36 protein-coding genes are annotated in these 50,776 nt (G+C 38.0%); 18 read left to right on the top strand and 18 right to left on the bottom strand.

What is annotated here, in order from left to right; genetic code table 11:
* Positions 1-131: 131 nt before the first annotated feature.
* Positions 132-4,160 carry a PAS domain S-box protein gene (locus N7931_RS14280; RefSeq protein ID WP_262794975.1) on the bottom strand — a complete coding sequence of 1,343 codons (4,029 nt, stop codon included), beginning with the start codon at positions 4,158-4,160 and terminating at the stop codon, positions 132-134.
* 315 nt (positions 4,161-4,475) lie between these two features.
* Here N7931_RS14280 and N7931_RS14275 point away from each other — a divergent pair, with 315 nt between their 5' ends.
* The 6 genes from N7931_RS14275 to N7931_RS14250 all read left to right on the top strand — a co-directional run bounded on the left by N7931_RS14275 (position 4,476) and on the right by N7931_RS14250 (position 15,781).
* Complete coding sequence (locus N7931_RS14275) at positions 4,476-7,139, top strand: nitrate reductase (protein WP_262794974.1); 2,664 nt, start codon at positions 4,476-4,478, stop codon at positions 7,137-7,139.
* A gap of 66 nt (positions 7,140-7,205) precedes the next feature.
* Positions 7,206-8,285, top strand: coding sequence for a glycosyl transferase family protein (locus N7931_RS14270; protein WP_262794973.1), 1,080 nt, complete (start codon positions 7,206-7,208; stop codon positions 8,283-8,285).
* A 219-nt stretch (positions 8,286-8,504) separates the two neighbouring features.
* A complete protein-coding gene (locus N7931_RS14265; protein WP_262794972.1) occupies positions 8,505-9,668 on the top strand; it encodes an alginate export family protein in 1,164 nt (387 codons plus the stop codon).
* A 426-nt stretch (positions 9,669-10,094) separates the two neighbouring features.
* Positions 10,095-12,788 carry a TonB-dependent receptor gene (locus tag N7931_RS14260; RefSeq protein ID WP_262794971.1) on the top strand — a complete coding sequence of 898 codons (2,694 nt, stop codon included), beginning with the start codon at positions 10,095-10,097 and terminating at the stop codon, positions 12,786-12,788.
* Complete coding sequence (locus N7931_RS14255; RefSeq protein ID WP_262794970.1) at positions 12,788-13,759, top strand: purple acid phosphatase family protein; 972 nt, start codon at positions 12,788-12,790, stop codon at positions 13,757-13,759. Before N7931_RS14260 ends, N7931_RS14255 begins: the two co-directional genes overlap by 1 nt.
* 69 nt (positions 13,760-13,828) lie before the next feature.
* Positions 13,829-15,781 carry a phytase gene (locus N7931_RS14250; RefSeq protein WP_262794969.1) on the top strand — a complete coding sequence of 651 codons (1,953 nt, stop codon included), beginning with the start codon at positions 13,829-13,831 and terminating at the stop codon, positions 15,779-15,781.
* A gap of 272 nt (positions 15,782-16,053) precedes the next feature.
* On the opposite strand, the gene N7931_RS14245 is transcribed toward N7931_RS14250, so the two are convergent.
* The 11 genes from N7931_RS14245 to fbaA form a co-directional block, all read right to left on the bottom strand.
* Positions 16,054-17,076, bottom strand: a complete 1,023-nt coding sequence (locus N7931_RS14245) for a methionine synthase (RefSeq protein ID WP_262794968.1) — start codon at positions 17,074-17,076, stop codon at positions 16,054-16,056.
* 28 nt (positions 17,077-17,104) lie between these two features.
* Positions 17,105-18,082: a DUF1852 domain-containing protein gene (locus N7931_RS14240; RefSeq protein WP_262794967.1), complete on the bottom strand. Its 978-nt coding sequence runs from the start codon at positions 18,080-18,082 to the stop codon at positions 17,105-17,107.
* 428 nt (positions 18,083-18,510) lie between these two features.
* Positions 18,511-18,846, bottom strand: a complete 336-nt coding sequence (locus tag N7931_RS14235) for a Na+/H+ antiporter subunit G (RefSeq protein ID WP_262794966.1) — start codon at positions 18,844-18,846, stop codon at positions 18,511-18,513.
* A 2-nt stretch (positions 18,847-18,848) separates the two neighbouring features.
* Positions 18,849-19,118 carry a K+/H+ antiporter subunit F gene (locus tag N7931_RS14230; RefSeq protein ID WP_262794965.1) on the bottom strand — a complete coding sequence of 90 codons (270 nt, stop codon included), beginning with the start codon at positions 19,116-19,118 and terminating at the stop codon, positions 18,849-18,851.
* Positions 19,112-19,639 carry a Na+/H+ antiporter subunit E gene (locus N7931_RS14225; RefSeq protein WP_262794964.1) on the bottom strand — a complete coding sequence of 176 codons (528 nt, stop codon included), beginning with the start codon at positions 19,637-19,639 and terminating at the stop codon, positions 19,112-19,114. Before N7931_RS14225 ends, N7931_RS14230 begins: the two co-directional genes overlap by 7 nt.
* Positions 19,639-21,147 (bottom strand): monovalent cation/H+ antiporter subunit D, encoded by a 1,509-nt coding sequence (locus N7931_RS14220; protein WP_262794963.1) that lies wholly within the window; start codon positions 21,145-21,147, stop codon positions 19,639-19,641. Before N7931_RS14220 ends, N7931_RS14225 begins: the two co-directional genes overlap by 1 nt.
* A 2-nt stretch (positions 21,148-21,149) precedes the next feature.
* Positions 21,150-21,506 (bottom strand): Na+/H+ antiporter subunit C, encoded by a 357-nt coding sequence (locus tag N7931_RS14215; protein ID WP_262794962.1) that lies wholly within the window; start codon positions 21,504-21,506, stop codon positions 21,150-21,152.
* A complete protein-coding gene (locus N7931_RS14210) occupies positions 21,506-24,310 on the bottom strand; it encodes a monovalent cation/H+ antiporter subunit A (protein ID WP_262794961.1) in 2,805 nt (934 codons plus the stop codon). Before N7931_RS14210 ends, N7931_RS14215 begins: the two co-directional genes overlap by 1 nt.
* A 159-nt stretch (positions 24,311-24,469) precedes the next feature.
* Positions 24,470-25,333: a DMT family transporter gene (locus tag N7931_RS14205; protein WP_262794960.1), complete on the bottom strand. Its 864-nt coding sequence runs from the start codon at positions 25,331-25,333 to the stop codon at positions 24,470-24,472.
* Positions 25,334-25,608: 275 nt separating this feature from the next.
* Entirely contained in the window at positions 25,609-26,562 is a 954-nt protein-coding gene (locus N7931_RS14200; protein ID WP_262794959.1) for a class 1 fructose-bisphosphatase, read from the bottom strand.
* Between the two features lie 10 nt (positions 26,563-26,572).
* Positions 26,573-27,646 (bottom strand): class II fructose-bisphosphate aldolase, encoded by a 1,074-nt coding sequence (fbaA, locus tag N7931_RS14195; RefSeq protein ID WP_262794958.1) that lies wholly within the window; start codon positions 27,644-27,646, stop codon positions 26,573-26,575.
* Between the two features lie 738 nt (positions 27,647-28,384).
* On the opposite strand from fbaA, the gene N7931_RS14190 reads away from it, so the two are divergent.
* The 6 genes from N7931_RS14190 to N7931_RS14165 all read left to right on the top strand — a co-directional run bounded on the left by N7931_RS14190 (position 28,385) and on the right by N7931_RS14165 (position 36,002).
* Complete coding sequence (locus N7931_RS14190; protein ID WP_262794957.1) at positions 28,385-29,176, top strand: DeoR/GlpR family DNA-binding transcription regulator; 792 nt, start codon at positions 28,385-28,387, stop codon at positions 29,174-29,176.
* 435 nt (positions 29,177-29,611) lie between these two features.
* Positions 29,612-30,361, top strand: coding sequence for a FadR/GntR family transcriptional regulator (locus tag N7931_RS14185; protein WP_262794956.1), 750 nt, complete (start codon positions 29,612-29,614; stop codon positions 30,359-30,361).
* Positions 30,362-30,509: 148 nt separating this feature from the next.
* A complete protein-coding gene (locus tag N7931_RS14180; RefSeq protein WP_262794955.1) occupies positions 30,510-31,277 on the top strand; it encodes an SDR family oxidoreductase in 768 nt (255 codons plus the stop codon).
* A 28-nt stretch (positions 31,278-31,305) separates the two neighbouring features.
* Entirely contained in the window at positions 31,306-32,148 is an 843-nt protein-coding gene (kduI, locus tag N7931_RS14175; protein WP_262794954.1) for a 5-dehydro-4-deoxy-D-glucuronate isomerase, read from the top strand.
* A 230-nt stretch (positions 32,149-32,378) separates the two neighbouring features.
* Complete coding sequence (locus N7931_RS14170) at positions 32,379-33,401, top strand: glycoside hydrolase family 43 protein (RefSeq protein ID WP_262794953.1); 1,023 nt, start codon at positions 32,379-32,381, stop codon at positions 33,399-33,401.
* A gap of 45 nt (positions 33,402-33,446) precedes the next feature.
* Entirely contained in the window at positions 33,447-36,002 is a 2,556-nt protein-coding gene (locus tag N7931_RS14165) for a glycosyl hydrolase 115 family protein (RefSeq protein ID WP_262794952.1), read from the top strand.
* A gap of 314 nt (positions 36,003-36,316) precedes the next feature.
* Here the strand turns inward: N7931_RS14165 and N7931_RS14160 are convergent, their stop codons facing one another.
* The 4 genes from N7931_RS14160 to N7931_RS14145 all read right to left on the bottom strand — a co-directional run bounded on the left by N7931_RS14160 (position 36,317) and on the right by N7931_RS14145 (position 38,288).
* Complete coding sequence (locus N7931_RS14160; RefSeq protein WP_262794951.1) at positions 36,317-36,565, bottom strand: hypothetical protein; 249 nt, start codon at positions 36,563-36,565, stop codon at positions 36,317-36,319.
* A gap of 104 nt (positions 36,566-36,669) precedes the next feature.
* Complete coding sequence (locus N7931_RS14155) at positions 36,670-37,080, bottom strand: hypothetical protein (RefSeq protein WP_262794950.1); 411 nt, start codon at positions 37,078-37,080, stop codon at positions 36,670-36,672.
* Between the two features lie 331 nt (positions 37,081-37,411).
* The gene (locus N7931_RS14150; RefSeq protein ID WP_262794949.1) at positions 37,412-37,846 is read right to left on the bottom strand and encodes a hypothetical protein; all 435 of its coding nucleotides are present in this window, start codon (positions 37,844-37,846) and stop codon (positions 37,412-37,414) included.
* 31 nt (positions 37,847-37,877) lie between these two features.
* Entirely contained in the window at positions 37,878-38,288 is a 411-nt protein-coding gene (locus N7931_RS14145; protein WP_262794947.1) for a DUF4279 domain-containing protein, read from the bottom strand.
* 344 nt (positions 38,289-38,632) lie between these two features.
* Between N7931_RS14145 and N7931_RS14140 the strand changes: the two genes are divergently transcribed.
* The 3 genes from N7931_RS14140 (at position 38,633) to N7931_RS14130 (ending at position 41,841) form a co-directional block, all read left to right on the top strand.
* On the top strand, positions 38,633-39,154 hold the full coding sequence (locus N7931_RS14140) for a phage integrase N-terminal SAM-like domain-containing protein (protein WP_262794945.1): 522 nt from the start codon (positions 38,633-38,635) through the stop codon (positions 39,152-39,154).
* Between the two features lie 276 nt (positions 39,155-39,430).
* Positions 39,431-40,975 carry a rhamnogalacturonan acetylesterase gene (locus N7931_RS14135; protein WP_262794943.1) on the top strand — a complete coding sequence of 515 codons (1,545 nt, stop codon included), beginning with the start codon at positions 39,431-39,433 and terminating at the stop codon, positions 40,973-40,975.
* 26 nt (positions 40,976-41,001) lie between these two features.
* Positions 41,002-41,841, top strand: a complete 840-nt coding sequence (locus tag N7931_RS14130) for a sugar phosphate isomerase/epimerase family protein (protein ID WP_262794941.1) — start codon at positions 41,002-41,004, stop codon at positions 41,839-41,841.
* A gap of 87 nt (positions 41,842-41,928) precedes the next feature.
* On the opposite strand, the gene N7931_RS14125 is transcribed toward N7931_RS14130, so the two are convergent.
* Both N7931_RS14125 and N7931_RS14120 read right to left on the bottom strand, forming a co-directional pair.
* Positions 41,929-42,390: an adenylyltransferase/cytidyltransferase family protein gene (locus N7931_RS14125; RefSeq protein ID WP_262794939.1), complete on the bottom strand. Its 462-nt coding sequence runs from the start codon at positions 42,388-42,390 to the stop codon at positions 41,929-41,931.
* Between the two features lie 13 nt (positions 42,391-42,403).
* The gene (locus N7931_RS14120; RefSeq protein ID WP_262794938.1) at positions 42,404-43,444 is read right to left on the bottom strand and encodes a tetratricopeptide repeat protein; all 1,041 of its coding nucleotides are present in this window, start codon (positions 43,442-43,444) and stop codon (positions 42,404-42,406) included.
* A gap of 202 nt (positions 43,445-43,646) precedes the next feature.
* Between N7931_RS14120 and N7931_RS14115 the strand changes: the two genes are divergently transcribed.
* The 3 genes from N7931_RS14115 to N7931_RS14105 form a co-directional block, all read left to right on the top strand.
* On the top strand, positions 43,647-44,621 hold the full coding sequence (locus tag N7931_RS14115) for a S8 family peptidase (protein WP_262794937.1): 975 nt from the start codon (positions 43,647-43,649) through the stop codon (positions 44,619-44,621).
* A 447-nt stretch (positions 44,622-45,068) separates the two neighbouring features.
* Entirely contained in the window at positions 45,069-46,382 is a 1,314-nt protein-coding gene (locus N7931_RS14110; protein ID WP_262794936.1) for a S8 family peptidase, read from the top strand.
* A 100-nt stretch (positions 46,383-46,482) separates the two neighbouring features.
* The coding region (locus tag N7931_RS14105) for a beta strand repeat-containing protein (protein WP_262794934.1) at positions 46,483-50,776 on the top strand (4,294 nt) is incomplete at its 3' end.

The raw sequence follows: 50,776 nt of genomic DNA, 5'->3' as shown, positions 1-50,776 counted from the left end.
CGCAAATTCGCCTTGTTCTCAGAAAAAATCCCTCACTAGAAAAAGAACTTAAACTAAAAACCAATAAATTTAAGGCTTTAGCTAACTTCTTATCCAGAGTTGAGGTTAAATAACCCGAATTCTGGTTATTCTTAATCTCTTAAAAATAAACTTAATTTTGCAACCAACTCATCTTTCACTATGGGTTTGGTTAAATATTCATTCATTCCGGCAGCTAAACATTTTTCTCTGTCTCCCTGCATTGCGTGGGCTGTTAACGCAATAATCGGAATGGTTTGATATTGCATACCAGCCTGTGCATTACGAATCGCTTTTGTTGCCTGATACCCATCTAATTCCGGCATCTGGCAATCCATTAAAATCAATGAATACGGGTTATCTGATTGGGCCGATAAATGTTCAATCACTTCACGTCCGTTTTTAACACAATTCACCTCAATTCCAATTTGTTCTAACATCGCTTGTACAACTAATTGATTAATTTCATTATCTTCGGCTAATAATAAACGCGCAGTAAAATTGATTGGTAATCCAGTATTGGCGTTTAAATTCGGCTCTAATGGATTAATGGAAGCGGTGAGCTGACGCGGTGTTACAGGCAGTGTTAAAATACGATCTGGGTTTAAATTTAGCGTTAAATTTGGGTTTGGGTTTGAGTTTGGCGCTAAATCTGGAGTTAACTGCTCTGGATTATCGGTGACAAACCACACTTTGGCAGAGTTGAACTGCGCTGGATTTTGTTGGCAAAGCTGCTGATAATCCTCGATATGTTTATCATCCAGCACAATATAATCAATTGCTTTTGTGCTATTTATATTAAACCTTGAGTTAATTGAATTAAGCACATCATTCAGCGTGATCTCCAATAATTCCGCGCCTAGTCTGCGTAAATTAGCTGTTAACACACTGCGGCTTAAACCCGACTGTAACAAAACCAAAATTACTTTATGTTTGAGCGGATAATTTAAATCAGCCGATATATGTTTATTGGCTTTATTTAGGTTTATCTCAAAACTAAATTCACTGCCCTGATTAAGCCGGCTGTTTACCCAAACTTTACCATTCATCAGTTTACAAAGTTTTTGCACTATAGATAAACCTAAACCCGTACCACCATAAAGGCGGGTAGTAGAGTTATCTGCTTGAGTAAATGCATCAAATAACTGAGCTAGTTTCTCTTTAGCAATGCCAATGCCGGTATCTTTTATCCGGCAATTGAGTACACAGCCAACACTTGAACTGAGTTTAAGTTCGGCGCTAATCTCAACTGAACCAGTTTGAGTAAATTTAATCGCATTGCTAATTAAATTAAATAAAACTTGTTTTAATCTGGCTGGATCGCCCTGAACCCAATTGGTTTCTATCCCGGATACATCCAGCGCCAGCTCAATATTTTTTTGTTGGGCGATATGGCTAAACGATTCAACCACATTACTTAATACATCAAACAAACTAAACTCGGTATATTCAAGGTGCAGTTTACCGGCTTCAATTTTAGAAAAATCGAGAATATCGTTTAAAATATGCAATAAAGACGTCGCGCTGGTATGCGCAATTTCAATCTGCTGTTGATGATGTTTTGGTAAAGAGTGGGCTTTTAAAATAACCTCCAGCATACCTAAAATGCCATTCATCGGTGTTCTGATTTCGTGGCTCATATTGGCCAGAAAATCACTTTTTGCCTGAGCTGCTACCTCTGCTGCTTCTTTCGCTTGTACTAAGGTTTGCTCTGCTAAAATCCGGTCGGTTATATCCCAATTGGTGCCGATCATTTTTATAGGATTATTATCGGAATCAGTTTTTACATCTGCAACTGCTTTTATCCATTTGATTTCACCAGTATGTAGTAAGATTCTGAACTGAGTATCGAATTTTTGTAAAGATTTAATCGATTTATCAATCTGTGCTTTTGTTTGGATTACATCCTCTTCATGTAACATCCTTAACCAAGTGCTTGAAGTATTATTAAATTCTTCACGATCAACTGCATAGATTTTATGCATGGTTTCATCCCAAAGCATATTATCTGATTCAAAATCCCATTCCCAAATGCCAACACCAGCTGCATCAGTCGCTATAGTTAAACGCGATGAAAGGTTTTGCTGTATCTGTTGTTGTAACTTTCGCTCAGATATATCCTCAACAATTGACCAGATTAATTTACGACCAGTAGTGTCTTCAATTAAAATACCGTTTAATAAAACCGGATAATAACTGCCATTTTTTTTAATATATTCTTTTTCATACGGACCATAATTTTTATAAAGTTTTAAACTATTTAGTTGGGCTAACTCGTCTTGTTCATATTTTTTAGGGGTGACTTGCCAATAATTAAGTTGTAAGAATTCTTCTTTGTTATATCCGGTCGAGGTAAGTAAAGCTTGATTAATATCAATAAACTGACCCGTTTCAAAGTCGTTTAATGCAATCCCAATAGGGGATAACTCAAATAAAGCCCTGAGTCGAGTTTCGCTCTCAGTTAACGCCGCCCTAGCTGCTTTTTGTTCACTGATGTCACGTGCTATTCCTAAATAACCATTTATTTCTCCATTCACATCTAATAATCGAGTTACAGATAAATAAACCGGAAATTTAGAACCATCTTTTCTAATATAGGTCCATTCATTCTCATCCACACAACCTTGAGCACTTTTTGCTATAAATGTTTCAAATCCAGGATTTACCGGCTGGTTTAACTCTTCAGTTAATACTTTAGCCCTGTTAACAACTTCATCAAATTGATGGAATATAGCTGGGGTTTGTTTATGAATCATTTCTTCTTTACTATAGCCGAGCATTTTTTCTGCCCCATGGCTAAATACATTGATAATCCCCTCGGGATCTGTCGAAATAATTGAAAAGTGGGCACTGTCTAAAATTGCATTACGCCAATTATTACTTTCTTCTAATTGGATCAGAGCTAGTTTCTTTGATGTTATATCTGTATGTGTGCCTGAAATAATTTGCGCTTGTCCATTAGAATCTCTTCGAGTTACTTTTCCTTTTGTTCGAAGCCAAACCCAGTGGCCATTTTTATGGCGCATTCTAAGTTCATACTCATAAACAGAAACCGTATTCTCTAAACATTTTTTTAGCTCTAACAATGAGTTTTGATAATCTTGCGGATGGGTTAATTTTTCACATTTTTCATCAGTTAAAGGGGTTAATTCAGCTAATTGATAACCTAGCATTTGTGCCCAAATCGAATTGATTTGAAAAGTTTGATGTTGCAAATCCCATTCCCATGTCGCTATTTGGGTCGCTTCGATGATATCTTGTAAGCGTTGTTGTTGTGTTTTTAAAGAGTTCTGGCTCAGGTTTATTTCAGTAATGTCTCTGATTATAATCAAATTTTCAGATAAACTGATGGGAGTTAACCTAAGTTCAAATTGGAAATGTTTGGATTCAATATATTGTTCAAAAGTTACAACTTGTTCAGCTAATTGGAGGCCAGGGCTTTGTAACATATTTAATAATGTATTACTCGCTTGTTCACAAATATACCAAGATATGTGTTGACCATTTGGTATTTCTGCATGAAACAACTGACAAAAAATATCATTATAATCCAAAATAAAGCCAGCCTTATCGACTACAACTAAAGTATCTGGAATAGAATGGATTAAATTATTTAACCGAAGTTTTTGGTTAACTAGGTCTTTACTGAGTTTTAATTCATTGCGGGCATTAATCTCTTCCAGGACACAAGCGCTAAAATCAATCAGACATTTTTTTTGTTCTTTAGTTAACTGACGAGGTTTGTAATCAATGATACATAAGGTACCTATTGCCATTTCATTGATAATTAATGGCATACCAGCATAAAATCGTATGTTTGGCGATTTTACAATTAAAGGATTATCAGCAAATCTAGGATCAAGCAGTGTGTTTTCAACAACGGTTAATTCTTTTGTATAAATTGAATGCCCGCAAATTGATATCTCTCGGGCTGTTTCATTAATATTTAGTCCCTGTTTAGACTTAAACCACTGCCTATCTAAATCGACTAGGCTTACTAAAACGATAGGTACATTAAAATAAGACTTAACTAGCCTGGTAATACGGTCAAACCTTTCCTCTGGTGGTGTATCTAACAACTGAGTTTGTTGGAGTATTTTTAGTCGTTTTAATTCATCTTTTGGAATTGGGGCTTTTTGCATCACTCAGCCTTTTAATTTTTCAAGGTTACAGATATAGCTTAATCGAGAAGTTTACTTAATGGCTACTTTTTTGCACTTAATCTAAATCAGTTAATGCTAATGAACTCTATTTTGGTGCACGCTGAACCAATAATAAATTTTAGCGGCTATTTTATTTCAATAAAAAATAAAATAAATTTATATAAATCAGTATCTTAGTTTTTTGGCATATAACTTGAATGTTCTTGGTTATCCAAAGGCGGGTAAACAACAACTCGAGCGTTTATGTTGTTTTTTCAATGGCGAAGAATCAACCAAATTTAGGTAAAGAATTTGATGAACAAAAAAGCAGTTAATTTAAAACAAACCACTTGTCCGTATTGTGGTGTTGGGTGTGGCATCGATGTTACAGTCGATGATTTAAAGCTAACTCGAGTGAATGGCTCTTCGGAACATCCCGCCAATTTTGGACGCTTGTGCGTTAAGGGCTCATCTGTTTTAGAAACCAATGATATGTCAGGGCGATTACTGCAGCCCATGATAGGGAATTCAGAAGTTTGCTGGGACGAAGCCACCCGATATGTTGCCAACCAACTTAATAATACAATTGCAGAGCATGGTGCTGATTCAGTTGCATTTTATGTGTCAGGGCAACTCTTAACCGAAGATTATTATGTTGCCAATAAACTGATGAAAGGTTATATCGGCAGCGGGAATATAGATACCAATTCACGTTTATGTATGTCGTCTGCGGTGGCTGCTTACAAACGTGCATTTGGCTCTGATACTGTACCATGTAACTATGAGGATATTGAAGATACAGACTGTTTAGTTTTATTAGGTTCAAATGCGGCCTGGACACATCCGGTTTTATTTCAGCGGATGGAAAGAGCAAAACAAATTAATCCAGATATGAAAGTGGTGGTGATTGACCCACGAAAAAGTGCCACAACAGAGCTGGCAGATTTACATTTAGCGATTAAACCCGGAACAGACGTTGCCTTATTTAATGGCTTACTGAACTATTTAAGTGCAAATCAACTGCTGGATAACGAATATATTTCGCTTTCAACTGAAGGGCTAAACACCGCTTTGGAGAAAGCTAAACCTTGGACAATCGCAGAGGTAGCGCTTTATTGTGATTTACCTCAAACGCAAATTGAAACCTATTATCAATGGTTTGCACAAAGCCCAACTGCCATTACATTTTATTGTATGGGTGTAAACCAATCGGTTCAGGGAACAGATAAAGCCAATGCTGTGATTAACTGCCATCTAGCCAGTGGTAAAATTGGTAAAGCAGGCAGCGGACCTTTTTCTATTACCGGCCAGCCAAATGCAATGGGCGGGCGCGAAGTGGGTGGTTTAGCGAATATGCTCGCCGCACACATGGATATTGAAAATCCCAAACATAGCGATTTAGTCCAAAGATTCTGGCAATCACCCAGGATCGCTAAAACAAGCGGCTATAAAGCTGTCGAGATGTTTGAAAAAGTAAAATCCGGTGACATTAAAGCGATCTGGATTATGGCGACTAATCCGGCGGTGAGCTTACCGGATGGCAATGAAATTGCTAAAGCTTTAGCAGATTGCCCCTTAGTTATTGTGTCAGACTGTATTGCTAATACAGACACGGCTAAATGGGCTAATGTACGTTTTCCAGCGACAACTTGGTCAGAAAAAGATGGAACCGTAACGAATTCTGAACGCCGCATATCACGTCAGCGTGGCATTTTGCCACCTCCGGCCAATACTAAACACGACTGGCAAATTATTTGTGATGTTGCAAAAGCTATGGGCTTTAACCGTGGTTTTGCATTTGAGCATCCGGTTGATATTTTTGAAGAACATGCCAGATTATCCGGTTTTGAAAACAACGGTAGCCGCGATTTTGACATTAGTGGCTTAGCTGGCATTAACCAAACTCAATACGATAAATTCAGACCTTTACAATGGCCTGTTACAAAAGCCTATCCGAACGGCCGCGCCCGTATGTTTGACGACGGCAAATTTTATACGCCATCTAAACGCGCCCGTTTTATTGCGGTTGAGCCAATTGCGCCGCAGCAAAAAACCAGCGAAGCTTATCCATTTGTTTGTAATACCGGCCGGATTCGGGATCAATGGCACACCATGACCCGCACAGGCAAAGCGGCTAAATTAAGCGCTCATATCAGTGAACCTTTTGTGGCTATTCATCCAGATAACGCACAAGCATTAAACTTAACCGAAGGTGCCGTTGCCAGAATATTTTCAGAGCAGGGCGAATCTTTAGTTAAAGTTAAACTTGATAGCGGTCAGCGTAAGCAGGAATTATTTGTGCCCATGCATTGGAATCAGCAATTTGCCGCAAACGCTAATATTAACCGGGTATTTAAAGGGGCGGTTGATCCGGTTTCAGGTCAACCGGAACTGAAGCATGCCGCGGTGAATATAGAAGCTTATCCGGCAGATTTTTATGGTGTTATGGTGGGCAAAAATCCAATGTTTGTTGATTCAGATTATTGGGCAAAATCGCCAAGCAGTGCAGGTTTTTCTACCAGTTTTGCCGGACAAGGCGAAGTCTCCGACTGGCTGGATTGGTGTCAGCAAAGAGCCAATAGTCAGGGCGAATGGATTCGGGTTGAAAACCAACAAAATAAACAGTTCAGAATATTTTGTTACAAACAAAATGAATTACAGTTTGTCTGCTACGTACAAGCCACCCCATTTGCTGAAGATGTCTCTTGGCTGACTGAAATTTTTGGACTGGCACAATTTGACCGAGAAGAAATTAACGCCTTAATTACTGCGATTCCAACGCCGGAAATTGCAAAAGGCCGACAAATTTGCAGTTGTTTTAAAATTGGTGAAAAACAAATTATTGAAGCGATTGTTGATTATGGTGACGATACAGTCGATAAGTTAGGGCAGCGATTAAAATGCGGTACTAATTGTGGGTCGTGTAAAACCGATTTAAGCGGTTTAATTAAACAGCATTGTCCGGCTAAAGTGGCTTAGTTATAGTTTGAACGGCGGGCGATTAGCCCGTTGGCAACATACCAAACGTAACCGGATTAACGCTTAATGTTAAGCGATAAAAGTCAGTGGTATAATAACGCATCTTTTATCTTAATTAAGACCATTATGAGCGAACCATTTAAACACTATATCAATCTGATTGGTAAGGGCCAAAGAGCCGGACAAACCTTAACTCAGGCGCAAGCGTATGATGCCATGCAACAAATTTTGCAAGACAAAGTCACCCCTGAGCAGTTAGGGGCGTTTTTAATGTTGCTGAGAGTGCGCGAAGAAACCGCTGAAGAATTAGCCGGTTTTACGCAAGCTTGTCGCGAATATGTGAATCCAGAATTTGCAGGCTTAACGGTCGATTTAGATATGGGGTGTTATGCCGGTAAGCGGCGTCATTTACCTTGGTTTTTATTAGCTGTAATGGCAATGGCGCAGCAGGGATTAAATATTGCTATTCACGGCACCGCAGAGCCAGATTCTCAGCGTTTGTATTTAAAAACCTGTTTGGCTGAATTTGGCGTTATGCCAGCCGAAAATAAACAAGAAGCAGAACAGCAATTAGATAAATTGGGTTTTTGTTATCAGGAATTAGCCAGCGTTCACCCTAAACTCGACCAACTGATTCAGCTACGTGCTTTATTTGGATTGCGTTCACCGGCAAATACTTTAGCGCGAATGTTAAATCCGTTTAATGCTGAGTTTAGTTTGCATGGTGTTCACCATCGTAACTTTGATATCCGGCATATTGATGCAGCGCAAATTTTGCAAGATAAAAACGTGTTATGTTTTCGCGGAGAAGGTGGTGAAATTGAGTTTAATCCGGAACGTGAAGTGACTTTGCATTGCGCAAGGCAAGGCCAAACCAGCCAGTTTATTTTGCCTGCCGGGCTGGATAGCTGGCAAGTAAAACCAAGAGAATTAGATATTAACTCACTCAAAAATGTATGGCTGGGTGCAGAGCAAAATGATTATGCAACACAGGCGATAATCGGCACGATTAATATTATGTTGTTATTAACTCAGAGCCAGTTAACGGATGATTTATCTGATAGCGCAGAAGCTATTAAACAAACAAGGTTCAAAGCAGAGCAAATATGGCAACAAAGACAGTCGGCTAACTGGCCGTTAAATTAATTCATTTGTTTTTCTGGTACAGCAAAATTGCGTGGGCAATTTTGCTGCTTTCCTATTGGTTTGGTTTTTATTTTTAAGTTATTGAAAATTAAATAAAAAATATAAATTAATGCTTGACTCATCTCACTTTTATCGACTAATCTAATCCTAGCTTTCACATCCGGCATCACTTTCAAAACTAATTTTTTTAACCTTAAAAATGTTACTTGGGAGTGACTCATGGAAATCAAAAAATCGAAACTAGCTTTAGCTATTTTTTCATTAATCAGCACTGGCGCTGTGACTTTACCGAGTTATGCGGCTTCAACTTTATCTGAAGCGATAACCGAAGAAGGTAAAGCCAGCCTTGCTTTGCGCGCACGATATGAAGGCGTTGAGCAGGCCGGTAAAGCAGAAGATGCTAAAGCGATGACTTTAAAGTCTAGCCTGACTTTAGCAACCGGCTCTTACAAAGGTTTTTCTGCGTTAATTCAAGGCGATATGACCAGCTCATTAGGCCCAGTTGAATATAACGATACTTTAAATGGCCGCACTCAATATCCTGTTGTAGCCGATCCAATTGGCGGCGATATTAATCAAGCTTTTCTCAAATATACCAATGAGCAAACGCAAATCACCTTAGGTCGTCAAATTATTACTCATTTAAATCATAGATTTATCGGGCATGTTGGTTGGCGACAAAATATGCAAACTTACGATGGTGTGCGTATTCAAACTAACCTAGATGCAGTTAAGCTGGATTATTCGTATTTAATTAATAACAGCACCATTTTTGGTACAGATGTTGAGATTGATGCGCATAATTTATTAGCCAGTTACAGTATTAATCCTGAACACAGCATTTCAGGTTTTGCTTATTTATATGAGCAAAATGATGTAGACACTAATACTTATGGGTTTGATTACACAGGCAAAATGGCTGGTATTACAGCACATGCCAGCTATGCGATACAAAGCCAGAGTGCGGGTGATTATGATGTAGATTATTTTGCGTTAGACTTTAGCTATAAAATTGCGGCGATTAACTTTACTTTAGGTTACGAAGCGCTTGGCAGTGACGATGGCGCTTATGGCTTTCAAACGCCACTGGCAACCAAACACGCCTTTAATGGTTTTGCCGATAAGTTTTTGGCAACTCCAGCCGGTGGTTTAGAAGATATTTATATTAAAGCGGTTTATAAATACGATGCGTTAACCCTGATTGCGTTTTATCATGATTTTAGTGCCGCAGAGGGGAATACCGATTATGGCCAAGAGCTTGATTTAGTGGCTTCTTATCAGATTAATCAAACTTTTTCTGTATTAGCTAAATATGCTGATTATAACGGCGATGCGGGTGATGACATTAGTAAAACTTGGTTACAGCTAGAAGCTAAATTTTAATGCCTTAGCTAACTTCTTATCCAGAGCTGAGGTTAAATACAGTTTTACGACTAAAAAATCAGGTTGGCTTTGGTTAACCTGATTTTTTGTTTTAGTTTTATGTTTTTTAAACCTCGACTATGGATAAAAAGTTAGTTTTTCGCTTTGGGGTCAATTTGGCTCACTCAATTCGTTTTTTTGGCAGTTGTTATTTTTAATTACTGGCTAATTACTCGCTTAAAAATGTCTAATTAATTGAATTTAAATAAAAAATATTTAGGGTTAAATTAGCTCAGCGCCAGTTTTTTTAACGATTTAATCTCACTTTTTATGCTCAAAATCGGCCTTTGTCACAAAAGTTTAATAGCAAAAACTTGGCTGTATCCGTTTAATGCGCTCAACAGCGTTACACACAAAATTATTTTAAAAAACTTCAAGGATACAAAAATGAATATGGCATCATTTAAAGTGAAAAAATTGGCCGCAATTTGTGCTGCTGCTTTAATCGCGCCTACTGCTTTTGCCGGTGACATTATTGGTAAAGTCACTGACCAGTCAGAACAAAAAATATTTAAAGGGGCAAAAGTATCTATTGTTGAACTAAAGCGTTCAACCACAACTGATTTAATTGGTGAATATCGTTTTGATAATTTACCAGCCGGTAACTACACATTAAAAGTTGAATACTTAGGCGAAACGCCAAAAACATTTCCGGTAACCGTTAATGAATCTGGCTTAGTTGAAGAAAAATTATTTTTAGGTGAAGCGGTTACCATTGAGCACATGATTGTTAGTGCACAGCGAGCAGGTCAAGCTGGTGCGCTTAATATGCAAAAAAATGCTGATAGCATTAAATCAATTGTCTCGGCTGATGCGATTGGTCAATTTCCGGATCAAAACGTTTCAGAAGCTTTGCAGCGCCTACCGGGTATGTTTATTGAGCGAGATCAGGGTGAAGGCCGCTTTGTGGGGATTCGTGGTATTGATCCTAACTTAAACAATGTCACCATTAATGGTTTAAATGTACCGTCACCAGAAGCCGGTGTTCGTTCAGTGGCATTAGATGTTATCCCGTCTAACTTAGTGGGTGCACTTGAAGTATCTAAAACGGTTACACCGGATATGGATGCTGATGCAATTGGTGGTTCAATTGCGGTTAAAAGCTTAAGTGGTTTTGATCGTCCGGTACAAACCATGAGTTTTTCTGGTCAGGTATCACAAAACCAATTAAGAGACGAAACCAGCCCAAAATTATCAGCTAGTTTTACTGACAGCTACAATGATGAGTTTGCGATTGCCGCGGCGCTTTCTTATTCGGAGCGTAACTTTGGTTCAGACAATATTGAATCAAACGGCGATGATGAAATTGAACAAAGATTTTACGATATTACCCGCGAGCGTACCGGTGCTGCGGTAAACTTGGATTATCGTCCAGACTTTAATAACCAATTTTATCTTCGCACTTTATACAGTGAATTTTCTGACAGCGAATTTAGATTAAGCAATACATTTGCATTGGAAGATGGCGAAATTGAACGCGGCACTAAAGACAGAAAAGAAACTCAAGAAATTATTTCATTAACGGCTGGTGCAGAACATTTAATTAATAGCTGGAAACTTGAATATCAGCTTGGTTATTCAAAAGCGACTGAAGATAATCCAAACGCATTATATTACACCATTAAAGCTGAAGACTTAGACATTTCAAGCGAAATGCAAGGCCAAAAACCTCAGGTTTCACAACCAAGTGAGGCAATGGATTTGGCAAATTATGAGTTGGATGAGGTGTCTGATGAATCAGAAAAAGCTCAAGATGAAGAAACCAGCTTTAAATTAGATTTAACCAAAACCTTAGAAATTAATGGTCGTCCGGTTGAATTTAAAGTTGGTACTAAATATCGTCAACGTGAAAAAACAGCCAGCGCCAACTTTTTAATTTATGACGGCGGTGATGCGTTTGACAGCTTTGATGCCAGCGAATTTGCGGTGCAAAACCTTGACTGGAGTTTAGGTGATTTTGGTCCGGGCTTAAATCGCAGCGGTTTACGCCAGCATTATCAAGCAAATCAATCAGGGTTTGAGTTAGCTGAATTAGACTCAGAAGCTGAATCTCAAGGCGCATCTTATACCATCAACGAAGATATTTTTGCCGCTTATGCTATGGCTAAGTTTGATATTGGTGCATTGGGTGTTGTTGCCGGTGTGCGTTATGAACAAACTGATTTTTCAACTCAAGGCCAAAGAGTGGAAGTGGTTGAAGATGAACAAGCTGATGATGAATATGTCGATACTACAAGCTGGACTGGTGAGCGTGACTACAGCAAAGTATTACCAAGCGTAAACTTAAAATACCAATTTTCAGATCAAATCATTGGCCGCGCTGCATTTACTCAAACTTTAGCTCGTCCTAAATTTGAAGATGTTGCTGCGTTTCAGATTATTTCAACCACTACCGAAGAAGATGACGGTGTATTTGAAACTGAACGTGAAGCAGAAGTTGGTAATCCTGAGTTAAAACCCTATTTTTCAGATAACTTTGATTTATCAATTGAATATTATCCGGGTCATATCGGGGTGTTATCAGCTGGTTATTTCCATAAAAACATTGATAACTTTGTTGTGATCGCCAATGTAGCCGGTACGGGTGACTGGACAGAATATGACGAAGTGTATCAAGCCATTAATGGTGAAAGCGCAACATTATCTGGGATTGAATTAGCTTGGGTTAAAACATTTGATTCTGGTTTATTAATGTCTGCCAACGCGACATTTACTGATTCAGAAGCCACTACCATAGTTGATGGTGAAGCGTTTGAAACTCAATTACCAAACCAGTCAGACACCACAGCTAACTTTACGTTAGGTTACGAAAGCGACTTATTAAGCCTGCGTTTAACCAGTGTGTATAAGAGCAAAAACTTAGAAGAGATTGACGATGGTCTGTTGCGTTATGAAGATGCGCACACCCAATTTGATTTCACCGCTAAATATTACATCAACCAACAAACGCATGTGTATTTTAATGCCGTTAACTTAAATGATGAGCCTATGTATCATTATTTTGATAACAAAAATACCAATGCTCAGTACGAAACCTATGGCCGTACTTTTGAGTTAGGTTTTAGCTGGACATCATTTTAATGAAGTTATTTAAAACAAGCTTAGTGATATTACAGTTTGTTTTACTTTGTACAGCGCATGCCGCGCTGTACAAAGACGAACTTTGGTATCAGCAACACCCGATTAAAAATTTAACCGTTACTGAAAACGCCATTAACTTTATTGTTGTTGGTGACTGGGGACGCAACGGACATTTTCAGCAAAAAGAAGTCGCTGAACAAATGGACAATGCAATGTACTGGTTAGATGGCGACTTTATTGTATCGGCCGGAGATAACTTTTATCCCGATGGCATCGCCAGTGTGAACGACCCTTATTTAAAATCTTCGTATGAGGATATTTATTCAGGCCCGCATTTATTTGAACCTTGGTATGTGGTGTTAGGTAATCATGACTATCGCGGTAATGTTCAGGCGCAAATTGATTACAGCAAAATTAGCAAACGCTGGAATATGCCTGCCCGATATTACAGCAAAACCTTATCTATTCCAGAAAGTTCAGACGAATTATTACTGATATTTTTAGATACCAATCCGTTTGAAGCTAAGTATCAGACTGAAGAAAAATACGCCGCGGTGCGCGCCGAAAATGGACAAGCTCAACTTAGCTGGCTGGAGCAATTATTAGCTGGCAGCACAGCTAAATGGAAAATTGTGATTGGTCATCACCCTATGTACAGCAGTGGTAAGCGATATGGCAAAACCGATTCGGTTCGCCAAAAATTAGAGCCTATTTTAGAAAAATATAAGGTACAAGCTTATTTTGCAGGGCACGAACACGATTTACAGCATAACCAAATTAAAGGCAAAACGGTGCAGCATTTTATCTCGGGAGCGGGTTCAGCTGTGCGTGAAGTAAAAGCACGGGAATTTACCGAATTTGCCGAAGCACAAGCCGGTTTTACCGCGCTTTCTGTTAGCCAAAATAACATTCTTGTGCAAATGATAAATGCAAAAGGCGAGATTATTTATCGCACTCAAATTGCTAAATAACCCGTAGTGTTACCCAACTCGCTTTTTTAAAAAATTAAACAAATAGTTAGAATTAAGGTTAGTTTTAAAATGAAATTATTAAATGTGTCTTTACTGGCAACGGCATTAATTGCCGGATTATCTGGCTGTAGTGCACAAAGCAAGGTTGAAAATACCGGCTCTGCATTTACATTAAGCAGCAAAACGCTATTACAAAAAGATAAATTAAATGGCCAGAAAATAATGCCGTTTGGTACTGAGTTATGGCTTGCCAATAGTGAAAACGACGGGGTTATGTTATTAGATAACCAAGGCACTATTTTAAGCCAGCATAGCGGCAATTATGAGGCGCTGGATTACCGCCGAATTGGCTCGCAAAGTTATTTAGTTGCTAGCGTTGAAAAAGAAAATGGCCGATTAGACTTATTTAGCCAGCAAATTAGCCAAAATAAGGCAAACAACCAATTTAAATTATTAGCCAGTATTAAACCGCAAAACAGCGCAATTAATAATATGTGTTTGTATCAGGCTAAATCGCAAGATATTTATGCGTTTATTCTAACGGCTCAAAATATGGTTGAGCAGCGCATGGTTTATCAGGCTAGCCAAGACCAAGTGGTTGATTATTTAATTCGGGAGTTTCCAGCGCCACCAGAAAGCTCTGCCTGTAGTGTCGATGATAAAACCGGCCAGCTTTATATTGCTGAAGAAACAACTGGAATTTGGCAATATCCGGTTAATCCAGAGCGTGATTTATCGCGCAATGCAATTGCAATGCAGCAGCCTTTTGGCGAGCTGGAAGGCGAAATTAAAGACATTCAAATATTAGCTGACGGCAGTTTATTAGTTGCGTTACCTGAAATTGCGCAAATCCAGCATTATCAAGTTGCCGCAGACAAAGCTGAAAAATGGTCAATGCAGACATTTCAGCTAGAGCAGCACATTGCTAATGAAAGTATTAGTGCGAAAACTTTGGATAACGACAAAGTTGAACTGGCATTTTATGATGATGAAGCCGGTGATTATAAAACGGCGGTTGCCCCAGTTAAATTAAATAAACGAGTATTCAGCGAAAGTGCGATTACTGAAATTGCCGCCGATGACGAAACTGCACCCGTTGAAAAGTTTGGTGATGCCGCAGATGATCCGGAAATTTGGGTTAATCAACAAAACCCAGAGCAAAGCTTAATTTTAGGAACAGACAAGCGCTACGGTTTATATGTATTTGACTTAAATGGCAAAATTAAAAACAGTATCGCCTCAGGTCGAGTAAATAATGTTGATATTAGCTATGGTGCAACTTTTAACGGCGAAACATTTGATTTTGCAGCGGCAAGTAACCGCACCCATAACAGTATTTCGCTGTATAAAATTACCAAACAAGGCGTGGTTTCAACATTAGTTGATTTACCAACCAGCCTGCCGGATGTATATGGTTTATGTACTTATCATTCAGCTAAAACCAATCAATATTATGTATTTATTAACGATGAAAGCGGATTATTTCACCAATATTTAGTGGATTTCTCCGGTGCTCAAATTAAAGGTAAATTAGTACGCGAATTTGCGGTTAAATCTCAACCAGAAGGTTGTGTTGCCGATGCGGATTCACAAACTTTATATCTTGGCGAAGAAGATGTTGGTTTATGGAAAATCTCAGCCGAAGCGGATGGTGGTACATTACCTGAGCTTGTCTACGCAGTAGATAACAAAGTATTGTTTGACGATTTAGAAGGTGTGTCGATTTATCACGGACAAGATCACAAATATTTAGTGGCATCGAGTCAGGGTAACGACTCTTATGTGGTGTTTTCACTCAAAACACACCTGCCAGTGGCGAATTTTAGCATAGTTGCTGACCCACAAAATGGAATCGATGGCGCATCCGAAACCGATGGTTTAGCCGTCACCTCAGCCAACCTTGGCGCTCAATATCCAAACGGATTATTAGTTGTACAAGACGGCCGTAATGTGATGCCAGCTCAGCCACAAAATTTTAAATTAGTAAGCTGGGATAAAATAAGCCCTTTAATTAAAGAGTAAATATTAAAAATAAGAGTTTAAAATAATCACCGTAAAAGGCGGGGCAGGGTTAGAGCTGCCCCGTTTTTTGTTTTAAGAATTAGCAATAGAGTCATAGTCATACTCTGAGGCTTTTTAATCTTGTATTTTGGGTTGGTGGCAGGTTAGTGTGTTAAAAAATTTAAGACGATGAACTTTGTTCATAGGGTGTGCTGGGAAAAGTTATTTTTGTATTTTACTAACCAAACGGCCGTTAAGCCGTTTGTTAACAACTTGGTTAGTTTCTATTAAGCCTAGAGCTCTTTTCGGACAATCTCAGCGCCGGTACTTAAAGCCTTTAATTTACTCCTTGCCACATGACGCGATAAAGGGGCCATACCACAATTAGTCGAAGGATAAAGCTTATCGGCATCAACAAATTTAAGTGCTTTTCGTAAAGTATTGGCAACTTCTTCTGGTGTTTCAATTATATTACTTGCAACATCAATTGCCCCAACCATGACTTTTTTACCTCTAATTAGTTCAATCAGATCCATAGGTACACGTGAGTTTTGGCATTCTAAAGAGATAATATCTATGTTAGATGTTTGCAATTTTGGAAAAGCTTCTTCATATTGGCGCCATTCGGAGCCTAATGTTTTTTTCCAATCTGTGTTAGCTTTTATCCCATAACCATAGCAAATGTGTACTGCTGTTTCACATTTTAAGCCTTCAATGGCTCTTTCTAATGTTGCAATACCCCAATCATTAACTTCATCAAAAAATACATTAAACGCAGGTTCATCAAATTGAATAATATCTACACCAGCAGCCTCTAACTCTTTAGCTTCTTGGTTAAGAATTTTAGCAAATTCCCAAGCTAGCTTTTCTCGGCTTTTATAATGGTCATCATATAGTGTATCTATCATAGTCATAGGCCCAGGCAGAGCCCATTTTATTGGTTGTTTAGTTTGCTGGCGTAAAAATTTAGCGTCATCAACAAAGACGCTTTTTTGACGCGAAACAGCGCCAACAACTGATGGAACACTGGCATCATATCGATCACGGATCTTAACCGTTTGACGTTTTTCAAAATCTACTCCGTCAAGATGCTCAATAAATGTTGTTACAAAATGCTGGCGTGTTTGCTCGCCGTCACTAACTATATCAATCCCTGCATGTTCTTGTTCTTGTAAAGACACACGTAGCGCATCTTTTTTTCCGTCTATTAACTCGTCGCCATTTAATTTCCATGGGGACCATAGTTTTTCAGGTTCAGCAAGCCAAGACGGTTTAGGTAAGCTGCCAGCAGTTGAGGTAGGAAGTAATTTTTTCATAATAGATGTCGTTATAAATCTTTGTTAATTATAAAGTATAGTTAGCAGACCATTGCTCAAGAACTGTTTGGTATGGTTTGATAAAATTTTCTTCAGCAAACTTACCTTGCTCTATAGCTAATTTGCTACGTTCTGCGCGGTCATAAACAATTTGAGTTAATGAATGATCTTTATTTTTCAGTTTTGGTTGATATAACTTTCCTGCTGTCGCATTCGCATTATAGATTTCTGGGCGGTAAATTTTTTGAAATGTTTCCATCGTACTAATAGTACTAATCAGCTCAAGATTTGTATAATCATTGAGTAAATCACCAAAAAAATAGAAAGCTAAGGGAGCAACACTATTTGGTGGCATAAAGTAACGAACTTGTAGCCCCATTTTTTTGAAATATTGTTCAGTTAAAGATGATTCATTCGGATAGTACTCGTAACCTAATACTGGGTGCTGATTTTCTGTTCTTTGATAAATTTTGTTATCTGAAACAGATAAACATATTACCGGTGGTTTTTTGAAATGCTGTTTATATGCATCTGAATTAACAAAGCATTTGAATAGCTTTCCATGTAACTCACCAAAGTTTTCAGGGATGCTAAACTTATCTCGTGTTTTGTTGTGCTCAAGTAGTAGTACACTAAAATCATAATCTCTGACATAAGAAGAAAAATTATTTCCTACAATTCCTTCAATGCATTGATTCGTTGTGTGATCAATAATATTTGTTTTTAATATTTCAATTGATGGAAAGCTTTGCCCACTACCTTCAATATCTATATCCACTGAGATGATTTTAAGTTCAACAGAATAACGATCTCCCTTAGGATTATCCCAATGGCTTAACGCATTAAAACGATTGTTAACCATTTCTAAGGCATTACGTAAATTATTTTGTCGGCTTTTTCCTCTAGCCAAATTAGCAAAATTGGTGGTGATGCGAGTATTGTCTGATGGCTGATAATTTTCATCAAAGCAAATGCTTTTAATCGTAAATGTAAATTCTGTATTCATCGTATCTGGTATCCAATTTTATAACACAACCTGAATATATTTTTCATACACTAAGGCATTACGGCTTTTTCATGCTGATTAAATAGGCTTTTAAACTATTTAAGATTTAGAAAAGACAGTTCTAATAATGCCTGAAGTAAGAACAAGGTAATTTATACAGGGAATTAAACGTGAATAAAATTGTTTGTATTTCATATTTAAAGTGAAAAATATTCAAGATTGGTTTAAGGGCTGATAAATCCAATCTAAGATTTATTACACTGGGATTATTTAGCGAGTTAAAAGTAATAAGAAAAAAGGAAATTTATTTGTGATAGAGAAATAAGGGAAGCTTTAGATAGTTAGTTAATTTTGATTAATAAGTAATAAAAATTAACTAACCAGAGTTATTAAACAAATAAAATAATATACCAGTAGTATAGAGGGAATTAAGAATCTTTTTCTATTTTTTCAATTCCTTGAGTATGCTTTTCGGCTTTCAGTTTATGGTGAATCGCTGATTTAATTAAAATATAACAGCTTATCGGGGCTGTGATTAATAAAAATACCGAGATTAAAATTTCCTTAAAACTAAACCCTGTATGGGTAGCCGAAAAATAAATCATAGCGGCAATTAACAAACAAGCCATGCCCAACGTAGTTGCTTTGGTTGGGCCATGCAAGCGCATAAAAAAATCCGGCATTTTAACCAAGCCAATAGAGCCAATTAAAATTAATGTGCCGCCAATTAGCAATAAAATTGAAACTATCCATTCATACATCATAGTTATTCGATTAAATCGCCTCTTAATAAATATTTACATAAAGCAACTGTGCTGACAAAACCTAACATCGCAATTAATAAAGCAGCTTCAAAATATAAACTGGTGTCGTTATGCAAACCATATAAAACAATTACCGCAATCGTATTAATATACATGGTATCGAGCGCCAGTATCCTGTCCGGCACAGAAGGGCCTTTAATCAGTCGCCAGATATTGAGCAATAAAGCGATACCCAACATGGCAAATACAACAATAATTACTGTACTTAACATTGAAATATCTCCTTTAATGGTGCTTCGTAGCGGGTTTTAATTTGTTGAATTAGCTCAGCTTCATCTTTTAAATCCAGCACATGAATTAACAAATATTTTTGCTCATCTGATTGGCTAATATGATGTTCTTCACTAATTGGGTAAACTTCCGCACTCACTGTACCCGGCGTTAACGAAACCGTACTCGCCAATAAGGTAATCGGCAAGGCATCTGTCATATCTAACGGGACTTTAACAAACGCCGGTCGCAGTTTTTTATTCGGCCCTAAAATGAGTACCGCCACTTGCATATTGGCAGTAATAATATCGTAGAGCACAATTAAAATTTGTTTTAATGCCAGAAAAGGTTTTTTAACGGATGAATGTTCGTCACGAAACGGGCTAGTTACCCAAGGGATCACAATCGCCAAAACACTCCCTAAAATAATTTGTCCGGCAGATAAACTATTGTTTAATAACAGCCAAACAACTAATAAAAGTAAACTGGTGGCTGGTGTCGGAAATATTTTTTTTAATAACATTATAAACCTCCAACCGTTTGAGTTAATGCGCTTACCTGATGCAATTGCATGGCGGCCTGTAAACAAAAATCGGTAATGGGCTTGGCAAAAATAACAAGCAGTGGCGAGACAAATACTAAAATGTAAGTTGCCAAAATTTGCATTGGATGAGCCGGTTGCGTATCGTTTTTATCCGCATCAATTGGATTGTTTTGCCAAAATACAATTGAGCCAGCGCGGGTAACTGCAACTAAAATTAACAGGCTAGAAATTAAATAAACCGGCCAGAACACCATATATTCAGCTTGTTGAAACGTCGCTTTTAAAATCCAGATTTTGCCAATAAAACCAGAAAGTGGCGGCATGCCAATCACAGTTAATGCGGCCAGAAAAAAGCCAAAACCTAAAACAAAACCTTGTTTGACAGGTCTGCCAGTGGTAATTCTGTCTGCAACTTTTCCGCGTTGGCGGGCAATTAAATCGGCAAATAAAAATAATGCGGCGCACACCAAGGTTGAATGCAGCAAATAATAAAGGGCTGCTGCGGTTGCTTGCGGTTGTTGCAAACTAATTAACGCAGTTAATGTGCCGGCAGAAACTATCACTAAATTCGCAATCAGTTTACGCATATCCTGACTGGCTAATACGCCAAAAGTACCAATCGCAATTGTGGCTAATCCACCATACCATAACCAGTTTTGACCTAACGAAGCCAGAGCACCGTTTTCGGGGGCAAATAATAAATTATAAACCCGTATGGTTGAATAAATGCCTACTTTGGTCATTACCGCAAATAAAGCCGCAATAACCGGCATTGCAGTTGCGTAGGTATTTGGTAACCATAAATGAAGCGGCATTAATGCTGCTTTTAACGCAAATACAATAAATAATAATGAGCCGCCCACTTTGGCAATAAAAATATCATCGCCGGTTAATTTGGGTATTCTAGCAGCCATATCTACAATATTCAGACTGCCGATTACACCATATAAAGTACCCAGTGCGATTAGAAATACCGCAGAACCAACTAAGTTGATGACCACATAATGTAATGCCGCACGGGTATTATGTTTGTCTCCGGCATGCATTAGTAATGAATAAGAGGCGATTAATAACACTTCAAAAAATACAAATAAGTTAAATAAATCACCGGTTAAAAATGCGCCGCTGACCCCCATTAATAAAAAGTGTACTAACGGATGGAAAAAGTTACCTCTGGCATCATCTCCAGCGCAGCTATATAAAACGCAGCATAAAGTGAGTAATGAAACCAAGGTAGTTAAACTGACAGCTAGTAGATCGGCTGTTAAAACAATACCAAAAGGCGCTTGCCAGTTACCAATTGCATAACTGGTTATACCGTTCTGGAGTACTTCATTTATTAAGTAAATATTAATAAGTAAAGTAATAAAAGCAAAACTAACAGATGCAAAACGTCTGATTTTTAAGTTTTTTCCACAAGGCGGCAAAAGTAATAACAAAGCACTTAACAGCGGAAATAAAATAGGAAAAGCGACTAAATGCTGCATATTTACTTTTTACTCCCAGCTTTTTTTACTGTGCTATTGCTGCCTTGCACATTAACAAAATCATTGCCTAAATCGGCACGTGCACGAATCGCTAAAATAACGGAAAAGGCAGTCATAGCAAAACCTATCACAATGGCTGTAAGCACCAAAGCCTGTGGTAGAGGGTCAGCATGTTGGGGAGATGCCCCTAAAATAACCGCCTGATTAATTGATAAACGTCCAGATGCAAATAAAAACAGATTGACTGCATACGACAACATGGTTAACCCTAATACAATTGGAAAGCTTCTCGCCCGTAAAATTAAAAACACCCCACAAGCAACCAAAACACCAACACAAATTGAATATAACAGCTCCATTAATCTGCTCCTCTGGCTTTTTCTTGCTTATTTGGCTCATTGGCTGTGAGTTTACCTAAGCTGGCGAGAATCATCATGGTTGAACCAACCACAGTTACATAAACCCCTAAATCAAATATTAAGGCGCTGGCCAGTTCAGTTTTACCAACTAAAGGAATATCAAAATAATCAAACCAGCTTGTTAAAAACGGACGAGCAAACACCAAACTGCCCATACCGCAAATCAGTGCAATCATCACCCCAATAGCAATAATTTTACGATAATTGATGGTTAAGCGTTCTGCTATCCAGTTAGAGCCATGCGCAATATACTGCAGAATAATTGCTGTTGCCGTGATTAGACCGGCAATAAAACCACCGCCCGGTAAATTATGCCCACGTAAAAAGATAAATGCAGAAACTAACAACGCAAGTGGTAACAGGGTTTGTGAAATAGTGGCTAATAATAAGGGGTATTTTTCTTTTGCCCATTTGCGGCCTTCACCATCGGTTGCAGGCATAAATAAGGGTAAATTAACCAATACTTTGTAAATACCTAATGCGGCAATCCCAAGTACAGTAATTTCACCTAGGGTATCAAAGCCCCTAAAATCCACTAAAATCACGTTTACGACGTTAGTGCCGCCACCGCCGGTTTTAGCGTTTTCAATAAAAAATTGTGAAATAGAATCAAGTGGTCGGGTAATAATGGCATAACAAATACTGCCAATGACGACCCCACAAGCCGAAGCGATAGATAAATCCCGCAATACCCGAATCGAGCTGGATTCTTTTGGGGTATGTTGTGGTAAAAAGAATAGCGCTAGCATTAACAAAACAATGGTGACAACCTCAACACTTAACTGGGTTAAAGCTAAATCAGGTGCAGAAAAACGGGTGAATGCAACCGAAACCATTAAACCCACAACTGAGATCATCAATAAAGCAATCATTCGATGACGATGCCAGATAACCGTTGCCAGCGCACCAGCAATTAATAAGCTGGTGCCGACTGCGTTAAACATATCAATATTGTGCGGTGTATTTTGGCCAACCAACTGATGCATTTCAAATAAAGGAGCACCAGCGGCAAATAACACTAGCATAATCAATAAAATGGTATACCGCTGAAGCGATCCGTTCTCAAATTGTTTAATGCGTTTTTGGCTCCAAATAAATAAATAATCCAGTGCCTGATCAAACATAGCTTTTGCACTTAAACTCGGCAAAGAGGCCTGAAACTGGAATAAATATTTACGTTGGGTATAAATTAAAATACCGCCGCCTACTGCAACGCCACTCATTAATAGAGGTAAATTAAAGCCATGCCAGATCGCAATTTCAAATACTGGAGTTGCTTCAGTTAACACCGCCATTGAGGCAACCTGTAATAAACCGTCAACGATATAATTTGGGAACATACCAACGACAAAACACAGCGCTACTAATACTTCAATTGGTACTCGCATATAACGCGGCGCTTCGTGCGGTTGTTTTGGTAAATCGATTGGATCGCCGTTAAAAAACACGTCGTGAATAAAACGGGCTGAATAGGCAACTGAAAACGCACCCGCGACAGTTGCTAATACCGGAATTAACCAAGACATAGAGCCTAAAAGCTGCGAATGCAAAGTCTCAGCAAAAAACATTTCTTTAGATAAAAAGCCGTTTAATAAAGGCACACCGGCCATCGCCGATGCTGCAACCATAGCTAAAGTAGCGGTGTAGGGCATATACCGCCACATACCGTTGAGTTTTCGCATATCACGGGTGCCGGTTTCATGATCAATAATACCGGTCGCCATAAATAAAGAGGCTTTAAAGGTAGCGTGGTTAATTATGTGGAAAATAGCAGCAACCGTCGCAAGCTCGGTATCTAAGCCCAATAATAAAGTAATTAAACCTAAATGACTGATAGTCGAATAAGCTAATAAACCTTTTAAATCATGCTTAAACAACGCAACATACGCGCCTAGTAATAAAGTAGCTAAACCCGTTAAGCTGACCAGTAAAAACCACATTTCAGTACCGGCTAACGCTGGGTAAAACCGTGCCATTAAAAATATACCGGCTTTTACCATAGTCGCCGAATGCAGATAAGCACTCACCGGAGTTGGCGCAGCCATTGCGTGCGGTAACCAAAAATGAAATGGAAACTGAGCTGATTTAGTAAATGCACCTAATAAAATTAATACCAGAGTCACTTCATACCATTGGCTTTGTTTTATTAATTCGCCGCTGGCTAAAATATCGTCCAGTTGATAACTACCAACAATATTACCAATTAACATTAAACCAGCTAATAAGGCTAAACCGCCAGCACCAGTAACGGTTAACGCCATTAAAGCGCCTTTGCGGGCTTCGGCTTTATCATTCCAGTAACTAATTAATAAAAAAGAACTAATGCTGGTTAATTCCCAACAAAACCAAAGCTGGATAACATTGTTAGATAAAACAATGCCGAGCATAGCTGTCATAAACAGCATTAAATAAGCATAAAGTTTAGACAGTGAATCTTTGTCACTTAAATAATAGCGGGCATAAAAAATAATTAAGCTGCCAATGCCTAAAATGAGTAGCGCAAATAAAAAAGCTAAGCCATCTAGCCTAAAGCTAATGCTTAAATTAAGTTGTTCCAGCCAATTAAACTGGCTATATAAAATGTCGCCATTAAAAACAGCAGGGGCGTGATATAAACAAATGGCTAATGCTGCAATTGGCGCAAGCAAAGTAATTGCTGCGGTTTGATTACGACTCAACTTCGCCGTTAGCGATGAGATCAGACTGCCGAGAGTTGTCAGTAGTGGGATCCAAAATAGCGCCATAGGTTTAAATCCATGAATTAGTTTATATTCTTATATTATTACGGAATAATAAAACGATTGTCTATTCATTTACATGAGTCTAACAGAAATTCATTGTTTGACAAATTATGTCAAAGCGCCGTTTTAACAGCGCTGTTGCCCTTGTATAGTCTATGAAAATTATGACAATTTAATTTGTTTATTTATCAAATACTCATTAAGCAAAAGTGCAAAAGTAATAATAGCACCTCCCAGCAATAAGCGGCCAATATCTGCATCCCGATTCCAAATGAGTAGGTTTACCACAATACCTGCCGGGATCAGTAAATTGTTCATCACAGCTAATACACCTACATTTACCAGAGTGGCTCCTTTATTCCACACAAAAAAGCCAATGCCAGAGGCAACAATGCCTAAATAAACTAAAATACCCCATTGAGTTGACGTGACCGGAAGCTGGGTTAAATCGCCAAATAACAACAAACAAATACTGGCAGTAATTAACGCGCCGATAAAAAAGCAGCCAAATACATTAGCTTGTTTAATGTGTTGGTGATTTTGCATTAAGCGTTTATAAAACACCTGACCACTGGCAAAACATAAATTGGATGCCTGCACAATTAAAAAGCCAATAAAGAAGCCTTGGTTTAATCCATCAAAACGAATAGCCACCGCACCTAAAGTGGCAATAAACGCACTGATAAAAAAGGTTTTATTAAAACGCTTTTCAAGGGCATCGTTTAATAAAGTGACATAAATTGGGGTCATTACGGTAAATAGTAATACCTCGGGTACAGTTAAATATAAAAACGAATGATAATAAAAACCGTACATTGCCCCTAACTGAACTGCGCCAATTAACATTAATTGAGTGGTTAATTTAGTTGAAAGTTGTTTTATCCGTAAAAATGGTAAAAAGACTAATGTGGCCAGAGCAATGCGAGTCCATACTGAAAACCAAGGATCTACCTGACCTGCCAGATAAACACCAATTAAACTAAATGAAAAAGCCCAGAGTAGGGTGATAGTTAATAAATAAGCCATGAATTATTTTAATATGTTGTTTTGCCCGCTATTTTGCAGGCTATAGCTATTAGCTGCAAGTATTTACAGGCAGGAAGTGAACAAACATAAAACAATCGATAGATCGGCGTTTACGCCGTTAGACTACGAAATTCAACGGCGTAAACGCCGATCTACAGGGTGCGCTCAAACAGTCAAAACTTTATGGAAAAGGAACTAGAGAAAATAAAAGAGCGTATTAAAAAATAATACGCTCTTTAAATGATTATCGGGAATTGATCGCAAATAAGATAGGTTTACTGAGTAAACGTATTAACCAATTCACTATCACCAATAATAACAGGCACTCTTTGATGCAACTCAGTTAACTGAGTTTTTAAAATGCTGTTTGTTTCTGTATTGGCTTGACCGCCAGCAGCTTCAACCAGCATTGCCATCGGAAATGCTTCGTACAATAACCTAAGTTTGGCAGGTTGTTTCGGGTTTTTAGTATCAGACGGATATAAAAATACCCCACCACGGGTCAATACCCTATGCACATCACCAACCATAGCGCCATTCCAACGCATATTATAGGTTTTGTCACGATTTGACGGATTAATTAAATCGGTAATTGTTTGCTGATAAAACTCAGACCAGTAGTGATAATTTGCCATATTAATTGCAAATTCTTTTGTTCCGCCCGGCAGTTTCACCTGATTTTTAGTTTGATAAAATTCTTTGTTGATTTTATCAAGTGTGAATTCGTGGATCTCACCTTTTACCGCAATTAATAAAATAGTGGCAGGGCCATATAATACATAGCCAGCACACAGTTGATCATCACCAGTTTGGTAATATTGCTCAACTGAACCATCTTCAACACCCTCTTTTGCCGGTAAAATCGTAAAAATAGTACCGATCTGGCCGTTAATATCAATGTTTGAGCTACCATCTAGCGGATCATAAGCGACTAAAAATGGTGCACCTGATTTGCAGGCGACCGGTAAATCTTCTTCTTCAGAAGCGACCGAACGAACGTAAGGGTTTTTTGCTAATAAGTCGAGCAAAATCTGGTTTGAGATAATATCCAGCTTTTTTTGTGTTTCGCCTTGCACATTTTCAGTTTCGGCTGCACCGTGTACACCTGAAATTGCACCCATTCCAACTCTGAACGAAATTTCTTTAGACGCGGATAAAATAGAGTGAATGACGTGCTGAAGCTTAGCATCCACTTCTAAATCAACCAATAAATCTTCAATAGATTGCATGCGTTATCCTTTAAAAACGGTCAATACAGTTAAGTTCTTCAAATGATTGCTCAAGGCGCTTAATCATAGAGGTTTCTGCATGGCGTAACCAGTTGCGAGGATCATAATACTTTTTATTTGGTTTATCTGCACCTTCAGGGTTACCTAACTGGCTTTTCAAATAATCTGATTTCTCTTCATAATAAGCTTGAATGCCATGCCAAAACGCCCATTGAGTATCTGTATCAATATTCATTTTGATCACGCCATAACCAATTGCTTCGCGGATTTCGGCTTTTGAAGAACCCGAGCCACCATGAAATACAAAATCTAAAGCATTATGTGGTAACTCAAATTTTTCGCAGGTGTAACTTTGTGAATCACGTAAAATCACAGGCGTAAGTTGTACATTACCCGGGTTATAAACCCCGTGGACATTACCAAACGAAGCCGCAATCGTGAACTGTTTACTGATAGCGGATAATTTTTCGTAAGCGTAAGCAACATCTTCCGGCTGAGTATAAAGCGCTGATTTATCTAAGTGTGAATTATCAACCCCGTCTTCTTCACCACCAGTACAACCCAATTCAATTTCAAGCGTCATCCCCATTTTAGCCATGCGGGCTAAATACTCAGCACAAGTTGCAATGTTTTCTTCTAAAGATTCTTCTGATAAATCAATCATGTGTGAGCTAAATAAAGGCTTGCCGGTTTGTTCAAAATATTGCTCTGACGCAGTTAACAAACCATCAATCCAAGGCAATAAATTACGAGCTGCGTGATCGGTATGTAAAATAACCGGCACTTTATATAACTGGCTCATTTGATGTACATAATGCGCCGCCGCGACTGCACCTGCAATGGCTGCTTCGTGTTTATCACACTTTAACCCTTTACCGGCAAAAAAGCTGGCACCGCCATTAGATAACTGAATGATAATGGGTGCATTGACCTTGGCTGCGGTTTCTAGTGCAGCATTAACAGAATGGCTACCAATTACATTAACCGCAGGTAATGCATAGTTATTTTCTTTTGCGTGTTTAAATATTTTTTGAACATCGCTACCAGTCACTACACCTGGTTTAATATCGCTAATTGTGGTCATCGTGTATTCTACTCCCAGAATCCTAATGTCGTTTTGTTGGCTTCATTGTGTTGTTAAAGTTGAACTTATCGCTGTGGTTTATTGACCAAAATGATTCAAGCTCAGACTATTTAAATTTTTCAACAATCGGTTTTACTGCAATATTGCTACATTTTTGCGCATCTTATTTTGTATTTATTTGCTCCGTTTTATTGCCAAATCAATAACTGCATCGGCTGTTTGCCAAATGCAAATTGTTAGAGGCAAAGTTAATACCTAATAACGCAAATTTTGCTGATATAACAACCAGCAAAACAAATGGCTTGTTTTAATAGAAAGGGCTAATAAAACAATAAAAGTAATGACCGATGATGATTGTTGGTGATTAATTTAGCATTGTTGTGAATGGTCTGCAAACTTTTTATATACAAAATTAATCAAATTTCAACGCATGTTAATTTTTCAAATAATCGTACAATAAGCTTATTTGGGCGTTGTTTAACGTATTTTCAAAGAATTTAATTTGACGAGTGCATAATTTTAAACAAAGATTAAATTGTTTAAAATTTGCCTAACTAAGCATAATGTGAGAGAATTCAATGCTATATTGATTATATATGCATGTTTTTGCACTTTTGTTAAATGTGTAACTTTGGGGAGAGTTATTCGATTTAATTTTGTATTGTTATCTCTGTTTGTGCGGACTTATGCAGAATAATTAAAACGTTTTCTTAAACTATAATAAGCGGATTTTACTTAATGTTAGAAATTCAAAGACAGCAACTGTTGCTCGACATACTTGATGAAAAAAAGTTTGTGACAGTTGCCGAGTTAACTCAATTATTACGCAGCTCGGAAGCGACAATCAGACGAGATTTAGTCAAACTGGATAAGCAAAATAAGCTTGTTAGAGTACATGGCGGAGCTCAAGCATTAGAAACCGGGCGTGAAGGCAGCAAATTAAAGCATATTGCAGGTAATGCTTTTTGGGTGTCACGCGAAACCAAAGCTGATGTAAAGCGCTTAATTGCAAAAAAAGCCGTTGAATTATGTGCTGAAGGCGAATCAATTATTATTAATGGTGGTAGTTCCACTTATATGATGGGTGAGTTTTTGCAAGACAGAAACTTAAACATTCTGACCAACTCGTTTGTTTTAGCCCAAGAGCTAGCAGAGCGTAGCACTAATCAAATTTCTTTACCGGGTGGTGAAATTTATCGTAAACAAGGTATTATTTTAAGTGCCTACGATAATGATACAACACAGCATTATAGTGCGAGCAAAATGTTTATGGGTACGCCAGGCATTAGTGAGTTTGGTGTAACTGAATCTGATGCACTATTAATTCGCTCTGAGCAAAAATTACGTCGTCAGGCTGAAAAACTAATTGTGTTGGCGGATAGCTCTAAATTAGATCAACGCAGCAGCTTTATTTTCTGCCCATTAACGGATGTTGATACGTTAATTACGGACAGCAATGCTGATCAAAAAATCTTAGACAGCTATGCGCGTTTAGGGGTTGAAGTGATTGTTGTGGATGGCGGTGAGTAAAATTCACCGGATATTTGTTTAGTTAATGAGTTACGCTTTAAGTTGACTAAACTTTGTGTATCACAAAGTATTAAGTATCTTGAAAGGCGTTTTAAGAGGTAAATTCAGATTGATTTGTTTTTACCTCTTTATATAAATAACCTTGGTTTAAAGCTAAATAACCTAAGTTTGTTTATAAAATACTGGCATATTTAGCCAATATTTATTGGCAAACAAATAAAATATATGGTTAATTTATTATTGTTTTAAATTAACTTGTATGACAACATACAAGTGTTGCTGAATTATAAAAAAGTTAATTTAATTATCATCGGTTTTAGTTTGTTTAATCCGCTTCAAGCTAAAATCTGGATTGATTGAATTCAAATTTACACAATTTAAGACAAGATATGTTAACTTGATGGCAGATTAACTTATCTGACAAGTGAGTAAAGATTGGAACACGCTGCATTTTCTAAAATTCGTCGTTCACATAACCTGACTTCTGAACTGGCCGATTTATTACGCCAACAGATTAAGCAGGGTAAATATGCCATTGGCAGTAAATTACCCTCATCCAAATATATTGAAGAGCAGGCGGGCGTTAGTAGAAGTGTAGTTAGAGAGGCTGTTGCTCAGCTTAAAGCTGAAGGCATTTTGATTAGCCGACAAGGCGTTGGTGTATTTGTTGCTAATGCCAAATCGGCCAATACCAACGCTTTTGAAATCAATGCTTCTGAATTTGCTTCGATTAAAGATGCGATTCAAATTTTAGAACTGCGCAAAGCGGTTGAAACAGAAATGTGTGCACTTAGTGCTGAAAAAAGAACAGAGAGTCAGTTAGCTAAAATCAAAGCATGTTTTGTTCAAATTAGTCAAAAAAATGAGCAAAAGTTAGACTCTATGCACGAAGATTTTGCTTTTCATAAATCGATAGCAGAAGCTACTTCAAACCCGTATTTTGTCCGGTTTATTGATTTTATTGGCGCGGGAGTGATCCCTGCCAGAGACATTATTACGCAGGGACATGATTTAAATACCACGGAATATTTGGATTTAATTCAAAAAGAGCACGAACAAATTATGCGTGCAATTGAACTTAAAGATAAAGAATTTGCCAGAGCAGCTATGCGCGCACATTTAGAAAACAGCATAGCGCGCCACCAACAGCGAATTGAAGTTGGTAATCTGGAATCTGCCAGCTAGACTTAAACTTTGTTTTAAGCAAATGCTGTAGCAAGGCAGTAAAAGTATTGAGATAACGGTTAATAACCGGATTTAAATTCGTCTAAAAGTTATTTTTAACTTTATTTTAACTTGTCATATAAGGTGACATCTTGATAGTGGGGAAGCCATGAAAACCTTAGATATATTTTCAGTTGAAGACAAAGTTGTATTAGTAACAGGTGCAAGCCGTGGTATTGGTAAAGCGCTTGCAGTTGGATTTGCAAAAGCCGGTGCAAAAGTAATTTGTGCCAGTTCACGAGAAGGCGGTACAGCCGAAACTGAAGCCGAAATTAAAGCCTTAGGTGGTACAGCCGCTGGTGTGTATGCGGATTTGGCTGATCATAGTGCAGTTGAAAAAATGGCACATGATGCATTAGCAGTCTATGGCAAAATTGATGTTTTAGTTAATAACGGTGGCACTATTGCCCGTTATCCGGCTGCTGATTTTCCGTTTGCTGAGTTTCAAAAAGTAATCGATGTAAACTTAAATTCATTATTTTTATTAAGCCAAATTATCGGCAAAACTATGTTAGAGCGTGGTGCCGGTAAAATCATTAATACGGCTTCTATGTTGTCATACACTGGTGGGTTAACTGTACCTGCTTATACAGCAAGTAAACATGCGGTTGCAGGTGTAACTAAAGCATTAGCAAACGAGTGGGCGAGCCAAAACATTCAAGTTAACGCAATTGCTCCGGGTTATTTTGCAACGGATAATACTCAGGCTTTACGTGATAACCCAGAGCGTAATCAGGAAATTAAAAAGCGTATTCCATCAGGTGAGTGGGGACAACCTGATCAATTAGTTGGCGCGGCTATTTTCCTTGCAAGCCAGGCCAGTGATTATGTAAATGGTCATATTTTAGCGGTAGATGGTGGCTGGTTAGCCAGATAATCCTGCAAATATTGAGAGGTTTTAAAGAATGAGCGTAAATTACGAAACTCGTTATGCCATTGGTGCTAACGAAGCGAAAAAGTTTGATACTGCCCAATTAAGAGCAAACTTTTTAATTGAAGATTTATTCAGCCCAAATGAAGTTAAGTGGGTTTATACCCATTATGATCGCCACATGGTTGGTAGTGCGGTACCGGTTGATAAAGCAATTGAGCTGGATACCATCGACCCGTTAAAAAGCCAACACTTTTTATCGCGCCGTGAAGTTGGTGTTATCAACATTGGTGGCGATGGTGTAGTTGAAGTAGATGGCACAACTTATACTTTAGCGAATAAAGAAGCATTATATATTGGTGCGGGTGATAAAAAAGTTGTGTTTTCAAGTAACGATGCAACTAAACCGGCTAAATTTTATATGAATGCATCACCTGCGCATCATTCATTTCCGGATAAAAAAGTTACTAAAGCCGATGCTAATGTATTGAATTTAGGTACGCCAGAAACGGCAAATGAGCGTGAAATTAATCAATTATTAATTCACAGCGTTGTGCAAACTTGTCAGCTTCAAATGGGTTTAACCATTTTAAAACCGGGTAGTGTTTGGAACACCATGCCTTGTCATCAACATGACAGACGTATGGAAGCTTATTTATATATTGATTTACCTGAAGACCAAGCTGTTGCTCACTTTATGGGTGAACCAACTGAAACTCGTGTGCTTTGGGTTCAAAATGAACAAGCCGTTGTTTCTCCGCCTTGGTCAATTCATAGTGGTGCCGGTACATCTAACTATGCCTTTATTTGGGGTATGTCAGGTGAAAATCTGGATTATGACGATATGGACAAATATGGTCCGGCAGAAATCCGCTAATTAAAGTTTTTGTAACCCCGTGTGTGTCAATGGACAAGGATGTCCATTTTTCAGTGAAAACTTTGCTTCTTTTCTTACTTTCTTCTTGGCTCTTCTGTTTTTTATCTTTTAATTATTTAAAACAAAATATCTAACAATAAATTTGATTGATTTTGATTGATGTAGCTTGAAATTGTTTCTTTGCTGTGTATATTAGTTGCCATATTTTTATCAAAGGGTTAACAAATATAATGAAGTTAAAAAAATCAGGGTTATTTAAAGGGGCGTGTTTATTATCTGTATTAGCATTAAATGCTTGTGGGCAAGCTCAGTTGGAGCAACAATCAACCATACAAGCTCAGACTGAAAATAAACAAATTCAATCAGAAACTGCATTTATTTTTTCTTCATTTCGAGGTAACGGGCAAGATGGTTTGCACTTGGCTTATAGCCACGATGCTTTGAACTGGACTGCGATTAATCAGGATAACTCTTTATTAAGCCCTCAGGTGGGCGGCAAGTTAATGCGCGACCCTTGTATTATTAAAGGGCCTGATGGCAAATTCCACATGGTTTGGACCAGTAGCTGGGAAGATGGCGGGATTGGGATTGCTCATTCAGATGATCTTATTAACTGGTCTGAGCAAAAATTTATTCCGACAATGCAGGATTTTCCTACCGCAAAAAATGCATGGGCACCGGAAATTTTTTGGGATCAGCAAACTCAACAATATTTAATTTATTGGGCATCAACAATTCCGGGGTCGTATCCGGAAACAGAAAAGCAGGCAGATAAAGGTTGGGATCACCGTATTTATGCTGTCACCACCAAAGATTTTGAAAGCTATTCAGATACCTTTTTATTATTACAGCCAGATTTTAATGTAATTGATTCAACCATGATTAATGTTGATGACGAATACATTATGGTGTTAAAAGATGAAACCCGTTATCCGCCAGCAAAAAATTTAAGAGTAGCGGTTGCTCAATCGGCTTTAGGTCCTTGGCATGTAGATGAAAAAGCATTCACACCAAAAGATGTCTGGGTTGAAGGGCCAACAATTGCCGAATATCAGGATTGGTTTTATGTGTATTTTGATGAATATACCAATCATAACTACGGCGTAATGCGTACCCAAGACTTTGATAACTGGGAATTAGTTTCAGATGATTTGAATATGCCAAAAGGTAGTCGTCACGGCACGATTGTTGAGGTATCGCAAGCGACACTGGATAATTTATTAACTCATTTTGGGCAAAACCAGTCTGAATAATCCCAATAATTTATCAATCAAATTAAATTGCGAAATGGAATAAAAATGAGTTTACGTATTAAGTTAAAACCGGTATTTAAGCCTAAGTTAGCTTTAATTAGTGGCTTAATTGCCAGTGTTTGTTTCGTGTCGGGCTGTGGCGATAATCGAACAGTCCAAACTGCTGAAAACAAGGCGAATGCTGATTTATCTCAGCCTGCTGAACAATTAACTGACTTTACTATTATTAGTGATACACAGCAGCAAACGGTTTATATAGATCCGAATACTGATCCATTAATTAAATGGGCGGCACAGGCATTAATTGATGATATTAAAGCCTTATCTGGCAAAACATTAGCTTTAGTTGAAACTGAAAGTGCCCTCAATAAAGGGATTTATATTGGTCAACTCTCTGATCAGTTAATGAATCACACTGAGCTAAAAGCGCATGCACAAAGCAACGAGCTCATTTCAAAGTGGGAACATTTTGAAATTCAGGCAGATAAAAATCAGTTGACGATTACAGGTAGCGATGTTCGCGGTACTGTTTATGGTATTTTTGAGTTATCTGAAAAATTAGGGATTTCACCTTGGCGTTGGTGGGCGGATGTTACGCCACAATGGCAAGAACAAGTTAGCATAACGTTACCCCAACAAGGGTTAATTAGTGGCCCATCTGTTCAATATCGCGGTATTTTTTTAAACGATGAAGACTGGGGATTACAACCTTGGGCTGAACATACATTTGAACCTGAAGTCGGCGATATTGGCCCTAAAACTTACGAAAAAATCTTTCAGCTTTTATTAAGATTAAAAGCCAATACTATTTGGCCTGCTATGCACCCAAGCACGCAGGCGTTTTATGCGATTGATGGTAACCAGCAAATGGCACAGCAGTACCATATTGTGATTGGTACTTCGCATGCTGAACCTATGCTACGTAATAATGTAGATGAATGGGATAAAAAAACACTGGGTGAATATAACTATTTTACTAACAGTGAAACCATTAACCAATATTGGCAGCAAAGAATCGAGCAGGTAAAAGGAGATAAAGACCAATTTATTGCTACTTTAGGCATGCGGGGTATTCACGATAGCCACATGGAAGGCGCTGAAAGCATTGAAGATAGTATTGGTATTTTAGACGATATTATTAGTACTCAACGCAAAATGTTATCAACCACTCTGGCTAAACCCGCAGAAAATATTCCACAAACTTTCATTCCTTATAAAGAAGTTCTAGAACTTTACAATAATGGTTTAAAAGTACCGGACGATGTCACGCTAATGTGGACAGATGATAACTATGGTTATATTCGTCGTCTGAGTAATAAACAAGAGCAGTTACGCGCTGGCGGCAGCGGGGTTTATTATCATTTAAGTTATTGGGGTCGACCACATGATTATTTGTGGCTTAGCACAACTCAACCGGGTTTAATCTGGTTTGAGATGGCACGAGCTTATGCAAATGGTGCTCAAAAAATGTGGATCGCCAATGTGGGTGACATTAAACCGGCTGAATATAATATGGAGTTTTTTCTGGATTTAGCTTGGGATATTAACTCGATTCAACACGACTCAATTGAGCAATATATGCAAGATTGGGCAGCCCGTGAATTTGGCCAGTCGCACTCAGCCCAAATTGCAGCGCTAATGAATGAATATTACCGCCTTGCATCACTGCGTAAACCTGAATACATGGGCTGGAGTCAAACCGAGCCAACCCGAGAGACTAAATTAACCGAGTTTTCAAAAGCTGAAGCAGACAAACGTTTAGCGGCTTATCATCATTTGGTTGCTCAAGTTGATCAGCTAGCAAAGCATATTACAGCAGAAAAACAGGACGCTTGGTTTCAGTTAGTTGCTTATCCGGTTAAAGCAGCAGCCGCAATGAATGAAAAATTTATTTATCGTCAGTTTGCGGTGAATGCAACCCAACCAGCCGATGGTGCGCAGTGGCGAGCCAAAGCGACAGCTGCTTATCAAACAATTGTTGAGTTAACCAACACCTATAACGATGCAATCAGTAAGGGTAAATGGCAAAAAATGATGTCGATGCAGCCGAGAAACTTGCCTGTATTTAAAGCGCCTGAATTTGATTTAGCTGCACAACCAGAGCCAAATATTGCGTCAGATGCAATTTATCGACAAGCCAGTGAATATAGCAAAAAGCACGACGTAGATGGCTTTAATTGGCAAAGTATTGAAAGCTTAGGGTACAGTGATCGCGCAATAACCTTATTGCCGCTGGAAAATGTTTATTTTGAAACAGAGCAACCTTGGCTGGAATATCAATTAGATTTAACGGCTAATCAAACGTATCAACTGGAGCTTAGATTTTTACCAACCCATGCTAATCAGTTCGATCATCAAATTAAAGTATTTGTAAATGAGCAACCTTTAGGTCAGTTTGATTTAAATACCAAAGGGCGTAGCGAAGCGTGGAAAATCAATACGCTGAGAAACAGCCAGAATATTTATATTCCGTTAACCGCTCCGGCAGAGGGTTCTACTCATATTCGTATTCAGGTTAATCAAACCGGTATTGTATTGGATCAGCTTGCGGTTTATCCAGCAGAGTATCAACCAAGTTACGAGATACCACTGCAAAAATAAATTTAGCTCGTTATTTAATGTTTAATACACCGTTGAAATGATATTCAGCGGTGTAAATATCAAACTTTAAATGAATAAGTCTTAACTCGATCTGTCAGGCTCGATTAACAGAACTCAATCAAATCTGAAAGTCGCATAGGTGCCAGAAGGGGAAGTTGAGCTCTAGGATATTTACGTCAGCTAAAGGCCAGTTAGCCGACTAAACTTAAATACAGAAAAACAAGTTCAACGCCCAATTATGAGGCTGATAAAGATTGGCTAAAATAGTTAAGCGGAACCGAGCCAACCTTTAGCAGTCCCACATAAATTTTTTGTTAGGTGTCGATTGTTACGAAACCTTCGGCCCAATGATCTTTACCAAGTGGGTAACATGAAATATAAAAACCACTTTCGTCACCACTATCGGGATTAATTTGAGGAAAATCTATAAACCCAGGTTGTACTTTTAGCCGCTCAACAGCTGCGATTGCCTCTTGTTCAGAAGCATAAATTCCGATTGTTTTTACACACTCATTGTTTTGAGAAATTATGTGCAAATGTTCCAGCAGGTATACTTTTTCCATAGACACCGAACGCCGCAATAAACGGCAAGTAAAGCTTGGCTAAACTTAGTGAAACGAACGCGAGCCAAGCTTTACGCGTCCGCTTTTTCAGCGCCTTGTTATATTTACTTTACTCTTACTACTTCGTACCAAGTTTCGTAAGGTGGTTTCGGGTATTTTATACCTTTAATACCATTAAGAAAGCATTTTACTCCATTACTTTCCAGTTCAGACTTCGCGTCTATAACGTTACCGTCTTTGTTCACGGCAAAAACGAATTCAAAAGATTGATTACCTTCATCTTCTGTTAATTTCCGGCATTTTTTTGCAATCGGAGACCAATATTTATTGTGTTCAGGAATTAGTTGGTAAGCTTCATATTGAAACCCAATCTTAGTTTTTGATTGTTGGTAATGAAGTTTAACCATTTGCTTATAATTCAAATTGGTACTGTAGACATACTCAGATTTATCACTATTAGTTGAGGTGCAACCAAAGGTTAGAACAGAACACAAAATCAGGATTAAAATTTTCAATCAAAACTCCTTTTTCAGCGCCTTGTATGTGCCGAACACACTATAAAGGCAAAATAAAATACACATTGGGCTGAGCCAGTAAACTAAATACATAATTCTGTAGCTAGCAACTTTGTTAATTATAGGACTAGTTGAACGATTGGAATAGTTACAAATATGCTCCGCTGCGAACAACGTATAAATACCACCAACTGCTAGCGCGATGGTTGTATTCCCCGCAGACAATAACCATATGAAAAGAGATAAAAAGATAGCCCAAGCTATTGGGATGATAAATAACTCTAGAAGCTTTTTAATGACCAACTTAAAAACCATCCGTTTGATTGCTTTGTTAGGCTTTACCTTTAACCCAGAAATTTCTTGAAAGAAAGATAATTAACAAAATAGAAAAATATGGGAAAAGCAAATTAATACTCTCTTGTGCAGCTTCGACGGCACTAACGTTTTCAGGAAGTCTTCTTGCGTATACTACCGAAAATACTGAAACAACAAATAATAGAAAATTGACAATGTGGGAAGCAGAAAACCACCGACTAGAAATAACAATTATAAGAAGTGTAATGAGCCCACTTAATAGATAAATAACGATAGAAACAATTGCCTGCAATTGAGTACTGCAACCAAGAGGATGTTCATCAACTGCCAGCTTCTCAAAACACGCTGCTTCACCACCAAATAGCTCATGAAGAGCCAGCCATATAGCGGGGGCGGCTATTAAAAAAGTAGAGTAAACAGGCAGAAGTATTTTGTTTTCATCTTTTAGCATTCCCACATAAGTTTTTTGTTAGCTCTCGTGTTCAATTCCTATAAGTATCAATGTCAATATACGCACCAACTTCACCTAAAAATTTAACAACATTTGCATCAAAACCAATTGCTGGGGTGGAATGTTCTTCATTAGTTGAAATGCACAAAACAACTTCAAACCTAGGAGTAAAATTAAAACGCTTGATAGCCACAATAATAAGATCCTTTTTTGGCAATAGCTCAACAATTAGGTCCTTTGACAACTCGTAAACATCAACATACTCACCAATTACATTTGGAGTTGATAGTTCCCATGAATTTATATTGGAACGCTTGCCGACCTCTCTTGAGTCTTTCCTCAAAATAGACGTAGCCTCGATACCAAGAAATTTTGACAATTCTTCGGGCTCAATATTTCCTCCGTCTAGAGCAAAATATATGCGTCCTTCATTAGAGCTCAATGAGTCCCCCTAGAGAGCTAACAGCTTTTATCATGAATTCTCGCTTTCCACATACGTGCTGAATGAAGAATCCATAAATAAAAATAATTAATTTCAAAAACTTAGACTATTTAAATTTAAAGTCAATCATATTTTCCAATGTAGAAGCCAATACATGTGTGAAACCGAGAATCAATTAGTCTATTATGCAAACCAGTAAACAAATTAAAATCAATAACTTAACATTAAAAATGTAGAAACCGAGCCATTAATATTCTGGAGAAAGCGAGAATATACTGGCAAAAAATCAACCTTAGAATTATAACTGTATATATAACCAGTCTTAATTCTAAGGAGCGGAAATTATGTCTAAATCACCATTTTTAGAATCTATCCGAGCTGAATTGCGAATTCGACATTACAGCTATCAAACTGAGAAAGCTTATTTGCATTGGATAAAATGTTTCATTCGCTTTAATGATTACAAGCACCCTGAAAACATGGGGAATTTTGAAATTGAACGATTCTTAACTCATTTAGCAGTTAATAAGCAGGTTAACGCAGCAACTCAAAATCAAGCTCTTTGCGCAATAATATTCGTCTATAAAAATATCCTGAATAAAGAAACCGACAATTTGAATTTTAGATTTACAAAAAAGCAAGTTTCTATGCCTGTTGTAATTAGTCATGACGAGGCGGTGCACATTATCAACCTATTGCCGATTCAGTATAAACTGATAGCAAGTTTACTGTTTGGAGCTGGTCTAAGGATTAATGAAGCACTAAGGTTACGTATTAAAGATATTGATTTTAATAACCAATTGAAGTCTAAACCTATTCATCAAAACTGTAAGATCAGATATAAGTTACTACACTTTAAAAGATAAATATCTGGCATTACCTATCAGCCTCTTCCTGTGATGACTAGCTCCGTTTTTATAAAGTCCTGAGTAATTAAGATCACCTTGTCGTGCTGGCTTTAGCCCGTTTTACGCCTTTCGGTTTGAATGCCATAAATAGTGAATTACAGATAATTATTAATATTGGGTGAGCATTGTTTTAATAACTTATTAATAATATTTTTATTTGTTATTGAGTTGTCAAAATCAATCATTTACAATCACTTATTGTCAGCGCAGAGACGTCAATTATAAGAGGGTAAAATGAAGTTAAATCTCATAAAAGCGGTTTGTGTAACTTGGTTAACATTAGGATTATGCCAAGTGGCGAATGCAAAAGATGATAATAATTTACAGCCACAAACGATATTTGTTGCCGGTGATTCAACAGCCGCAGGTTATGGTAAACCAGATCAACAAGGTTGGGCTGGTGAACTTGAACAATTTTTTGATACATCTAAAACGAAAGTTGATAACCGCGCCCGTGGTGGTCGCTCTACCCGAACTTTTATTGCTGAAGGTTTATGGGATGCATTAATTAAAGATGTTAAGCCGGGCGATTTAGTATTAATTCAGTTTGGTCATAACGATGCAAGCCCAATAAATGACGAAAAACGCGCGCGTGGCACAATTGGTGGCATTGGCGAAGAAAGCCAGTTTATTCAGAATAAATTAACTGGTAAAGACGAAACCGTTTATAGCTTTGGTCATTACATTCGTAAAATGGTTGCCGATGTAAAAGCAAAGCAGGCAACACCGGTTTTATTATCTTTAACTGCCCGAAATTTATGGAAAAATGGCCGAATTGAACGTGGTTCAGGCCAATACGGTTATTGGATGTATCAATTAGCATGGGAATTAGATACCCAATATATTGATGTATCTAATTTGGTTGCTGATCAATTAGAAATGTTAGGCGAAGCTAAAACTTCTGAAATGTTTGTAAAAGACTATGTTCATTTTAATCCTCAAGGTGCGCAGTTACACGCGGCAACTATTGTTAGTGCCTTAAAAGGGATGCGCCCAACTTTAGATAAATCTTATTATTCAGCCAAAGGTAAAGCATTGGAGTCACGCGATTGGACATGGTTACGTTTACCTGTGGTGGCTGATAAAACTCGCCGTAGTGTATTTATGGTTGGCGACTCAACTGTACGAAATGGTGCAGGTGACGGTGCTAATGGCCAATGGGGCTGGGGCGATTTTGTTGGCGATTATTTAAATCAAAAAAATGTTAATTTAGTGAATCGCGCAATTGGCGGATTAAGCAGCCGTACATTTATGACCGCCGGACACTGGCAACGTGCATTAAATATGATGCAACCGGGCGATATTGTGTTAATTCAGTTTGGGCATAATGACGCGGCAGCGTTAAATGACGACAGCCGTGCTCGCGGTACAATTCGTGGTATTGGTCAGGAATATGAAATTATTGACAACATGTTAACTGGCAAAGTTGAAACGGTTTATTCGTATGGTGGTTATTTAAGAAAAATGATTGGCCAGGCAAAAGCGTTAGGCGTTATTCCAATTATTTGCTCACCGGTACCGCGTAAAACATGGCAACAAGATAAACCTTTAATTCAGCGTGCAGAAAATAGCTATCCGCAATGGGCTAACCATGTAGCTCGTCAAAGTGGCAGCCATTTTATTGATTTACATAACTTGATTTCATCAAAATATGATCAATTAGGGCCGGATGCAGTTGACCCTTTATTTGGAGACAAGCATACTCACACCAGCAAAGAAGGTGCTAAGTTAACAGCGCAAGTTGTAGCTGAGCAGCTTAATTATATTTTAGGTTTATAACCACTTATTTTTTGGATTATTGTTTTATGTGGAATTTAGGTTTAAGAGCTCATGATTTTGGTCAGGGTAACCCAGCGGAAATAGCAAAAGAAATAGGTCAATATGGGGCAACTTGTATACAATTAGCTTTAGCTAAATCTTTTCCTTTTATTGAAGAAAAAGCAGGTCAGTTATCACCGGGTTTTGCTAATCATGTGCGGGATGAGTTTAAAGCTCAGGGGATTAATATTGCAGTATTGGGTTGTTATATTAATCCAATCCACCCCGATCCAGAGATTAAAGAGCAATCTTTATTAAGGTTTGAAGAACATTTACGTTTTGCCCGTGATTTTGGCTGTGCCATTGTTGGAACAGAAACTGGTTCTAAAAACCCTGATTGTACTTACCATCCTGAATCGCAAACAGAAGAATCTTTTTTAGAGCTGGTTGATGCCGTTAAACGCTTGGCTAAAACTGCAGAAAAATATGGCTCAATTGTTGGGATTGAAGGGGTTGCTCATCATCATACAATTCACACATACGATAAAATGGTTCGTATGCTGGAATTAGTTGATTCTCCTAATGTGCAAGTGATTTATGATCCCGTAAATTTTTTCCCGCCTGACCAAACCCAAGATCAGCAAGCTTTGATGGATGAAGCATTTACTAAATTTGGCGACAGAATTGTTGCCATTCACAGCAAAGATTACATTTTAAAAGACGGTTTAAAATGGGGCGACTTACCAGCCGGAACTGGCGAAATGGATCATGCACACTTATTTAATTTATTAAAAGATAAAAAGCCGGGCATTCAAATTATTTTAGAAGCTACCGGCCATGAAAAAGCGACGGAAACGTTAGACTTTTTAAAAGCTTTTTGTAAATAAAATTAAGTTAGCTTATGTTTGAAAATGATTTAGCACCTGTTATTTAGGTGCTAAATTTTTTAATACATAATTATCAATACTTGATTTTTAATCCTCAATTTTGGCCGAATCAGCTAAAAACAAATTAACAATCGACTGCTTAATTTGGGTACTGGAAATATCTGGCGTTGCCGGTGCAAAAATCACGTTTATATGATGGGCAGCAAGTTTTGGAATTAATTGATTCCAACGATCAGTATTTTGCCATTGAATACCACTCACGACGGTATTGATATTTAATGTTTGCATCCAATTTACTACATTTTGCGTTTCAACTATTGGGTACTTGACTAAAGTGACGTCACTTACTATACCCAGCGCTTTAATTATTTCCATTCGCTGAGTTTGATTAATCACCGGATTTTTCCCCTTAGATTTGAAGCACATTGCATCTGGCGCAACGCCAACAATTAATTCATCACCTTGCTGGCGGGCAAACTTTAAAAAGTTAAGATGGCCAACATGAAATAAATCAAATACACCTAATGCTAATACTCTATTTTTATTCATTATGATTAACCTATTATGGTGAAGTGAGTTGTTGTTTTAACGCTTGTTCAAGTTCAATAAATAAATCATCGTCGGTTTGAAAATGCCTAACCTGAGCCAATAGTTTTTCAACTTTTTGCCACTTTTGTTTGCGCCACAAAATATAAATTCTTGAATAAGCAAAGCATTGAGTTAACAGACTAAAACCGGCTAAATTTTTGGCACAAATAATGGTATCAAAATCCGGATCTGGCACTTGCCAGTTACCATATAAAGCCTGCAAAATAAGTTCAGGTTGTTTAGGGTGCCATACAATGCCATAAGGCGTTGTTTTATCAGATAAATCTATTTGGGAATAAGTGGTTACCCGATTCCATGAAAACGGAATATTTGCCATCCATAAACCAGAAATCGTTTGCCCATTTTTTTGCTCAACGCCATAACCGCATAAATCTAAAATAACCCCATTTGAGTGAATAAAACAGCGTGGATTAATTAAGTCATAAGAGCGTTTATGTTCCTGCCAGCCATTTTGTTTTAGCAGTTTGATAGCTTGTGACATTTGTCCCCAATCAATGCCGATATCAATATCTTTATCAAAAGGTAGTAGGGCGTTATCGCGGGTTAATCCTAACAAAGTACCAGAGGTGGCGAATGAGCGAATATTATACTGGCGAAATAACACCAGCGTTTGCCATAAAGTGGCTTCATATTTTTTTTGATCGAAAGGCATCGCTTGGGTGGGTTTAATCGGTTCAGGTTTTGTGGTTAATAATAAATTGAGAGTTTTTCGGTAATATTGTATCGCCAGTTTTAATTGTTTATTTTGCTGATAAACCACCGCTAATAAATGAGATAAATCAATTGAACTTGGTTGTTTAGTTAAACATTGTTTAATTTGTTCAATGTATTCAGCACTTGTGCCTTCAATAATCGCTATTTCAGTTAAATAACGGATTGCGATTATCGAATCAGGATCTGTTTTTAAAACTGCTAAAAATTGAGTTTTAGCTGAGGAAAATTGATTTTGCTGATAAAGCTTGATGCCTTTTATAATTAAATCTAAAGAAGCCATATTTATTAACGTATTTGTTTTCACAAATTATAGGAGATAGTGGTAGAGTTTTATTTATTCAATTTATATTGGTTGAATTCAAAAAGAAATCCACTTAGTATTTTATTTATCATTTTTTTACCAATCACTCCTTTTGCGTAAGTTAAAAATTAACTTCAAATTACTTCACTTGCTGGTAGTTAACTGCTTTGTTTTAAGCTATGTGTTTATATCAATTAGTTATGCAACTGAAAAAATTTCATTTTTAAACTTAAATACAAGTGTTGAATTATTAAAACAAAATGAAAGTTATTTTGTTGAATCTTCAAATCTTATAGTAAATATATCAAATCGGTTAATTATAAAGACAGAAACACATCTACAACTAGCCGAGCAAATTTATATAAAAAATATAGTTACACGAGTTTGGCAAGCGTATCAGGGAGAGTCATTTAATTATTATGTAGCCGAGCTGAAAGATGGCATATCTATTGATTCGGAGATTAAACAGTTAAGCCAGATAAATGGCATTTTATTAGTACAGCCTGATATATTGCAACACAGGGTTAAAACCGAAGCGAGTAAACAACATTATTTACCAAATAAACAGACATTATTTGATCAGGTTTATTTTGAGCATTTAGACAAGTTAGATGGTAAAAATATAAATATTGGAATTATCGATGATGGTTTTGATTTAACTGATGCTGATTTTAAACAAACTCAAATTGTGTTTGAATATGATGTACAAAACCAGAGTTTATCTGCACGACCCAAAAACAAATTGGATTATCATGGAACAAAGGTAGCCAAAATTATTTTTGGAAAAAATAATTCTTTTAATGGTTTGGCTCCATTAGCAAATTTTATTGCAATTAGACAACCTACAACTTGGACTTCTAATACTTTGTTAGCGTTTCAAGTTGCTAAGCTAAATCGTGCTGATATCATTAATTGTAGCTGGCATTCCAGGATGTTACTTGAACCTATTAAAGACGTTGTTGATGATCTAGCTGTTAATGGTCGCTCTGGAAAAGGCACGGCAGTTGTATTTTCGGCAGGTAATCAGGGCGTAAAAATAACTAAAAATATCTATGAAGCTAGCATTAACTTAGCTAAAGTCGGTCGTTTTTCAGGAACCTTAATGGCTGCAGCTAGATTGAGCGGATTATTTGCCGCAGTAGCAGTAATTGAGTAAAATCCAGCGGTTACATTGTCGGAAGCAGTAAAAAAGTACAAATAAAAGTTGATCTAAAACAATTTTAGCTTTATTTATTTGTTCAATTTAATCAACGTGTCATCTATATTGGTCTAGAATGAGTAATGGTCGCTATTGAGCCTGTAAGTTTGATACCTAACTAATAAAATTTTTAGGGTATGTTGATCTTCGTGATTTTTTTGTAGATAGCTCATCTGTTCATCAAAACAAATTATGTCGGTTCTCGAAAAGCAAAGTGTTAATTGATATTTAATCAAAATGCTTTTGAAATAATTAAATATTCTATAACTTTTTTAAATTATATGAAAAAGTTAACTCAAAGCTATTCTACTTCGGGACACTCGTATTTAGCATGGTGTGGCACCAATGTATCATTGTAAAAAGTATACAGAAAAATTTAACTGACCTTAGTGAGAGTATTAACTGATGTATACAAAAGAAGTTTATCAGCTTTTTAATCTATTAAGGCTAAAATTGGTGCAGTGCTTTATATTTGTTGCTTTATCCATTGGTACTATAAATGCTCAGGAAATCGAATTTGTTAATTTTGGCAAAAAGATAACACTTGAGCACAGCGGTTCTGAGGGTACGAGGGTATATAGGTTTGCTGATTCAGAACAATTAGTGGAACTGTGTAACAGGATAATCATAAAAATTAAGGCTGGGATGGGGCGAGACGTTGCAAACGCGTTAAAAGAAAAAATAAATGTGGATCAGCTAGCGACCTTTGGACCCTTTGCCGAGCACGAGTTTATGGTGGTATCGTTAAAGGGGGAATCTGCGCTGAGCTTAACTTATGCGCTTGAAGTAGCCATTGGTTTGAAAGGCGTGATATATGTCCAGCCAGACCTTTTGCAAGTTAAATCAAACCTTGAGATTAAAAAGAAAAAAACTGAACACCCATTAACAAAAATATTATCAGAAGCGAGTGCAGCTAAAAGCTTACCGTATCGATTGTATCGGATAGAGAAATGGCAAGAGCAATTACAACAATCGACCCAAGGTGAGGGAGTAAAAGTGGTTGTTATTGATGATGGCTTTGATTTGAAACATGATGCCTTTAGCAAAACTAACATATTATTGACTTACGATATTGAGAGAAGAGCTAAAGATGTCCGGCCGCAAAGCAGATTGGATAATCATGGTACAAAGGTACTGGGGGTTATTTTTGCCAGAGCAAACGAATTCTTGCCTGATGAAGTGGCTGGGCTTGCAACCGATGCCGGACTTATCGCGATTAGACAAACAAAAAGCTGGGCTAGCTATACATTAGAGTCATTACATATAGCCAAACTGGCTCAAGCAGATGTGATTAATATGAGTTGGCAAACGCAGTTGCTACTGGAACCAATAAAAGATGCCATTGATGGCTTAGCACAAACCGGCCGAGACGGTAAAGGGGCGTTAGTAGTAATAGCTGCCGGAAATAGTGGGAACATGATTAAAGCAAATAGTACAGAGGCGAGTATTGAATCTGCGGTGGTGGTGGGAGCACTAGATACTAGTGGTATACCTGCAAGATTCAGCAACTTTGGTAAATCGATTAGCGCTTGGATGCCTGGTTACAGCGCCAAGGTAACTGCAAAAAATAATGCATACAGTGGTTTTGGCGGCACCTCTTATGCAGCTGCATATGGTACTGGCATAATTGCACTGTTGTTGGCATCCGAACCTGAATTAACGGCAAGTAACGTCAAGCAAAAGCTAGCTCAAGTGACGAGTATTGGATTAGATAATTAAAAAAATTTAAGTGATGTAAGTTGTTGTATTAATTGTGACTAAAACAACAACTTAAACAAAAGTCATTCCTACCTTAGAAGAATGTTTCGGGGTACAAAATGTGGATAAAACTATGGATACAGAATATAAAAGCGCAGCGATCTTTACGCACAGTAAACTACAAACTCATATTAAGGCTGCATTGCTATGCAGTGCAGCCATTCAATTACCTGTGGCAGTGGTTTCATCAACGCTAGCAAATGCAGAGACATTAAATGGCGCAGCGACTCATAAAACCGTTAATCAGCAAGCGCTAGATTATGTGCAGTCAAGGTTGATTAACAAAGCCATTACGGTCACGCGCGATCCAAGTTGGGGACGGCTTGTGTTTCTGCAATGTGGACCTGCTGATGGGGACCCCCGAAATACATTTTGTAGTGGTTATACAACCGAGACAGGATGTAGTGCTTACGCACCTCTTTGTGCTTGGGATGCAGGGACGCCTAGTAATAATCCTCCATCCTTTAACAGCAGCGCATCTACAAACTTTGCAGAAAATGGCACGGGAACAGTGCTTGATGTTAATGCTGACAATGGTGATGGCGGTAGCAATGATTCGGGGGTCACTTACTCTTTATCCGGTACAGACGCTTTACTGTTTAATATTGATTCAAGTTCAGGTGTTATCACTTTTAAGACTGCACCGGATTATGAATCGCCGGCAGACAATGGCGGCAACAATATTTACAATATTACAGTTACTGCAAATGATGGTGAAAGTAGCAATAATACGGCGACACAAAATGTTGCTATTACGGTAACAGATATAGATGAAGCGGCACCTTCTTTTGAAAATTCAACACCTTCTGAAAATACAATTAATCATAATCAAGCGGTGTTTAATCTCGATATTAACGAAGGCGGTACAGTCTATGCAATTGTGGTGGTAGATGGCGCTTTTGCACCAAATGCAGCACAGGTTAAAGCGGGTGTTGATTATGATATGGGTTCTGGTCGCTCCGCAGAAGTAATTAGCAGTGCAAATGTTACATTAAACTCAGGTAGTTATAGTGGGACAATCACTTTAACAGGATTAACAGCATCTACCGCTTATGATATTTATTTTATCGCAGAGGATGATGAAGGAACGCCTAACTTACAGTCTTCGCCGACTAAGCTAGATATAACGACAACCGCTGCACCAAATACTGCACCAGTATTTGCAAACCTAGATGGTTCTCCAAGCTTCACTGAGGGGGGAACTGCTGTTGTATTAGATAGTAATGTAACTGTTTCGGATACAGAGCTAGATGCGTTAAATAGCAGTGCGGGTAACTACAATAATGCGTCGTTAACTATTGTTCGAAACGGTGGAGCTAATAGCGAAGATGTTTTTGCAAATAACGGATTATTGGGAACTTTAACCGAAGGCAATGGCTTGACCTATAATGGCACTTCAGTTGGGACTGTCACGACAAATTCATCTGGTACCCTTGTTTTAACTTTTAATTCTAATGCCACGTCGGCAATTGTTGATTCAGTATTACAAAGTCTGACTTATGCAAATACCTCTGATGTACCTCCCAACAGTGTTACACTGAACTATAGTTTTAACGATGGCAGTTTATCTAGTACTGGAACTAATCAAGCTATTGTTTCTATTATAAGTGTAAATGATTCACCTACAGCTTCAGCTCGGCTAGGTACTGCGTCAACTAAAACTTTACTATTTGATATTGCAGACAATACTAGTGAACTCACCAATGGTTTTTTGGGGGCTACGTCCAGCGAAGCACGAACAAATATAGATGCTTTGTGTAAAGCGCAGTTTGAAGAAAAACATGATGATACTAGTAAGTTAGATGGCAGTGGAACAGTAAAAGCACATGCGCTCATTTCATTGTCTGAAACTGATGAAATTCGTGACATGGAAGTCAACTATGGCGTACCAAATTTACCTATTTATAACTCAGGCGGAACTAAACTTACCAATTCAGGAATGAGTGACTTTCTGGACGGTACCCTCTCTAATCTAAATACAGGTGCGTCTGATTTATTTGAAAATAGTGGTAATGTTAAATATTTTTGGACTTTTTCAAACTCAGATGGTTCTGTTAATACTAATAGCTGTGCAGCAGGAACCAGTAGTAGTAATACTGTTAAAGGCGTTGCGAACCAGAATGGTGCATGGTACACCCTTATTGGAAGTGTTCCGTGCAATAATGCCCTAAATTTTATGTGTATGGCTTGGCGTGAAGTTGGCGGAGGTGGCAGTATAGCTACTGATCTAACTTACACTGAAGATACTCAGGGGAGCCTAGATTTATCCAGCATTCAACTAGGAGATGCAGATAATACAAGTTTAACTGTTACTATTACTACTACAGCTGGGATTTTTTCAGATCCTATCGATACAAGTGGTGTCACTGCAACTTTGGTGAATGATACGACGATTACTTTAGTCGGTTCGATAAGTGACTTAAATGATTATTTTTCTAACTCATCAAACATCAGTTATATCGGTGCTGCAGATACAAGTGGAGACAATAATGCATTGTTCACGATTAAAGCTAATGATGGTTCAGGGGATGTAATATTAGCAACAATTAATGTCGATATTATAGCAGTCAATGATACCCCTATTGTAGCGAACAATAATGGCTTAACCTTAAATGAAGGTGGAAGTGGAGTCATTAGTTCAAGTGAGCTTCTATCCAGTGATGCTGATGACGCAGCCAGTGATTTAACCTATACAATTTCGACCTTACCCACAAAAGGTACATTATTTGTTGATAATAACTCAAATGATATTTTGGATGATGGTGAGGCTTTAAGTTTACCCAATAACGCCAGCTTTACGCAAACAACAATTGATAATGATAGCCTGCATTATGTTCATAATGGTAGTGAAACCACTTCGGATAGCTTTGTTTTTAATTTAGCTGACGATGAAGGTGCAAGTGTTAACAGTCAAACTTTTGCGATTACAGTTAACTCTGTTAACGATCAACCAATTGTTACGGCAACTCCAGCTAATCCAACCTTTAACGAAGGTGGTAGCGCCGTTAATTTATTTAGCTCGGCAGATGTTAGTACAGTTGACTTAGGCGAAGCTGTTACCGGTTTTAGTTTAACGGTGACTAATGTTAATGATGGTGCAGATGAAAAGCTGACTATTGCTGGAACCGCGATTTCTTTAACTAATGGCACATCCGGTACTACTGCCTCAAACGGATTAAATTACACAGTGAGTGTTGTTGCTGCAACGGCAACCGTTACCCTTACGAATGGCTCGTTAAATGATGCAACAACCGAGTCTATTTTAAACGCAATCCAATACAATAATACCAAAGTACAGCCAAGCACAAGCGCTAGAGTGGTTACGCTTACATCATTAAAAGATAATGGTGGTACTGCAAACGGTGGCGATGATACGGCTGTATTATCAATTGCTTCTACGGTAAATATTTCGACTAAACCTATTATTAGTGATGCTAATATTTCTATTTCTGGTGGGACTGGAACCAGCGGCGCTTTTAAGGTGGGTGATACAGTTACGGTCACATGGAATAACACGGGAGCAGGTGATAATAACGCGGGTGTGACAGGTGTAACTGTTGATTTTTCAAACTTTGGTGGCGGCTTTGCTGTTGTGGCAACTGAAAGTGCAGGAACATGGACAGCTAGCTATACCATTGTCGCTGGTAGTATTGATGCAACTAATCGGAATGTAAGTATTTCTGCTACTAATACTGTGGGATCAAGAACCACATCAGATACCTCAAATGCAACGGTTGATAACAGCGCACCTGTTGTGACGGATGCAAATATTTCTATTTCAGGTGCAACCGGAACAGGTGGCGTGTACAAAGTTGGTGATACGGTTACTGCTACATGGGACAATACAGTTGGTGGAGAAAACAATAGTGATCTGACTGCAAATGTGACCGTTGATTTTTCTCAGTTTGGTGGCGGCAGTGCAGTATCGGCGGCTAATTCTTCTGGTACATGGACAGCTATTTACACTATTGTTGCCGGCAGTATTAATTCTTTTAACCGAAATATTTCGGTTACAGCAACTGATAATTCAGGTAATAGCACAACGACAGCAGATACCACAAACGCGACTGTCGATAATACAGTTCCGAATTCATTAAGTATTACGACCCCAATAGAAAGCGATGATATTATCAACGCCGCAGAAGATAATGACGTACTGATTACGGGTACAGGGGCAGAAGCCAACGCTACCGTCGATATTGCCATCACAGATGGCAGCTATACAGATACAGCCCAAGTCACAGCCGATGGCTCAGGTAGCTGGAGCATTGCAGGCAGTGAGTTAGATGTTAGCAGCTTTAATAACGGCAATTTAACGGTTAGCGCAACGCAAACCGACACAGCGGGTAACACCT

The sequence above is a fragment of the Catenovulum sp. 2E275 genome (assembly GCF_025515275.1).
Lineage (GTDB): Bacteria > Pseudomonadota > Gammaproteobacteria > Enterobacterales > Alteromonadaceae > Catenovulum.
This window is presented reverse-complemented; position numbering and strand designations above follow the sequence as displayed.

Excerpts from the sequence above, each read along its gene's own strand:
- N7931_RS14180 (WP_262794955.1), top strand. The coding sequence starts at position 30,510 with ATGAAAACCTTAGATATATTTTCAGTTGAAGACAAAGTTGTATTAGTA.
- N7931_RS14200 (WP_262794959.1), bottom strand. The coding sequence starts at position 26,562 with ATGCAATCTATTGAAGATTTATTGGTTGATTTAGAAGTGGATGCTAAG.
- N7931_RS14245 (WP_262794968.1), bottom strand. The coding sequence starts at position 17,076 with ATGAAAAAATTACTTCCTACCTCAACTGCTGGCAGCTTACCTAAACCG.
- N7931_RS14255 (WP_262794970.1), top strand. The coding sequence starts at position 12,788 with ATGAAGTTATTTAAAACAAGCTTAGTGATATTACAGTTTGTTTTACTT.
- N7931_RS14225 (WP_262794964.1), bottom strand. The coding sequence starts at position 19,639 with ATGTTATTAAAAAAAATATTTCCGACACCAGCCACCAGTTTACTTTTA.
- N7931_RS14280 (WP_262794975.1), bottom strand. The coding sequence starts at position 4,160 with ATGCAAAAAGCCCCAATTCCAAAAGATGAATTAAAACGACTAAAAATA.
- N7931_RS14205 (WP_262794960.1), bottom strand. The coding sequence starts at position 25,333 with ATGGCTTATTTATTAACTATCACCCTACTCTGGGCTTTTTCATTTAGT.
- N7931_RS14135 (WP_262794943.1), top strand. The coding sequence starts at position 39,431 with ATGAAGTTAAATCTCATAAAAGCGGTTTGTGTAACTTGGTTAACATTA.
- N7931_RS14240 (WP_262794967.1), bottom strand. The coding sequence starts at position 18,082 with ATGAATACAGAATTTACATTTACGATTAAAAGCATTTGCTTTGATGAA.
- N7931_RS14165 (WP_262794952.1), top strand. The coding sequence starts at position 33,447 with ATGAGTTTACGTATTAAGTTAAAACCGGTATTTAAGCCTAAGTTAGCT.
- N7931_RS14275 (WP_262794974.1), top strand. The coding sequence starts at position 4,476 with ATGAACAAAAAAGCAGTTAATTTAAAACAAACCACTTGTCCGTATTGT.
- fbaA (WP_262794958.1), bottom strand. The coding sequence starts at position 27,646 with ATGACCACAATTAGCGATATTAAACCAGGTGTAGTGACTGGTAGCGAT.
- N7931_RS14120 (WP_262794938.1), bottom strand. The coding sequence starts at position 43,444 with ATGGCTTCTTTAGATTTAATTATAAAAGGCATCAAGCTTTATCAGCAA.
- N7931_RS14220 (WP_262794963.1), bottom strand. The coding sequence starts at position 21,147 with ATGCAGCATTTAGTCGCTTTTCCTATTTTATTTCCGCTGTTAAGTGCT.
- N7931_RS14215 (WP_262794962.1), bottom strand. The coding sequence starts at position 21,506 with ATGGAGCTGTTATATTCAATTTGTGTTGGTGTTTTGGTTGCTTGTGGG.
- N7931_RS14170 (WP_262794953.1), top strand. The coding sequence starts at position 32,379 with ATGAAGTTAAAAAAATCAGGGTTATTTAAAGGGGCGTGTTTATTATCT.
- N7931_RS14265 (WP_262794972.1), top strand. The coding sequence starts at position 8,505 with ATGGAAATCAAAAAATCGAAACTAGCTTTAGCTATTTTTTCATTAATC.
- N7931_RS14125 (WP_262794939.1), bottom strand. The coding sequence starts at position 42,390 with ATGAATAAAAATAGAGTATTAGCATTAGGTGTATTTGATTTATTTCAT.
- N7931_RS14235 (WP_262794966.1), bottom strand. The coding sequence starts at position 18,846 with ATGATGTATGAATGGATAGTTTCAATTTTATTGCTAATTGGCGGCACA.
- N7931_RS14160 (WP_262794951.1), bottom strand. The coding sequence starts at position 36,565 with ATGGAAAAAGTATACCTGCTGGAACATTTGCACATAATTTCTCAAAAC.
- N7931_RS14270 (WP_262794973.1), top strand. The coding sequence starts at position 7,206 with ATGTTAAGCGATAAAAGTCAGTGGTATAATAACGCATCTTTTATCTTA.
- kduI (WP_262794954.1), top strand. The coding sequence starts at position 31,306 with ATGAGCGTAAATTACGAAACTCGTTATGCCATTGGTGCTAACGAAGCG.
- N7931_RS14110 (WP_262794936.1), top strand. The coding sequence starts at position 45,069 with ATGTATACAAAAGAAGTTTATCAGCTTTTTAATCTATTAAGGCTAAAA.
- N7931_RS14140 (WP_262794945.1), top strand. The coding sequence starts at position 38,633 with ATGTCTAAATCACCATTTTTAGAATCTATCCGAGCTGAATTGCGAATT.
- N7931_RS14190 (WP_262794957.1), top strand. The coding sequence starts at position 28,385 with ATGTTAGAAATTCAAAGACAGCAACTGTTGCTCGACATACTTGATGAA.
- N7931_RS14260 (WP_262794971.1), top strand. The coding sequence starts at position 10,095 with ATGAATATGGCATCATTTAAAGTGAAAAAATTGGCCGCAATTTGTGCT.
- N7931_RS14150 (WP_262794949.1), bottom strand. The coding sequence starts at position 37,846 with ATGCTAAAAGATGAAAACAAAATACTTCTGCCTGTTTACTCTACTTTT.
- N7931_RS14250 (WP_262794969.1), top strand. The coding sequence starts at position 13,829 with ATGAAATTATTAAATGTGTCTTTACTGGCAACGGCATTAATTGCCGGA.
- N7931_RS14130 (WP_262794941.1), top strand. The coding sequence starts at position 41,002 with ATGTGGAATTTAGGTTTAAGAGCTCATGATTTTGGTCAGGGTAACCCA.
- N7931_RS14210 (WP_262794961.1), bottom strand. The coding sequence starts at position 24,310 with ATGGCGCTATTTTGGATCCCACTACTGACAACTCTCGGCAGTCTGATC.
- N7931_RS14230 (WP_262794965.1), bottom strand. The coding sequence starts at position 19,118 with ATGTTAAGTACAGTAATTATTGTTGTATTTGCCATGTTGGGTATCGCT.